The sequence below is a fragment of the Bacillus sp. JAS24-2 genome (genome assembly GCF_008274905.1).
GTDB classification, from domain to species: domain Bacteria; phylum Bacillota; class Bacilli; order Bacillales; family Bacillaceae_G; genus Bacillus_A; species Bacillus_A cereus.
On record NZ_CP031068.1, the window covers coordinates 2,449,338 to 2,507,008 of the forward strand.

Below are 57,671 nucleotides of genomic sequence, written 5' to 3' on the forward strand. Positions count from 1 at the left end.
CTTTATTAGATAGTTGATCGCTATACGGATTAAAATATAGAAATAATAGTGAAAGTAAAAAGATACTTATAGATGAAATCAATCCTACATAAACATGAATATTGTTTTTCATAATTAAGATTCTCCCCTCAATAACAATCTACTTATAATTCTATTTTCAAAAAAAAATTTTATGTAATTGTTCTATAAATAAAAAAGCAGTTAGCAAAAGCTAACTGCAGTGAGAAATTTACATCCATGAAATTAAGGAGTATAACTATCTCATGGGTTAAGTATAGTATGAACAAAAAAATTAAGCTTATACTAAAAAATTAAAAAGAGCAGTTATCTATATTAACTGCTCTAACAAACACTGCAACAAGGGATGTCTTTTGGGAAAAACACCTTGAATTTAGTATTAACGGAATATTGGTTTTTATTCGAGATAACTAAAACTTGATTTATTTGTAAAATCGATCTAAATAGCAGCTAGCTTTTGCTAGCTGCTTGGCTGATTCTTTAGGAAATAGGAGAAAAGATTATCTTCTCATTTATAGTATTGACGGAAGGTTTAGTTTTATTCAGGGCATAAATGAAAATTTGAGCTATTTATTTTTTAAGTTGCAAAATAATAGGAAAAGAAACAGGGTGATTTAGCTGGTAAGGATTATTTGTTTGTATCCGTGTATGTAATAGAAGAAATATAAAAAAGTGCTAACAAGTTTGCAAACGAACTTGCTAACACCTATACAGAATAGACATAAATTATCGCTGATATGTCATCTTCAAAAATAGCTTTAATCAATTAAATCATACTTATACGAAACACCTATAAAAATAGTCTTAATATCAAGAATATAATCATCCAGATATTCCTTTACTTTTAAGACGGAAACGAGGCATGATATTGATTTCTACCTCAGAGTTTGCGTCAAATAATAAAAAAATACGGTTTGTAAAACTAAAAATACAACAAGCTACAACCGGTATGAAATGGATTAAAATATTTAGAAATTTAAAAGATGATTTTCAAATAGGGGGAGAGGTGGATTTAGACCATATTCTCCAATATCCGAAAGATTATATTGTAGGGGAAAATAAAAGGGTGTTATTTCCATACAATGAGAGAATTTATAAAGTTCAAGGTACTAAAATAGAACCGGGTATAAAAGTAAAGGAAAGAGAGTATTTATTTAAAGAATTTCAGCGTAAATTCTCTTATTTCACAATACTTCCAGAATGTAAAAAGGTAGCAACAAATAACAAAAATGAATTATTTCCTTTATTTGCACCAAAAGGATTAGAGACATTAACATTAGAGGTTTGGTCTGAAAATATAGTGCTGGAAATAGAACAAGCATTACTTGATAGTGAAATTATTTTGACTAAAGTTGGTGAAAATACTTATGTATTGAATACAGATTTTCCAGTGTTATTAAAGGTTGTGAGATACAATATTGAAAAGGTGTTACAAAATCCATATAAAATGCAATATTGCCAAAAATATAAAACAAATCTTGTAGATGATGTTACGAAAGCTGTCTATGCTACCGCGGACGAGCGCAGTGATGCGACATTAGCATTAATCGCATTGAAAAATTGTGATGGACGAGAAAAAATTGATCCAAAACAAATCATTAGAGAGGGATTTGCACGAGCAAACCGTATTTCAACATTTATTAATTTATTTATAGGCCAAAGTGTATCGCGTAAAACAATTGTAAATAGTGTTTTTAGTTTATTAGAGCAAAAAGGATTTTTGAAGCGTAGTTGGAATAAGATAAATTTACCTTGTATATATGTTAATTTATCAATTGAACGAATATCGAAATTTGATTTCTTACCTATTCTTTCAAAAATAAAAGGAAAAGAAATTTTATATAAATTATATGGGAATACAGAATGGCAAACGATTGATTACGTATTATTAAATATAAATAAACATAATGCATTTTTACCACAACCATCAAAGAGAAATGATATGGGAGCTCTTTTTAAACAATATGTTTCCGAAACATTAATGGAAATTGTAAAATATGCAACAGAACAAAATGAACAAGTTTACTTCATTGTAGATGCAAATTTGAGAAGGTATTGGATAAAAAAGTTACAAAATAAAGAAATTAATACAGATATTTTACCTGATATTGTTCCAGAGGTGTTAAAGGTTCCAAATTTAAATATTATTAGAATAAATACAGGTTTTGATGTACCAAGTTACGGTGTAATAGAATGTGATGATGCTCTAGATAGCATTGGCTTATATGCAGATCAAAAAGGGATGTATTATAGCACTGGTGAATATTCACTTAATTGTAGTGGGATTTTTCAGCGATATATACTTGAAATTCTACCATTAGGTGTAAAACCTGTAGAAAGGGATTATATCGCTAAAATGATACATTACATGTGCTGTAATTCTAGTATGCTTTCGAAAAAGAATGTACACATGACATATTCCATGCATATGGAAAAGGTAATAAAGAGTTATATTACTGACATAGATGCAAGAGAGTTTAAAGAATTTGATGATGAATTGGATGTAGATGTAGTAAAAGTAGAAAAGAAAGATTCAATTATTCTACTTTAAATACTAGTAAACAAATCCTGCTCGTTATATCGATCAGGATTTGTCATTTTTTCATGTAAATAAGGATATCCTTTGTCAAGTATCTTTTCGTTTACATATTTACTTTATGTGCAGACAGGATTAATATGTTTTTTAGAAATACAAAAACTATTTCATATGGAAAAATGATTTTTATTAATTGAAAAAATTTGAAAGGAATGGGGAATTGTGAAGAAATTAGATGTGCTCTTAATGCTACTGAGCGGCCTCTTTCCAATTGCAGGACTTACAAAGCAAATCCCTCTAGAACAATCTATATATATTGGAGGGCTTTTATTTTTTACTAGTTTCGGTAGTTATTTTGCTAAAAAGATGTATTCACGTATATGCAGTTGGATAGCGTATGCGCCATTTATAACACTACTGTTAGTTATTTGGCATCAAGATATTTCAACAAGCTCAATCATAGCAAATGCGAAAATTGCTGCATGTGTCGCGTTAATTCCATGTTTATTCCGTTTTCGTACATATGGACTTACTTTGGGCTTATTCTCATTATGGGCCGCTTTACTATGGGATATAAAAGAAGTACAGTCGTTAGTCATACTTGAACGCATAACGAGTTTAATGACAAGCCATTATGTATATATATTACTATTAATTGGAGGACTTGTAATAGGAGGATTACTTGCGATGTTCATTCACCGCAAAGAGAAAGATAATAATAAAGAAAATATAAATCTACTTGGACCAAAAAAGAAACGCAAAAGATTATCATTTAAGATTCGTCTTCCAAGATTACCGAAATTAAAGATGAAACTATTTAAGTTTGGTGGGAAAGAATCTAAAAGTAAAATGCCAGAAAAAATCCATGAATATAAGTACGAAGAACCAGTTGCAACGTATGAAATGACAGAGAAAATAGATCCATACAAAGAAAATGCAGTTCAAGGTCAAACAAGGATGGAACGCCGAAGAAATAGGTATAATGCATAATGAAGTTTAATAACCCCGTAATGACTTATCTTAATATTGATAAATCATTACGGTTTTTTTATGTAATGAAATGAAGGTTGCTATTGCGGAGGGGAATAGCATATTTTATAGATAGGAACTAAAATAAGGGGAGGATAAAATGCTTATCATTACATATATATCTGCTTGCATATTATTCTTAGTTAGCTTTTTACATGTATATTGGGCTTTCGGAGGTAATTGGGGGACAAATAGTGTTATTCCAACTAAATCAGGGGAAAAGGCGTTTACACCTCGCGCCCGAATGACATTGTTCATTGCATTATTATTAAGTATGGCAGCAATAATTTTGTTGCAACAAGCAAATATTGTTCATTTTGCAGTTCCTAATGTTATTATTCAAGTCGGTTCCTGGATTTGTATGATTGTCTTTTCTATTAGAGTGATTGGTGAGTTTAACTATTTTGGTATCTTTAAACGACAAAAAGATACGCACTTTGCAAGAATGGATACCGGTTTATATATTCCACTTTGTGCATTTTTATCTTTATCTTTCCTATTAGCGATAATTTTGTGAGTGAATAATAGTAGTTTCTTTTCTCAACATATATGTAAACGTGAGAAATCTAAGAGTAAATAAAAAGGATGTAAGCGCCTTCTTGTCGAAATGTAAATTATTATGAAAGGCGGTGACACTATGAAGTATGTAAAAGTTAGTATGAATGGTGGAAGTGAACATAAATTCTCAATGACTTTAGATCGGTTTAAAGAACTTATTACTACAGAGAATGGGATATTAGAAAATAAATTAGTATGTATTGAAAATGTAATGATTAATCCTACTAATATATCTTCTGTAGTTGAAAAAATTGGTGTACCGGCTAAGTTTATGGAAGCTTAAAATGTTAGATAAAAAACATCCATTAGGGATGTTTTTTAATTTATAAATATGATAATCGTACAGTAAATATTTGAGTAGATTTTATAGCAATGACTATGCATATATTAAGTACCTGAACATGGTTCTTAATACATGCACGAAATAATAAGTACAAGCATATATTATATAGTAGGACAAGATCTTCGTGTCCTACTTAATACTCAGAAAAAACCTCTAATCACATAAGAGCATCCAATTGCAGGGTGCTCTTATTTTTTATGAAAATCTACTACGAGTCTTATTTTATAGTAGGATGCAATAATAAAGGGCTATTTTGAAATAGTGTTCTTTAGCCTTTAATGTTAAATTTATCTTTAACGTTAATAAATATTAAAAATAATATGATAGCAGAAATTAAGTTAGATAAGTAGAAATTTTGATGAAACAGTAGTTCGAAGATGACATAGAAAGTAACGAATAAGGCAATAGCAGGTAGTATGCAAATAAATATAAATCTCCAATTTTTTAAGTAATGTTTATAATTAGTAAGTACTTTCTCCATAAATATAGCTCCTATATTTTTGTTTTTATATAATTATACATTTAGATACAAAGATTTTCAAAGTAAAATATTTAGCAATTCAAAAATATAAGGAGAGCTTTTGTTGAAAATCCAGATTGCTGTAGCAATCTGGATTTGACTTTAAAGAACTATACTAAAATGATACACTATAATCTACGTTATTTTTGAAATGAATAGAGGGATTTGTGTGATAGATAAAATTAAAAATGCTGTAGAGGATATGTACGAAGATGAGGCTAAAGATTTACTTCAAAGTATTCTAATACAGTTAAACTTATTAGAAGAAAACTAAAGTGAAGATACAATTAAAAATTTGATGGATATTCCGAAACAATTAACGAGTAATCCTACTTATAAAAGGAATGTAAAAGAAAGTGCGCACGTACATATTGCTTTTGATGATTCAACGGCTGGTTGCTTAAAATATATGTTAAGTCAAGAAGAATTATTTGAAGAGAGTGTTGTTGCTTTTTCGGAATTCTTTTCAATTGGACCGATATATAGGTTGCATACGAATGAGGGGCAACTAGCAAGACAGAAGTGGTTAATAAATAACTTAACTGCTTATGATAGTTATTTTGAAGAAGAATATTTATCAAGATTTATAGCAACTATAGAAGAACTACATACTATTCCTGTTGAAACGCCTATTACAATTTGGAAGGCTGATAATGCACATGAACATGTAGGCCTAAGTTTTGTAATGGCACAATTAAAGGATAAGAAAAATATTCGAGTTATTAATACGTCTGAAGCAAGTAGAGAAATATTAAAACAAGAGTATGATATTCGTGGAACGGGAGAATTACCACCTGAAAGTTTAGCTCTATTCCAAAAAAGTTTTATAAAGCTACCTTATTTAACTGAAGAGAAGCGCATGAAGTTTGAAAATGAGTGGGATAGATTATCGGAAAGCATAGAATGTTTAAGAGTTTGGAAAGAAAATGAAGTGCATTCTGTACAGGAAGATTATTTTGATCAATTTATAATTGAATGCGCGAAAAGTGTGGGTGCTGATCGAGAGTTCCTTAAAGCTCCTAGAGTAATTGGTGAAGCACTTGGTCTTGTTGAACAGTTAGTTGGAGATACTTTCTTAGAATATCGCTTGAAACAATTAATTAAACAAGAAGTATTTGAATTTGAAGGTTCGTTAGATGAAATGCGTTTTTATAGTGTGAAGTTAAGGAAATAATAAACACATTCTATTTTTGAAAGGCTCGTATTTTTAATAATACGAGCTTTTTAAGTTGAATTTGGGCTATACATAAGCTTCCCAGAGAGGGCATATCACATATGAATGGTAAAGGTAATGAATGAAAAGAAGGTGATTTGTTAATATGTATAACCAACAAAATTATCCATATGATCAAGCGATGTATTATAATCCACATGACTACGGGTATGAACCTACAAATGAAGTGAGAGATATTGAACAAGAAGATTACAGACCAGATGATGCAGAAGATGCTCCAACGTCACCACCTCCGTCACAAGCGCCGTCGTTACCGTCTACATTTGCTTCTCCAGCACAACCAGGTAATATGAAATCATGGATGTGTAACTGTCTAGGAAGATGGGGCTATTTACGCTTACATCGTCCTGGTCCTTTCGGAAGAGATTTATGGTTCTTCCCGACTGAAGTGAGAAGAAATGGAGTGTCAGGTTACACGTGGCAAGGTGGTCGTCGTCGTAAAGTAAGTTATCGCTATCAACAAATTAGTAATTTTATGTGCTTCGCATAAAGAGAAGTGGGAGAGTGAAACGATTTTACTCTCTCACTTTTTTATTTTTCAATATACGAAGTAAGATTTTGATTAAAAATTTACAATTTTCACGTTTTTATTAGAGTATAATGCATATGTTGGGTTGATTTTCAAAAACAAATGAGAGTGAGGGAATACAATGTCAATGAAAAACAAAGTTGGGTTAAGCATAGAGGATGGCATTAATTTAGCTTCAGCTCAGTTTAAAGAAGATGCGTATGAAATTTATAAAGAATCGCGAAAAAAACAACCTATATTATTTGTAAACCAAGTTGAAATCGGTAAAGAATGGCTCATTACTAGATATGAAGATGCTCTGCCACTTTTAAAAGATAATCGTTTAAAAAAAGATTGGACAAATGTGTTTTCTCAAGATATAAAGAACATGTATCTTTCCGTTGATAATAGTGACCACTTAACAACACATATGCTAAATTCAGATCCACCTAACCACAGTCGTTTACGATCTTTAGTTCAAAAAGCTTTTACACCGAAGATGATTGCACAATTAGACAAAAGAATTGAGAAAATAGCAGATGATTTGATAAGTGATATAGAGCGAAAAGGTACATTAAATCTTGTGGATGATTATTCATTTCCATTACCGATTATTGTAATAAGTGAGATGCTCGGTATTCCAAAAGAAGATCAAGCGAAATTTAGAATTTGGTCTCATGCTGTTATTGCATCACCAGAAACACCTGAAGAAATAAAAGAGACCGAAAAACAACTATCTGAGTTTATTACATATCTTCAATATTTAGTTGATATTAAACGAAAAGAGCCAAAAGAAGACTTAGTGAGTGCTTTAATACTTGCAGAGAGTGAAGGGCATAAACTTAGCGCTCGGGAACTATATTCAATGATAATGCTATTAATTGTAGCAGGACACGAGACGACAGTGAATTTAATTACAAATACGGTATTAGCACTTCTTGAAAATCCAAATCAATTACAGTTATTAAAAGATAATCCAAAACTAATTGATTCGGCTATTGAGGAAGGATTGCGTTATTATTCTCCAGTTGAGGTTACAACTGCAAGATGGGCAGCGGAACCTTTTCAAATTCACGACCGAACAATCGAAAAAGGAGATATGGTTGTCATTGCCTTAGCTTCTGCAAATCGTGATGAAACTGTATTTGAAAACCCAGAAGTATTCGATATTACTCGGGAAAATAATCGTCATATTGCCTTTGGTCATGGTAGCCATTTCTGTTTAGGCGCTCCACTTGCGAGGTTAGAAGCAAAGATTGCTATTACTACTTTGTTTAATCGAATGCCTGAACTACAAATAAAAGGGAATCGTGAAGAAATTAAATGGCAAGGTAACTATTTAATGCGTTCTTTAGAGGAATTGCCTTTAACTTTCTAGAATAGTTAAAAGGAGACATGCATACATCGAAAATGATTTACATAGAGTATGTATGTGTTATTTAAATTCGAAACGGAAGGGTGAAAACATCCCAATGATCAACTAATTCTATTTGTAAGAGATCTTCGTTAAAAAACGAAATATTCTTCTGAATAGGGTTAGTCTGTACATTTATAGAAAAGGGATGTATTTCGCTCTGCGAATATATAGTCTTTTTATATGATTTGTGCTGCCTCCTGTTCAGAACATGAAATAGGAGGCTTTTTTATGTCGACAAATGTAGTAACGAAACAAAACAATGGGGTATCACAAGTATTAAAAAATCGGTTTGTTCAAGGGATTTTAGCATCAGCATTATTTTTACAAATAGGAATATGGGTTCGAAACTTTGCGGTATTACTATATGTAATGGAAATGACAAAAGGTGATGCTTTTGCTATTTCGATGATTTCAGTTGCTGAATTCGCTCCAATTTTTATTTTTTCATTTATTGGCGGTACTTTTGCTGATAGGTGGAAGCCAAAGAAGACAATGATATGGTGTGAAACGTTAAGTTCCATTTCAGTATTCGCTGTATTAATTACGCTTATGTTTGGAACGTGGAAAATTGTGTTTTTTGTGACACTCATCTCTGCAATCCTTTCACAGTTTTCACAACCATCTGGAATGAAGTTGTTTAAACAACATTTATCAACGGAACAAATTCAATTAGCAATGTCTATATATCAAACGATATTTGCAATATTTATGGTATTAGGACCAATACTAGGGACATTTATCTTTCATAGTTTTGGAATTTATATTTCAATCATCATAACAGGTATTTCGTTTTTACTTGCGGCAGTTGTATTGTTATTCCTTCCGAAAGATCTTGAAAACGACGTAGAAAAGAAGGATATCACTCTGTTGCAGGAGATGAAGGATGGTATTAAGTATGTCAAAAAGAAAAAAGCATTAACTTTGCTAGGGCTTTGTTTTATGGCTGCAGGACTAGGTATAGGATTAATTCAGCCATTAGGTATATTTATTGTGACTGAGCAGTTAGGATTATCAAAAGAGAGTTTACAGTGGCTACTAACAGTAAATGGTGCGGGAATGATTGTTGGCGGAGTATTAGCAATGGTATTTGCGAAAAACGTTGCTCCGCAAAAGATGTTAATTATCGGTATGCTTGGTCAAGCAATTGGTATTGGCATTATAGGATATTCTACAAATTTATGGGTGACACTTACAGCGCAGCTTTTTAGTGGTTTAGCTCTTCCTTGTATCCAAATTGGTATTAATACGCTTATTATTCAAAATAGCGATACCGATTTTATAGGTCGTGTAAATGGTATTTTAAGTCCGCTTTTTACCGGTTCAATGGTAGTAACGATGAGTATAGCTGGCTCATTAAAAGAGATGTTTTCATTAAGTATGATGTATGAAGGGACGGCTTTACTTTTTATAATTGGATTATTGTTTATTTTACCTATATACAATTTAAAGCCAGTAATAGCGGTAGAAAGTGAAATAAGTGGTAAAGGAAGTGCTATACAAAATGAATCCTAATCCCAATGTTAAATACCCTATTGAAGGCAATCAAAACGTTCAATTTATAAAAAATATAATAACAAAACCTAATATACTTGTTGGTGACTATTCTTATTATGATGCGAAAGATGGAGAAACATTTGAAGATCGAGTATTACATCATTATGAATTTCTTGGAGATCGCCTTACTATTGGAAAGTTTTGTTGTATTGCATCTGGAGTTAACTTTATTATGAACGGAGCCAATCATCGGATGGATGGATTTTCGGCATATCCATTTAATATATTTGGAAATGGGTGGGAGAAGTATACACCTAGTTTGTCTGATTTACCTTATAAAGGTGATACAGTTATAGGAAATGACGTTTGGATTGGTATGGATACAACAATTATGCCCGGAATAAAAATAGGGGATGGTGCAATCATTGCAGCTAAATCTGTTGTGACTAGAGACGTCGCACCATATACAATTGTTGGTGGAAACCCTGCAAATAAAATAAAAGAGAGATTTTCAAATGAAATAATTCAAGAATTATTGCAAATTCAATGGTGGCATTTTGATATTGAAAAAATAACTGGAAATATTGATGCTATTGTACGCGGAGATATTGAACCATTAAGAAAGCTAAAAAGGGAATGAAAAATGGATGACAAATAGTATCATACCTCCGAATTTTGTTAATGATAATAGAACAAGGAGGTGTGATACTATGGCACAAGACGTTTTATGTGAAGTAAACAACTGTAAATTTTGGGCGAACGGTAATAAATGTAGTGCAGAGGCAATTTACGTAGTAAGTCATAAAGGTAAACATGCATCTACAACGGAAGAAACAGATTGCAAAACATTTGATCCAGAAGTGTAAATTCTTTAAGGGTAGCCAAATCGTGGTTGCCCTTTTATTAATGATAGTATTGATAATAAATATCATTTTCATTCATTAATTTTAGCTTTTTTTGTTATTTTTTCATATTTTCTTCATAAGTGATATAATCCAACTCAATTCATGTTCAATTCGTGATTTACTAAATTCAATGACTTCAGTAATAAAGGCTGAGGTAACCTCTAGAGACTGAATAGCGGTAAGTTGACTATGTAGTACGTTTTGACGTACAGTCAAAATCTCTTTTCTAGCTTCATATTCAAGTTTTTCAAATAGCGCGATACGAACAAGAAATTCTGCATTATTTGTCGCAAGTTTTTCGGGAAACTCTCGTAACATTTCAGAAAAAATTTCTTCTCCTGTTTCTGTTATATCGTACATATTTCGGTTTGGTTTTCCAACTTGTTTATGTATTTTTTTCGTTATAGCACCCATATTTTCAAAGCGCCGAAGGGCAGGGTAAAGCATGTTGTGATTTAATTCAAAATTCTCACCTAAACGATTTTGAACATTTTTTTTGATTTCATATCCATGTTTTGGTCCGGTCGTTAATTCTGCTAGTAGTAAAATATCAACGTACATAAAAATCCCCCTTATATATTTCTCAAGTTCTTTAATGAAAAATCGCCTTTAGTATATGTTAAAATAACATATGATAGTTTATACAACTTTGAACTGCCGACCTATCACTTTTATTGTAAAAGAAAAGGGAGGAAAGAACTATGGCTTCACCTGAAAATGTTATTTTAGTTCATGAAATTTCAAAGCTAAAAACAAAAGAAGAATTATGGAATCCATATGAATGGTATCGTTTGATGAGGGATAATCACCCAGTTCATTATGATGAAGAGCAGGATGTATGGAATGTTTTTTTATATGATGATGTAAATCGTGTTTTATCAGATTATCGCTTATTTTCAAGTAGAAGGGAGCGCAGACAATTCTCAATCCCTCCTTTAGAAACTAGAATAAATATAAACTCTACAGATCCACCAGAACATCGCAATGTACGTTCCATTGTTTCTAAGGCATTTACTCCAAGAAGTTTAGAACAGTGGAAACCTCGAATACAGGCTATCGCAGATGAACTTGTACAACATATCGAAAAATGTAGTGAAGTTAATATCGTTGAACAGTTTGCTGCACCTTTACCTGTTACCGTTATTTCTGATTTATTAGGAGTCCCAACAACAGATCGTAAAAAAATTAAAGAATGGTCTGATATTTTATTTATGCCGTATAGTAAAGAAAAGTTTAATGATCTGGATGCTGAGAAAGGGATAGCATTAAATGAATTCAAAGCATACCTTCTACCGATTGTTCAGGAAAAGAGATATCATTTAACCGATGATATCATTTCTGATTTAATTCGAGCTGAATATGAAGGCGAAAGATTAACCGATGAAGAAATTGTAACCTTTTCATTAGGTTTACTAGCAGCTGGGAATGAAACCACTACAAATTTAATTATTAATAGCTTTTATTGCTTTTTAGTAGATTCACCTGGAATTTATGAAGAGTTAAGAAAAGAACCTAACTTAATTTCAAAAGCGATTGAGGAAGTATTACGCTATCGCTTTCCTGTTACATTAGCCCGGAGGATTACAGAGGATACAAATATATTTGGTTCTTTAATGAAAAAGGATCAGATGATTGTTGCGTGGGTTAGTGCAGCGAATTTAGACGAGAAAAAATTTTCACAAGCCTCTCAATTTAATGTACATCGAACAGGAAATGAAAAGCATTTAACCTTTGGGAAAGGTCCTCACTTTTGCTTAGGAGCACCACTTGCACGTTTAGAGGCTGAGATTGCATTAACTACCTTTATAAATGCTTTTGAAAAAATAGAGCTATCTCCATCTTTCTGTTTAGAAAAATGTATATTGGAAAATGAACAAACATTAAAATACTTACCTATTCGATTGAAAGCTAAATAAAAATCTTAACAAGGTGCATACATTTGCATCTTGTTTTTTGTTTCTCAATTGTGAGTTTTCGGTAATCACCTTAATATGGAATTGTATAAAACGTAGAGGAGGATTCTTATGTTGACTTGTAATGGAAGTAAATCATTTCAAAAGTTTATTAAAGGTGTTACAGATCTTATGGAAAACGGTTTATTTGAAGAAGAAATAGTGTGTGGCATTGAAAAGTTACTAGAAGAACTTTTAGAAAAGAAAACATGGCTTCCGTTAGATAAACAGAAGGCCAATTTGACTCAATATGCACGACATTTATTGTATGAAGATCCGCTCAAACGTTTTGAAGTACTAGCTCTCGTATGGAAAGATGGACAATCTACACCTTTACATGATCATGACGGCACATGGGGAGTAGAAGGCGTTTTTTCAGGAAGGATTATGGTGCAGAACTTTATACAAACGAAACAACTTGGAAATTCACTTGTTTATTTAACACATACAGGAAATCTTTATTTGGGAGAAGGAGAAACAGATAAAGTAATTCCACCAGCGGATTGTCATATTCTTGAAATTAGCAAAAATGAAAGCGTTATTACGATTCATGTCTATGGAAAACGGTTAGAAAAGTTTAAAGTATATATCCCAACTGAAGAAAAAAATGTGTACATGTGTGAGACAAAATACATTAGTTATAATTCATAGTTTAAAATCCAAAGCTTTTTTAAAAAGAAAAGCTTTGGATTTTATTTTTAATTATTTCTTGACCTGAAACGCTTTTCATAAATTATAAATAAGAAGTACCTCACGAGGATTGTATGAAAACGATACCTAATAATTAATTAGAACTCGTGTATTTATAGAAAGTGGTGAAGAAATAATGAAATTAATCGCAATTGATTTAGATGGAACTCTTCTTTCGGGGAATAAAATGATAAGTAAAGAAAATGCAGAAGCAATTCGAACATGTCAAGAAGCTGGCCATGTTGTAGCAATTTGTACAGGACGTTCAATTGTTGACATTGAGCGATTATTGTTAGAAGTTGATTTAGAGTGTCCAATCATTGCGGAAAATGGTGCTCTTATATATAAAGATAAAAAAATGATGAAGAGATATCCAATTCAAAATATGCAGGCACTTGAAATTGTAGAATATCTTGAAGAGAATGGTTTATATTATCAGCTCTATACTGATAAAGGTGTGTATGTACCGGATTATGGAGTAGAGAGTGTACGTAATGAAATTGAGCATGTGAAGAATTCAAAAGAAAATTTCGACTTGAAAGAGTTAGAAACAATCGCAGCATTATATCTTGAGCATACAGCGTTTCATAGTGCGGAAAGTTGTAAACCAATTGTAGAAACAGATATACATGTGCATAAACTATTACCATTTTCTTATGAAATTGAGAAATTAAAAAAACTCAAAGAAACATTTCTTCATAATACAGATTTAGCAATTACATCTTCATATTGGCACAATTTAGAGATTAATCATCGAGATGCTCAAAAAGGGAATGGATTATATACTTTAGCAGAACATCTTAATATTCCGGTTGAAAACACTGTAGCGATAGGTGATGGGCTAAACGATGTTTCTATGATGGAAAAAGCGAACATATCAATTGCAATGGGGAATGCAGTAGAAGAAATAAAAGCAATGTGTAAATACGAAACGTTATCAAATGAAGAACATGGTGTGGCACATGCTTTATATAAATATGTAATGTAATTAAAAAAGAAAAAAGAATCCAAATGGATTCTTTTTTCTTTTTTATTAGGGGTAAGGTATTCTATGAGATTCATAGAAGCCTTATTACATTTTATTATATAGAATATATTGGAATAAATGTTTATATTTTTCATAAAAATTGTGAATATTTTATGAACTTTATACTTATTGCATGTTTATACCGCTATTAGTAACGTGTATGACTCTCAAGTGAAAATTCAGTGAATGTAAGGAGGAATTCAAGTTACTAGACAATAAGTGAGGAATCAACGAAATATATACTAATTAAAGGTATATTCAGTATATATATTCTTTTCTTATTTTAATTGAAAAATAAAATTTGTTCGAATAATTATTCTACAGCTATATACCTACACTAGCTTTCTTCGTATAATGGAGAAGTATGAATTTTAGATTTGTATTAATTTTACATATTGAGGTGAAAAAGGAATGAATTCGCGGCTAATGGAACTTATTGATGTGAGTACAATAGAAACCATGGCAGAACAATTTTATAAATTAACTAATATATCACATCAACTTCTTGATGCTGAAAAAGAATGTGTTTTTTCATTCGGAATGAATGAGATAAAAAAGAGTAAACTTCCAAAGATTGAAATCCCCATTTTCTTATACAATCAACATTTAGGATCTTTTGTTGTATGGTCCAAAAAAAGTGAAATTTTCAGTTGTCAAAAATACTTTGAAATGCTCTCAAGTTTAATTTTAGATGGCGCAATAAAAGTATTTCAAAGTAAAAGTACAACGTTGCTTTCTCGGAAAGAGGAGGAACTACATACGATTTTACAAAACATGCCTGTTATGGTCGATGCGCTTGATTGTAATGGAGATTTTGTTTTGTGGAATCGAGAATGTGAAATTGTAACAGGTTATACCGCTGAAGAAATAATTGGAAATCCAAATGCACTGCAATTATTGTATCCTGATTATAATTATCGCCATCAAATACAAAAGAAATTTTTAACTTGTGGAAAAAATTTCAGAGATTGGGAAATGCACTTAACATGTAAAAATGGTGAAATCAAAACAATAATGTGGTCGAATATATCAGAACAGTTTCCTGTAACAGGATATAGTTATTGGGCTGTTGGTGTAGATATTACACATTTAAAAGCGATAGAAGAGCAGTTAAAACAACAAACATCTGAACTGGAATTAATTTTTAAAGCTTTACCAGATTTATGTTTCTTAACAGAAGATGATGGCACAATTATAGATTACAAGGCAGGATCTCCTACAAAGTTTTACGTACCCGCAGAAGCTTTTATGGGAAAAAAGTTTTACGAAGTATTACCATCTTCAGTAGCACAGCAGTTTCAGGAAGCCATTAATCAAGTGAAGGAAAAAGGAACGAATGTAATTGTAGAATATCCACTCACACTTAATGGAAGTATTGATTTCTTTGAGGCTAGGTGCTTACCATTATTACATGATAAAATTATGATTATTGTACGCGATATTACAGAGAGAAAAAAGACAGAAGAATTGCTAAATAAATCAGATACGCTTGCAGCAATTGGTCAATTAGCAGCTGGCGTGGCTCATGAAGTAAGAAATCCTTTAACTGTAATTAAAGGTTTTATACAGTTATTTCAAATTAATAAAGAAGATCAAGAAAAATATTTTGATCTTATGCTCTCTGAAATTGAAAGGATAGAAGCGATCCTGCAAGAATTTCTGGCAATTGCTAAAACAGATGAGATAAATACAGAAAAGAAAAATATTTATCAAATTTTTAAAAATGTCGTATCGTTAATGAATACAAAAGCAATTATGACAAATATTCAAGTTGAACTATTTACGGATGACAAAGATATAATTATTGAATGCTCAGAAAATCAATTGAAACAAGTATTTATTAATATTTTGCAAAATTCAATCGAAGCTATGCCAAATGGTGGGGAAATTTCAATTCACATAAAAGAAATAAATGATGATGGTGTCATCATTCATGTAATAGATGAAGGAATAGGAATACCTGAAGAAAGAATTAAGAGATTAGGTGAACCTTTTTATAGTACGAAAGAAAAAGGGACTGGTATTGGATTAATGTTAAGTTATAAAATTATTGAAAGTCATCAAGGGACAATTAGTATCATGAGCGAGGTTGGTGTCGGGACAACAGTAACTATTTACTTACCGAAAGTACTAAGTAAACAATCTCTTTCTAATTGTGACGACAAATGTATAGCAATACGCACTAGTAGTAATTCTTAAATCAATTAATACCCAATAACAAAGCGATTAGTGAAAACTAAGCTTTTTGTTATTGGGTATTTTTTATATTTAATTTAGTAAACTTTACCTTTTCTTTACCTTTGTTTTAATTTCTATTAAGTTTTAAACATTATATTAATATTTGTACAAAGCAATGTATAGAAATTGTACATTACTTTTAATATAGAAATGTGATTATTATTTGAAATATTGTAAGGAGGAGATTATGACAAGGTGAAAAAGCAAGAGAAGAAAAGTGGTAGAGTAGTACCTCTCCGGTTAAATATTTTATTCCTTTGTGTATTTTTATTATTCTCTGGCATTATTATTCAGTTAGGGAAAGTGCAAATTTTTGATGGAGAAACATATAAAAATGAATTAGAGAAGAGAGAAAATGCAACCGTGGGCCTTTCTGTACCACGTGGGAAAATATTTGATCGTGAAGGAAATCCAGTAGTTGATAATAAGTCTTTACGTACGATTACATATACAAAGGTGAAAGGTGTAAAACAAGAAGAAATATTAAAATCAGCAAGACAACTTGCAGATATTATTGAAATGCCACAAGAAGATATAGATAAGTTAACTGAGACTGATAAGAAAGACTTTTGGATGCAATTGAATCCAGAACTGGCTCAAGACTTAGTATCAAAAAAAGAAATAGATAAGTTCCGAGATAAGGATATTACCGGAAAAGAGCTAGACAAAAAAATAGAAGATTTAAAAAGGAAACGCGTTACAGATAAAAATCTTCAAGAACTAACGGCTAAAGATATAGAAGTGTTAGCTATTAAAAGTAAAATGACCTCAGGTTTTCAAATGGCACCTCAAATTATTAAAAAGGACGTTAGTGAACAGGAATATGCGGTGATTAGTGAAAATTTAGCGAACCTTCCAGGAGTAGACGCATCAGTTGATTGGGAGAGAATCTATGTAAATGATGGATTATTCCGTTCTGTCCTTGGTAACGTTTCAAATGCTGATGAAGGATTGCCACGTGAACGATTAGATTATTATTTAGTGCGTGATTATAGCCGAAATGATAGGGTCGGCAAAAGTTATATCGAACAGCAATACGAAGATGTACTTCATGGTACAAAAAAAGAAGTAAGAAGCATTGCTGATAAACAAGGAAATACTATTAGAACGGAAACGGTTTCGGAAGGAAAAAGCGGTAAAAATTTAACTTTAACAATAGATATGGAATTGCAAAAAAAAGTAGAGGAGAGCATAGAAAAAATATTAAAACAATATAAAGGATCAGAATCAATGTTAGACCGTGCTTTCGTAGTAATGATGAATCCTAAAAATGGCCAAGTATTATCAATGGCTGGGAAAAGGCTTGTAGAAAAAGACGGGAAAATGGAAGTAGAAGATTATGCTTTAGGCACGCTGACAAGTTCATATGAGCTTGGATCAACGGTTAAAGGTGCGACAGTGTTAACAGGGTTTGAAACAAATGCAATAACTCCTGGAACACATTTTTATGATGCACCTATGAAGTTTAAAGGAACTAAGGAAAAGAAGTCTTGGAAAAATTTTGGTGATATAGACGATCTAAGAGCGTTACAAGTTTCTTCAAACGTTTATATGTTTAATATAGCATTAAAAATTGCTGGCGTGGATTATGTAAAAAATAGTTCACTAGATATTAAACAAGAATATTTTGATAAAATGAGGTATTATTTCAGGCAATTTGGACTAGGTGTACAAACTGGTATTGATTTACCAAATGAAACTGCAGGGCAAATTGGAAAAAAAGATAATCAGCCTGGTTTCTTATTAGATTATTCTATTGGGCAATATGATACGTATACACCACTTCAGCTTGCACAATATATTTCGACTATCGCAAATGGAGGATATCGAATGAAACCACAAATTGTTCAAGAGATTAGAGAACAAACCGTTCAAAAAGATGAGGTTGGTAAAGTAGTACAATCAATAGAACCCGTTGTTTTAAATAGAATCGATATGAAACAAGAATATATTAATCAAGTAAAAGAAGGATTTAGAAAAGTATTTCAAGAAGGAGATGGAACAGGAGTAAGAGCGTTCCAAAAAGCACCATATAAACCAGCTGGTAAAACAGGGACCGCACAAACTGTATATGGTGGAGAAAATGCAATTGGGCGAAATGCGAAAGGCGATCGTAGAGAATGTTATAACTTAACATTAGCTGGATATGCGCCATATGATGATCCAGAAGTAGTATTTTCTGTTGTAGTACCGTGGGTTGAAAATGATAAATCGGGCATTAACTCCGATATTGGAAAAGAAGTTTTAGATGCTTATTTTGATTTGAAAAATAAGCGGTTAACTGGTGAAGCGCCAAAAACAGATGCCTCTAAAGAGAATTAAAATGTACGAAACGTCTCTAGCATTCCTGTAAACTAGAGGCGTTTTTATCTGGGGATAGATTAGAAATGAGGTATATATGAAGCTGTTTATTCTAAAATATTGGGGGAACATATGTAGCTACATATTAATTATAATAGGGGTTATTTTTATTAATAAGTCCTTTTTATTTTGTATGGTAGAAGGAATTTCGATGCAACCTACTTTGAATGAAAAAGATTATATACTTGTTAATAAGGTAAATGTCTGTTTATCGTCTTTTCATCATGGAGATGTTGTCATTATAAAAAAAGAAGACGAGCCTACTTACTATGTGAAACGAATTATTGGATTATCGGGGGATAATATACAACTAAAAAAGGATGAGGTATTTATTAACGGTAAAAAGCGTGATGAGTCGTATATACATTTAGATATGTCACAAGTATCCAATCGTTTTTCAAATTTTAGAGAAATAAAAGTTCCTACGCATAAATTATTTGTGTTAGGTGATAATCGTAATCATAGTAAAGATAGTAGGAATACACTTGGACTTATTGATGAGTCAAATATAATAGGTAAAGTAGAAATGGTATTTTATCCATTTGATCATATAAAATGGATAAAATAATTCTATTAACTATTCACGTTTTATAAAATCAATCATATATTAATAGCATAGGACAAGCAGAAAAGCTTGTTCTAACCTCACAGAACACTCCTTATCACGGTTAGGCATCTACATAGGTAGATGCTTTTTTTATGTTGATGACTGAAAATTATTTATCAATATAATGTAGCAAGCATATTAGGACTATTAGGGGAAGATTACTTGTACAAATAACAGTATGCTTAATTAAAACAATGAAATGTAAGGAGTGAGGAATAAGTGCTAAATATTTTAGTGGTTAATTTTCCAGCAGAGGGACATGTAAACCCTACATTAAATTTAGTAAAAGCTTTTACTAAACGAGGGGATAACGTACATTATATTACAACGGCAAACTTTAAGGATAGAATTGAAGATTTAGGAGCTACTGTACATATTCATCCGGATCTATTAAAAGAGATTTCTATTGATGCTGAAACCTCATCTGGGTTAAATGCTTTCTTTCATGTGCATGTTCAAACTTCTTTATATATATTAGAAATTACGAAACAATTATGTGAAAGTATAAATTTTGATTTCGTAATTTATGATATATTTGGCGCAGGAGAGTTAGTAAAGGAGTATTTACAAGTTCCAGGTGTAGTGTCCTCACCTATATTTTTAATTCCGCCAGAATTTTTGAAGACATTACCTTTTCATCCAAATGCAGATATGCCATTCCAACCAGAGGAAATCTCTGAAAAATTACTAAATCAGATGGAACATAAATTTGGAGTAAAACCAAAGAATAATCTTCAATTTATGAATAATAAGGGTGATGTTTGTCTCGTATACACAAGTCGCTATTTCCAACCTAATAAGGAATCGTTCGGAGAAAATAACATTTTTATTGGACCAAGTATTTCAAAGCGTAAAACAAATATAAAGTTTCCACTGGAATCACTTAAAGAAAAGAAAGTTATTTATATTTCAATGGGAACACTGCTTGAAGGACTCGAACCATTCTTTAATACTTGTATTGATACTTTTTCAGATTTTGATGGGATAGTTGTAATGGCAATTGGTGATAGAAATGATATTTCTAAAATTAAGAAAGCACCAGATAATTTTATAATTGCTCCATACGTACCTCAATCAGAAATATTAAATGAAGCAGATGTTTTTATTACACATGGCGGTATGAATAGCGTACACGATGCCATTCATTATAATGTCCCATTTGTAATAATACCGCATGATAAAGACCAGCCAATGATAGCGCAAAGATTAACTGAGCTTGAAGCGGCACATAGACTATTGAAAGAACATGTTAATGTGCACACTTTAAAAGAGGCCGTAACAGATGTTCTTTCAAATGAAAAGTATAAACATGGTATAAGAAAACTTAATGATAGCTTTTTAGAATGTGGTGGTTCAAAAGAAGCAATTGCAGTTATTGAATCTCTTTTAAATAAAGTAAAACTTTAATCGGTAGGGATTTTACTACCCATAAATAGCGGGATAAATAGTCGTAACTGTATACAAGCATAGAGGTTCTCACCTTTATGCTTGTATATTCTTATCCAGCAAATTGCACAGCAGTATTTGCGTGTAAAAAAGCAGTATCAAAAACGGGAACAGTAAGATCATTTTGGGAGATAAGTAAAGGTATTTCAGTACAGCCTAATAATATACCTTCAGCGCCGTTTTGAATTAATGATTTTGTAATTTGTAATAACTTTTCTTTAGATGTTTCTGAAATGATCCCTCTACTTAATTCATCTAATATGACATGGTGGATAAAGGTTCTTTCCTCTTCATTTGGGATAATTGTCTCAATGTTATATTTCGCTAATCGTGATTTATAGAAATCTTGCTCCATCGTTTGTTTTGTTCCTAATAGTCCGATACGTTTTATACTCTGTTCTACCATTTCTTTAGCACTTACATCACCAATGTGAAGAAGCGGGATAGATATTGCTTGTTCTACTTCCTCGGCAAATAGATGTACGGTATTTGAACACATTAATAAACATTCAGCCCCAGATTTTTCAACTTTCTTTGCAACTGTAACTAGTTCATTTTTCACTTCTTCATATTGATGATTTTGTAATAAAGTAGTTACTTCACCAAAGTCCATACTATATAAAACTAACTTTGCATTTTGATCGTATTGAGAGAGTGTAAGTGTATTAATATGTTTATAGTATAATGATGTAGATTCCCAACTTAATCCTCCAATCAAACCAATAACTTTCATAATGCATTCCTCCCGAAACGATTTTGAATTTATTATTTCATAATTCCGATAAGAATACAATGATTTAAATGATCTATTTAACAAAAAAATAAAAATAGTAAGAAAAGTGTTGAAATTTACATTCTTTAGTGCCATAATACGAATTACAAATTAATACTTATCCAGAGAGGTGGAGGGAACGGCCCTAAGAAACCTCAGCAACCCCTATGCAATTTTATAGGAAGGTGCTAATTCCGCAGAGGACACGATGTGTTTTTTGAAAGATAAGAGGATTCTTGAACGTGAAAGAAAATGACCTCTTATGTAAGAGGTCATTTTTTTGTTGTATAGAAAGGGAGTGTCGATGCATAATTCATTTTTAAATTAAATATAGAGTAATAAAAGTTGACTAATATGAGAGGGGAATTGTCATGAACAAATTATCAACAAAGTTAGTAGTAGCAATCGGTATTGGAGCAGCATTATACGGGATATTAGGACTTTGGGGATTTTCTATTGCACCGAATACATTTATTAAACCAGCATTAGCTATATTAACTGTTTTTGGAGCATTATTTGGTCCAGTGGCAGGACTGTTAATCGGACTTATCGGTCATACCGTAACAGATACGATTGCTGGCTGGGGTATTTGGTGGGGCTGGGTTATTAGTTCAGGTATTATTGGTTTTTCAATGGGGCTTATTCAAAAAAGAGTTGGTTTTAGTGTGAAAAACGGGTCATTTAACAAGGGGGATATTTCTTATTTAGCAATTACTGGGCTAGTTGGTATTGTCATTGCTATTATATTTGCTGGGGCATTCGATATTATTGTGATGGGAGAACCATTTGACAAAATTGTTATACAAGTATTAGGAGCAACAATTTCCGATGTCATCGTTTTCTTAGTACTTGGATTGCCACTTACAATTGGTTTGGCGAAATCCAATAAGAAACATACACATTTAAAAATTGAAAAGTAGGGATGTTAACATGCAACCAATTATTTCGTTTGAACAATTCACCTTTCAATATAGGTATGCTGTGCAGCCTACTTTAAGTGATATTACCTTTCATATATACCCTGGGGAAAAAGTGCTAATTGCTGGACGAAGTGGCTCAGGAAAGTCGACATTAGCTCATTGTATAAATGGGCTAATCCCATTTTCTTACGAAGGGAATAGTACAGGTAACGTTTTAATTGCCGGTAAAGACCCGAGGGAAGGAAGTATTTTTGAACAAAGTAAACAGGTAGGAACAATTTTGCAAGATCAAGATGCTCAATTTATTGGTCTGACAGTAGAAGAAGATGTAGCTTTTTATTTAGAAAATGAATGTGTAAAGCAAGATGACATGAAAAAGATTGTTTCGGACTCATTAAGAAAGGTGAAGATGCATACGTTTCATAAACAAAGTCCACATGAATTATCAGGAGGTCAAAAGCAAACAGTTTCTCTAGCGGGTTTATTAACAACAAATGCGGATATATTATTGTTCGATGAACCGTTAGCTAATTTAGATCCACTAAGCGCCTTACATACGATAAAACTTATGAAAGATATACATGAACAATATAATAAAACGATTGTTATTATCGAACATAGAATAGAAGAAATTTTAAACCTGGATTTAGACAAAGTTATATTAATTGATGAAGGTAAAGTCATTGCGATAGGAACACCAAAAGAAATCTTAGCGTCAAATATATTACCACGTATCGGCTTAAGAGAGCCTATTTACATCGAAGCATTAAAGAGATTACATTTTGATAGTAATAATGACGTAATATATCCAATGGAAAACCTTCAAAAAGAAAAGGTAAGCAATGTTATAAAAGAGTGGATGGAGAAACAAGTCATATTAAAAGGGAATACTAAAAACAAGGAATTACTTAAAGCGGAGAATTTATCATTTTCATACTCTAATAAACAAAAAGTATTAGAAAATGTAAACCTTTCAATATATGAAGGAGAAATTGTGGCACTGTTAGGACATAATGGAGCAGGGAAATCAACATTAGCTCATAGTCTTATAGGCATAAACAAAATGAAAAATGGGAAAATCTTGTTAAAAGGTGAAGATATTAGTTCTTGGTCTATTCGTAAACGTGGGGAAATCATATCTTACGTGATGCAAAATCCAAATCATATGATTACACAGCCTACTGTTTTTGAAGAAGTTTCATTTACATTAACATTACATAATTTTTCTAAGGAAGAAATTAAGAATAGAGTAGAAGGAACTTTAAAAATTTGTGGTTTATATCCATTTCGTAATTGGCCAATTCAAGCACTAAGCTATGGGCAAAAAAAGAGATTAACAATCGCATCTGTATTAACAACAAATCCTAAACTTATCATATTAGATGAACCGACAGCGGGACAAGATTATTATCACTATAAACAATTTATGGCTTTTATTAAAAACCTAGCTAAAAAGGGAATTTCATTTGTTTTTATCACTCACGATATGAATCTCGCGCTAGAATATACAGACCGTGCAGTAGTTCTACATGAAGGGAAAATTATTGCGGATAATACAGTGTTTGATGTATTAGGCGATCAAGAAACGTTACAAAGAGCCAACTTAAGAGAGAGTTCTTTAAACAAGCTTGTTAAATTTAGTGGGATTGCATGTCCAGAAAAATTTATGGAGCTTTATTTAGACAGTAATAGGAGGGAGGAAGGTGCATAGTACATATTTTCATCGTATGGATGGGGTAGTGAAATTGTTTTTATTTATTTTTTGTATGACGCTTACTTTTTTGTTTTTTGATTTTCGGGTGTTGCTAATATTATTTATTATTGGGTGTATCGGGCTCAGCATTGCTAAAATTCCATTTCGTAAAATTTTAATTGTTTTTAGTGTCATATTTACATTTAGTTTATTAAACTCTGTTATGATTTTATTGATTACACCAACTCATGGATCTGAATTAACTGAATCATATACCGCGTTTTTACATGTTGGATATGCAACGATTACATATGAAACATTATTTTATGCAGCTACACTTTCATTAAAGTATTTTACGTTATTACCATTTACACTTCTTTTTATTTACACGACAGATCCAAGTGAATTTGTAAGTAACTTAAGTAAACTTGGTATTCATTATAAGATTACTTATGCAATAAATATTGCACTACGTTATATTCCTGACATCCAGTCTGAGTATAAAATTATTAAACACGCGCAAGAAGCGAGAGGAGTGGCTTTTGAAAAAGGAGAAGCAAGTTTATGGGTTCGTATGAAGAACCGTGTTTTAATTTTCTGGCCACTAATCATTCATTCTCTAGAAAGAATAGATACGGTTTCAAATGCAATGGATTTAAGAGGATTTGGAAAGAAGGATAAACGTACATGGTTTTATACAAGTAAGGCGAAACGTGAAGATTTCATCGCTTTATTTGCCGGTATTTTCATATTTATTGTTGCGGTATATTTAAAATTAAACGTATTTCAAAACTTTTGGTATCCATTTTAAGGCACTCTTTAAACGAGTGCTTTTACTTATTTTTATGTAGACATGCTCAAAAAAGGGATATACACATAATGTATAATACGAACCAGTTAAAATGATCAACTACCTATTAGTTTTCAAACCAAAAGGAGGAGAAAATATGAGTTACGGTGGTTCTTGTGGTTTTGGTGGAGGTTTCGCTTTATTAGTTGTGTTATTCATTCTATTAATAATTGTAGGATGCAGCTGCTGGGGCGGAGGATACTAATTTTTAATTAGTCTTCACAAATGTAAACTAAAAAAACATTGAAGATACTTATGTATCGAAACAAATAAAAAAGGAGCGACTATGCTCCTTTTTTATTTGTTTTAATGCGTATTCTTACTATATTTCGGGAACGTAATCGTTAAAGTCGTTCCTTTACTAACGATACTTCTGATTTTTAAACTTCCATGCATCGTCTCAATAATCTTAACAGCAACCATTGTACCTAAACCGGTTCCTTTTGTTTTTGTACTAAAATACGGTTCACCGAATCGATGTATTTGCTCCTGTGACATTCCAACTCCGCTATCTTCAATTCGTATTTCAACTTTACTATTATTGATAGATGAGGAAATATTTAAGGTACCACCATTAGGCATTGCTTCAATACTGTTTTTGATTAAGTTTAAAAAACATTGTTGAAAGTGCTGTTTATTACCAACAATGGTTGCCTCAGAAAAATCCTGTGTAATATGTATCGTATTCATATTACACAATGGCAATATCATATTAATAACTCGATTTAACTCTTGTTTTACTGAAATTTGATCTAGTTTTTCTGGAGCAGGTTTGGCAAACGTTAAGTAATCATCGATAATTTCTTGGGCACGATTTAACTCTTCAAGTATATGTTTAATATATTCGTCTCTTGATTCAGGAGTTAAATTTTGTGTTTTTAAAAGCTGTGTAAATCCTTTTACAACCGTTAAGGGATTCCTTACTTCGTGCGATATACTTGCAGCGAGTTGGCTAACAATCTCCATTTTTTCCATTTTAATTAATTTTGAGCGCATTAATACAGCATCTTTAATAACTTCATTTATATAAACAATAAATAACATTAAAGTAGTCGGTAATACCATGAAATAAATAATATACAAATTATTCACTTCAAAATCTGATAAGGTTAATACAATTAAAGTTGTAAATATTGCTAGGAAAAAGGTTAAAAACATGGAAAAAGCTACTTTAAGTTTTCTATTATATGTATTAAATTTTGAAGATGCGAGTGCTGTAACGATGAACATTATTCCGTAAACAACAACTGTCAGCATGTTAAAGCCATAAAATAAAAATCTCGTAATTAATAAAATTGTAAACAATATGATACCGACAGGGAATCCACCATAAAGCGTACCTATTATGACCGGAATTTGTCTTAAATCATGAATACAACTTTCATCCATATAGATAGGGTATCGCATACATAAAATAAGCGGGATACTAGAACAAAGGGTAATCAGTAGTATTTTATATTTCTTTAAATAGTGCCGGCTATCATATATGAAATAAAAAACAAATATACTACATAAAATGTATAGAAGATTATTTAATACGTTTTGATTAATATAAACAAAGTCCATAATATTTGCCTCGTTATTCTGAATTTACTTAACATATGTATTATACATAATAACATATGTTAAGGTGAATAAACCTTGTTAATACAAGATTAGTTTGGCTTTTTGTTATAAAATGCAAACATTCTACAAACGTTAGCTATCCAAAGATATTTTTACCAAAATTTTTTACTCCTTCTTCCTGCATGTTCGGTAAAACATGAGAATAAATCCTAAGAGTTAATGAAATGTCTGTATGACCTAATCCCTCACTGATAATTTTAGGATTAACTCCTTGTTTCAATAGTATAGTTGCGTGTGGATGTCTTAAATTACGAGTTTTAATTTTTTCACTGCTGCATTTTTTATTTCCTTATAAAACTTTTCCCTGAAAGCATTTCTGCATAACCCCCCACCTGATTTATTACAATTAATTAAATCTAAATCTTGATAAGCAGAACTGATTGGTAATAAGAAACGTTTGCATGAGATTCTAAATAAATATAAAAATACTAAAGGAAAGTAAGGTATGAAAAAACAGGTGTTTCAAGAAAAGTGGACGAGCTAGGTCGTGTAGTAATTCCAGTAAGAGTTTATTTGGGAAGTGGCTTTTAAAACTGATGTTGTTGAGTACATGTGGTAGTAAAAGGTAGATGGACATATGAAAAAAGTAGAAATTGATGTTAGTAGCAACAAACTTTTAATAGTTTAGGACGAAAATGTAACAGTAGTCAATCCACCAATGAGCGGATTTGTTGAGCAAGTCGCGGTTTAGATAAACGGTAAGGTTGATCGTGTAGATACTAAGTTTACTGAAAAGATAAAATGATTATTTTTAGAAAGATACCCAGACGGATTTAGTCGAGAAGCTAGTCAAAATCGCGTAGATGTGAAGTGAAAATCGTAAAAAAAGAGTCATGAGTGGAAAGGCTCATAGCTCTTTGTATAAGGGTAATGGTTTTATAGGTAAATATTATTATTAAATTCTAAAAAATTCAATGTTAGTAAATTAATTGGTATGTGATTTGAGTTTTATAGAAAGAGATCAGCTAACAACAGCTAGCTGATCTGCAGGTTCTGTAAGACAAAACAGAAAAGAATATTAACAGAATATAAAGGTTTATCCTGGTTGTTTGAACGTAGTTAAAGAAAGAATATCACATACTATCAATTTTAATAAAAACTATCTGTGGCTTTCACTTCTTTATTTTATTCACAAATAGTTCCAGTAGCTATTCCGGTTGGAGCGACACCTACTGGGACATTAGTGATAACAGTATTCGTAGCAATATCAATAACGGAAACAGTATTACTAGCTTGATTTGTAACATATGCTCGAGTGCCATCAGGTATGATGGTTACTTGATCAGGGGATAAACCAACAGAAATTGTATCAATCACAGTATTTGTCGCCACATTTATTACCGATACATTATTGCTAACTTTATTTACAACGTAAATAAGGTTTCCACCCGGTGTAATATCTATGCCAACAGGTTCGGTACCTACGTTAATTGTATTAATAACTGCATTGGTAGCGGTGTTAATAACAGAAACCGTATTGCTGTTTTGATTCGTGACATACGCACGAGTACTATCTAGTGTAAACACGATTATTCTAGGACGAATACCAACAGGGATGGTAGCAATAACTGTGTTGGTAGCAGTATTAATGACAGAAATTGTGTTGCTTAATTCGTTTGCAACATATGCAAAGGCACCATTTGGGGAAACAGTAATCCCTTGTGGAGCGATGCCAACAGGAATAGTATTAATAACTGTGTTTGTTGCCGCATTAATGACAGAAACCGTATTATTACCATGATTTCCAACATAAACAGTTGTGTTATTTGGAGAAACAGCTACACCTATTGGATTAGTTCCAACAGGAATGGTAGCGATAACAGTATTCGTAGCAGTATCAATAACGGAAACGGTATTAGAAAAAATATTAGTAACATAGGCACGAGCTCCATTTGGTGAAACGGTTACTTCAAGTGGTGCATTACCTACAGTAATTGTATCAACTACTATATTTGTTCCGGTGTTAATTACAGATACTGTATCATTTGTAGGGTCATCTATGAGTCCTGCATTTGTAGCATATACTAGGAAATTACATGCAGGTCCGGTTGGCCCAGTAGGTCCGGTCGGTCCAGTAGGTCCTGGTGGACAATCACAATCTCCAGTAGGTCCCGGTGGTCCTTCCGGCCCTTGGATTCCTTGCACCCCTTGAGGTCCAGTGGCTCCTGGTGGTCCTTCCGGCCCTTGAATTCCTGGCACACCCTGAAGTCCAGTGGCTCCTGATGGTCCTTCCGGCCCTTGAATTCCTTGTACACCCTGAGGGCCAGTGGGCCCTTCCGGTCCTTCCGGTCCTTGAATCCCTTGGATACCCTGAGGCCCAGTAGGTCCCGGTGGTCCAGGAATTCCCATTCCGGTCCCTGAACCAGTCGGCCCCGGTGGTCCTGGTGGTCCTTGAATTCCTTGTACGCCTTGAGGTCCTTGAGGTCCTTCTGGTCCTTCCGGCCCCTGAATTCCTTCTACACCTTGAGGTCCTTGAGGCCCTTGAGGCCCTTCTGGTCCCTGAATCCCTGGTACACCTTGAGGTCCTTCCGGTCCTTCTGGTCCTTCCGGCCCCTGAATTCCTTGCACACCTTGAGAACCCTGAGCGCCTCTAGGTCCAGGAAATCCTCTAGGTCCAGTGGCTCCAGTCGGCCCCGGTGTTCCGATGTTACTTAATAGCGAACTATTTAAGATTCCTTGTAGAATTAAGTTGAATGTTTGCTGTAATAAGGGGTCTGATATATTTGAACAACTTATAAGTGAAGACAAGCTTTGGAATAGAAATTGGAATAATGCTGAGATTTGAGTGAGGGATGCGGTAGGTAAGGAATTAATTAATTGATTTATAGTTCTTATAACTAAATTTCTATTTGGTGTATTTGGTTGTACTGTTATTAATAAATCATTTAATGCCTGTAATGCTGATTGGAGTATTTGTATAGTTGTTGGATTTGGTGTTGTGAAAAAAGAAAGGATGGCTTGATTTAATTGATTTATTATTTGTAATAATTCTTGTTGTTGAGAATTCGAGAAAAAAACAGGTGTACAGCAATTACTTTGATCACAAGCGGATATAGAAATAAAGCAGGGTTGCTGAAATTTATCACACGGATTTTTGGAATTTGATTTTCGATTATATCTCATAAATACCTCCTTTTAAAAATTGAATATTAAGTAATTTTTGGTAAATTATTAGCAACTGAGTTTGTAGGTATATGTTTAATGTGAAATGTTTTTTCCTTCAAAGTATATGCCAATAAAATAGAGGTGTTCATATGGGATATATAATCAATACTTGGTTGTTAGGAGGATGTTGTAATCATAGGAAAGAAAATGAAGGTTACAAAGTTTATAGGCAAGCGATTGTATTTTAAAAAAGCGTTATTGTAATAAAATTTGAAGTTTATTAAAAAGAAGGAATGAAGGAAGATTTAAAAGATTTTGAAAGATCCATAAAAAAATTCAGTAAAACTCTGGATTCTTCTACACGTATTTTTATTTGTTAATCCATTTAGAAATAATAGGAATTTGTTGTGCCTATTAAAATATGTACTGTTGGTAATTATAACATGAAAATGGATTGTAATAGAATAATGCATTAAAAAGAACAAGTAATAAATTAAACAAAAACTTTATTTTATTATAGATAAATAGGTGACTCAGCAATTGTGCTAGCCGAGTCACCTAGTACTATGGAACCAAATAATGTTCTTTTTCTATATGTAGTTATGTGGAGTTCTTAGAGGCTAGCCCAATAGACAGTTAAGGGATAAATAAAATCATTTTAGAGAGTTTTACATTTTATTATGTTAATGCTAAAACAGCAAGAGTTAAGCCCAACGTATTTAATGGACTAGAATACGGTCCTACATTAACAGTAAGTGCACTTGGTAAACCTGGAGGTGTAGTGAAAATTGCGGGTGCTGATACAGAAGTAAATCCTGCAGTATACCCTAGAGAAGTACCTGAGCCAATGAGTGCATTATTATTCAGATACATAGTGATACCTGCCGAACTACCTCCTGGTTGAATGATAACTTGCACTTCATAGATTGCCAAATAGGTTCTTCCACCTTCAAGTAAAACAGTTGTTGGTGGTGTGAATGAGATTGCCGTACCATTAGAATTTACCACGGTATCTAGTGGAATCGCAGAATTTACAGAGACTATTGATGGGGTAGTTTGAACAACATTTAAACTGTTAGCCGTGGGGGATGGACAAGTGCAAGGTTTGTGAATGTTAGGGTTATTATCATTTTGGTAATTCACAAATAATCAAGCTCCTTTGCGTAAGATAATTTTTTATCCTATATAAAACGTAGCTTTTTTGTATCTAAGTTATTTTTAAAGAGAAGTTGAATATTGTTGGTCAGTTAACTTTTAAAAGTATTTGATACTCTGGAATTTAAAAGTGCATCTGATAAATATATATGAATGTTTTTTAAGGACATTACTGTAAGTTAGGAAACATAATAAAATAGTTATTTTGTTAAATAAAAAAACATGCACAAAAATTGTGCATGTTTAAAAAAGTTATGTCTTGTCTATGTAAATATATGCTTAACTAATATATACCGTGTGTATGTTTGAACAAAATGGTTATTTATTAACAAATATAAAGAGCGCTTTTTAAGATGCTCCATGACCAAGATGTGTATCGAGAAGGATACTAAAAGATTAATAATGAGATGATCATGATTATTGTATGTACATTTCTAATGAATGTGAAATCTTTAAATGCAATCAAAAAGAGCTCGCATATAAGCATGCTCTTGGACAAGAAAGGTAGATTTCTATGAGTGGATATCTCCATACAATACTATATGCTTGTCCAGTTAAAAGGTGAAAAGTTTTAATGAAATCTTTATTTTATTAATTTGTAGGTTGATACAGTTCCCCAAACGAAAAGAACCAAGTAAAAAAGTCTTTGTAGTAGACCTGCAGGTAAAGGGAAAAGAAAAACAAGTGAGATAATGATTGTTATTACTATTAAGTTTAGTAAGCAGAAATATGTCCATTTTCTAGTTTTTTTAAGATTCTTTGCAAAAATAAATAGTCCTGGAAATACAGTAAGCATACCTATCCAAACTAGAATAGAATGTCCAATTAGGTTTACATCTGCAGGAATTAATCCTGAGACTATAGTGGAAACTCCTATTATAATTATAAAAAATGTTGCTATTTTATTAATTTTTGTTTTTTCTAGATGTTGTGAAATATATAGTACTCCAATACAAAATGTTATTCCATTAAGAATAAAGAGTAAATTCATCCAAAAGTGATTAGGGGAGCATATTTCATAAGTAGCTATTTCGTAGGTGAATTCTCCACAGGTTGTTACACCTAGATCACTCATTGCATGATGCAAATAGTTATAAGATGCTGTAGAAGTGAAAATAAAGAAAGGTTCAATTAAAAAGTATAGGCAAGTTGCAATCCAACTAAATAAGCCAATCCTATTTGATATATACATTAGATGCCTCCTTTGAAAAAGGTATATTTCCGTTGTAGGTGGTTGCATTATCAAAAGTGAAAAATTTCAAGTTGAGAGTCGATAACCATTTTTAATAATATAGGGTTTTCTAGACAAATGTGTTTAGCGGAAAGACGTGTGAAAAATGGATGGGGTATAACTTAACAAATCGTTATTTGAGAAAAAGGGATTAGTTTAGTTTTGATTCTGCTAATCCTCAACCAATTATAAAAAGCAGGCCGAATATGAGAGGGTAAAAAATACACGAAATTATTATACTAGTTATAACGACTTTTTTTGATGTACCTTTTGGAGCGAAAATAATTAAAACCAGTGATACAAATATTAAATAAATTAAATTACTATCACTATAAAAGGTAAAAAATACGATAATAGTTAACAAATTTGAAATGAAACCGAATTATTTTCTCATTACTTTAGCCTTTCTTGGAAAAATAAATAATCCAGATTATACCATGAATGAATAAGGTTTAAGTAAAATTTTAACAAAAACGTTATTTGAATAAAAAGAAGTTAGATAAGGATGAAGAATAGTCATCTCTTATGCTGGGGAGCTTAACGGATATCTAAATGAATTAAGGATGAGTATATGTTGAAAAGAAAAGTGGTTAGTTTGTTTTTGGGAATTACTATGGTAGTTTTATTTTTAAATCCGTTAGATACCAAAGCGTTTAATATTGATAATCAAGAGTTTTATGATTCTTATAATACTTTATTAGCACCATATGCAAGTCAAGTTATCAGAAGGAAGCTTGGACCAGATCATCAGTATAGTTTGACGGACACAAAAATTATAAAAATTGAACGTTTCCCAGAAGAAAACTTTAATTTTATTGTTACAGTTCAATATAAAACTTATATAGGAGCTCATAACCCTCCGAATGGCATAGAAACTATTACTTTTAATATAAATCCAAGTGGAGTAAAGGTTATAAATTTTGTTCATAAAGATGCTTAAAGAAGAAGTAATATTGTTCGTACATTGATGGAAAGGATATTTGAACTGAAAAATGTTATAAAAATTTCATTTTGTAGAAATAAAGAAACTAAAAAAAGAGCACCATGCATCAGTGCCCTTTCAGATAGGAGGTAACACTTTGAGTTGGATACTTAAAAAGTATATGGTATAGAAGAGAAATACGACCTAAAATTTATTATCAACTCAATACAAAAGAGCAGTTAACGAAGGTTAACCGCTCAGTCCTCAGAGAAAGGAAAAAGAACATTACAGATGTCAATGTGAATTCAAGCTGTATCAGCCCATTTATAGTATCGGACATAATTAAAAATTTTATTCGGATAAACCAAATAAAAGAGCAGCTAGCAAGAGCTAACTGCTCAACCCTCGACCAAGAGAGCTAGAGTGGGAAGAATTTAAAGCTGACTTTTTACAGTCCTATATAGTATCGGTGAAATATAGAATTTTATTCGTGTGAAACATAAAAAGAGCAGCTAGTAAAAACTAGCTACTCAGCCTTCGGGTATGAAGGGAAATCAGAAACTGTATATACATTATTAACGGAATATTGGGTTTTATTCAGGAGTTAGAGGGAAATGAATAAATTTAGACTGTTCCAACTTGGTTTTGGTCTGCAACATCAGAATCAAATGTGTTTGTTGCACTAACACCGTTAAATGTATTGAGAACAAAAGCAACGTTAGATGAACCTGAACCATTATAAGCTTTTGTATTTTCTTTTGGAGAAACGTTATAAAAATCACCTAAGTTGAAAGAACCGTTACTATTTTGCACAACCATATTTCCGACAATAGATGGCATAGCTTTCACCTTCTTTCCTAGGAAGCATTTAAATTAGTATATGGTGTATGCGTCTAGTGGTTCATCTGAAACTGAGAATTTTGAAATGAAGTTTGATTGAAAATCTAATAAAATAATCCTTTTGAAATTATATAGGTACAATTCACATTTGAGCCGCTTTTTGAATGTAAGAAAGTATTAAATTAATAAAAACGCCTAAAATGGAAAAAACTGTTTTATAAGAAGGAGTGAGAGGATTGGATAATTTAAAGAAAAAGAAACTAAAAAAAGCAATTGCTCGTCGGACAAAGGTTATACAAAAATATGAGAAAGACAGAATAGATAAAGCTTGGAGGAATCTTTTTATACAGACAAGTATAATGAAATAAATATAGTCCGGCTAGAAAACTAGAGGACACCAATTCATTAAAGCAGCAATTCAAGTTGTTTTAATGAATTGGTGTCCTTTTTATTTTGGAAGGGGGAGATAGGAAAATATGAGGGCACTACAAGACTAATTACGTGAGTGGAAAAAGCAATTGAATCAAACAAGAAAGAAAAAAAGATATAGAGTTCAAGTAGTTGTGAGATAAATTGAAAATAGAAATTGATAAGTAAAAAGATAAATAATTAAACATGCGGATGTATTGAATGCAAATGAAATAAAAATTAAATAGGTATATTTTTAATTTTTAAGTTAAGTATAGAGAAGAAATGAATTATCTAGATATTAAGAAAGGATGGATTTTTACAATGAGTTCAAATGAATCAAATTTCAGTTTTACCAGTAACAAAGATATTGTAAAGTACCTTAATGTAAGAAAAGACCCTGTTGATTTAAGAGACAAAATGTTTCGGAGTTACTTGTTTAGTAATGAGGCGGATTTGCCAACGCAAGTCGATCTTCGTCCTAAAATGTCAGGTATAGTAAATCAATGGAATATAGGTTCTTGTACGGCAAATGCAATTGTTTCAGGGTTACGAGAATATCTATTATTACAATCAGGTCGTCCATTTACTTGCTTATCTCGTTTGTTTTTATATTATCATGAACGAGAAATAGAAGGACATATTCAGGAAGATAGTGGAGCGAATGTTCGTGATGGTATGGGGGTTCTTAAAAATATTGGGGTATGCCCTGAAGAGGATTTTCCTTATACCGAGAATTTTAGAGATAAGCCATCACCAAAGGCTGAATCAGATGCTGCACTTTATAAAATTGGAACCTACCATCGTATTCAAGATTTATCGGGATTAAAGGCTGCACTTGCTCATGGATTAGTTGCTGTACTTGGATTTGCTGTACCAAAATCTTTTATGTCAGAAGAAGTGAAAAAGACTGGTATAGTTCCAGTATCAGGAACAGATGATGTAATTGTTGAAGATGGTCAACCAGCGGGACATGCTGTTTGTGCTGTTGGATATGACGATGATAAGCAAACGGTTATTATTCGCAACAGCTGGGGAGATAAAGGATATTGTTATTTCCCATATGAATTATTTAAAAATGGAATTGTGCAAGATATGTGGACAGGTCGTTAATTAGAAAAGTGATGGAAGTATGGAAACTACAAAACACGTTATACGTGTTACGGGTAGCATAAAAGAGCGTGAAAAAGATGTAGAAATAAAAGGTGTAATGCATTATCATCTATTAATTAATGATATATCAGTTTTACATACAAGTGGTGCAGAGGTATCGTATAAAGGTTATGTACAAGCTATGAAGCAGCATGTGATTTCTTTTGGTAACTATGCATTCTGTCGTTTCTGAAAATGATGCACGCGTAGAAGCCCGTGATTTCTGAAACTGTGGTGACAAGAGTGCAACAGTTTGGGTGGCTGATGTAGAAGTGAAAACAATGGATGATATGCGAGCAGGTACACAGGCTTTTATCGATGAATTATGTAAATTAGGTGCTAAGAAAGTCGGTTTATATGTTGATCATCATATGTATGCACCTTTTGGTTGTGAAATATTTAAACAAAAAAGTGTTAGCAAGTTTGCAAACGAACTTGCTAACACTCATACAAAATAGACATAAATTATCGCTGATATGTCTTCCTTAATAATAGCCATAATCAATTAGAACACACTAATATGAAATGCTCATAAAATCATTCTTGATATACATGATAATAGTATAAACTCTATATTTCTTTTAATAATTTAGGGTTATATCTTTTCTGCATTAGACGCTTTTAACCACGCTTCGTAGAATTCTGTAACTGATGCATACCGTTCTGCTCGATTGTCATTTACAGCACGATACGCTACCGCATATAATTCCTTACTTGCTTCCCATTTTATAAAAGAACGATCTTTTTCATCGCCTAAAAGTGAGAAAGCCATTGCTCCCATATTAAATACATTTGTTCTTTCATCAATTATTGCGTTTAGTTCAAATTCCTCTGGTGACATAAAACGGGAGGAACCCCATAGCCGGCCCATTTTATTTATGTAAGGTTTCTTACTGTATAAATCTATATCACAAATTTTTGTTTCGTTTGTATTAAAATTATATAAAATACTACCGTCATAAAAATCTATCGCTACATAATTTTTCTTTTCTACATAAGTATGGAAAGAAAAAATGGAATGTAAGGAATGAACTCGTTCTATAGTAGATAAATGTCTAAATTTATAAAATGGAGAGTTTGGATTTTCATATTTCTCAGGAGGTGGGAAGCGCCAATGCGAATGAAGACATTCACCATCAAACCAATCGAAAATTAATACATATCCAGATTGAACTGGAAAATGATCAATTAATTTTATGAGCGATTCATGCTTTAAATCTTCATAAATAGTAACTGAATTTTTTAGCCTTTTAATAGCATCACCCGTTGTTCCTTCATATGCAATTGTTTGTGCTCCTGCGTATTTGATAAATTTCTTATGCCCATCTTTTTCTACACCAAAACTTATATTACCTGAATCTTGCTGGTCAAAAACTGCAAATACGGTCCCTAATTTAATAAGCCAATCAAAATTATGATATTCTTTTAATTGGAATGCTACACTATTTAACTGAATTTCGACGGAATTATCTTTCATAGATTACCTCACATTTAATATAATTAAGTTGTACATTCCACTATTCGACATATTTTATGGAAATCCTATGCTAACAATATAAAATTTTATAAATATAATGATAAATACTTATAAAGAGGTGAATACAATGGATCAACAAATTGTTATTAAACCGTATCAAAAAGACTGGGTTGAAGAGTATATAAAAGAAAAAGAGAAATTCTGTTCCTTGTTAGGACAAGAAATAATTGCTGTTGAACATATAGGAAGCACAGCAGTAGAAGGATTAGGAGCTAAACCTCTTATTGATATGATGATTGGCGTAACAGAATTGCAAATAACTGAAAAGTGGATTGAAGTTCTATCGGAATTTGGATATGAGTATGTTCCAAAAGATGCAACCAATTGGCGTTTTTTTAGAAAGGGAAAATGGAGAGCAGGTACTCATCATTTGCATGTTTATATTTATAATAGTGACGAGTGGAGAAACAATATTTTATTTCGTGACTTTCTAATAAGCCATGAATGGGCACGTAAAGAATATAGAGAATTAAAAGAGATGCTTGCTATTACATATGCTTTTGATCGTGTTTCATATACAAAGGCAAAAGCACCGTTTATTCAAAACATAATAAAGTTAGCTGAAAAAAATCAATAATAATTGTCAGTGATATTGAAATTCTCATTTTATTTTAATCTTTCTCTCATGTTCTTTTCTTTTTTATTTGATAGACTGCTTGTTACAAAGCTTTTGTGAGTAAGGAGATTAAATAAAATGGAGAAGATATTAAGAAATAAATATTTTCGTGTGTGTGTTAAAATTATGGGCATTACTATTATTATTTGTAGTGTATTGATGCTATTTATTAATGTTATATACGGCAATGTTTTGAATGTAAAATGGTTAAATAAAAAATTAGGCTCTTTTGGTGAATATGGGGCTATTATCGCTGCTTCATTATGGTTTTTACGCCATATATGGGTGTTTTTAAAGAAGAAAAATATACAAGGATTTAAAAAAGTTAAAGAAGTGTATCTATTTGCAAAAAAGTTTCATGTATTAATTGGATACGCTATAATAGCTGTTGCAATTACTCATGGTGTTTACTTTTTTATAAAAGGGAGTCCTCATATTTTACTCATATACAGTGGCATATTTTCTCTATTAGCCTTAATCGCACTAGGGGTTGTTGGGTTTTATTTACAGAAAATAAATAAGAAAGAAAAATTTATGATGTATAGAAAAGTGCATCAAATCATTGTAATTATATTTGGAATAGGATTATTTATTCATTTAATTGTCTAGGAGGAACTACCGTTGCAACATATTTTAATTATTGAGGATGAGGAAAGTTTAGCAGATTTTCTAGAATTAGAACTAAAATATGAAGGGTATAAAGTAGATATACAACTAGATGGAAGAAAAGGGTTAAGCGCAGCACTTGAAAAGAATTACGATCTCATTTTGCTTGATTTAATGCTGCCTGGATTAAATGGACTAGAGGTATGTCGTCGACTAAGAGCGACTAAAAATACACCTATTATTATGCTGACTGCTCGTGATAGTATTATGGACCGTGTGACAGGTTTAGATAGTGGAGCGGATGATTATCTTCCGAAACCATTTGCAATTGAAGAACTGTTAGCACGTATGAGAGTGATATTTAGAAGAGAAGAACATATTGAAAACAAGCAGGTTTCATTTCTTACATTCAAAGATTTGCAGCTTCAGATTGAATCTCGAACTATAACTAAAGGAAATGAAGAAATTGAACTTACAAATAAAGAATTCGAGTTATTGCTTATGTTTATGAAAAATATTAATCGCGTACTTACTCGTGATGTTTTACTGGACCAAGTATGGGGATATGATGCAATTGTTGAGACAAATATCGTTGATGTATATGTTCGTTATTTGCGAAACAAGTTACATAATGTAGATAAGGAGGAGTATATCCAAACAGTCCGTGGTGCGGGATATATAATGAAATGATAAAAAATATTATGTTTCGAATTCGAAATCTACCTATAAAGTGGAAACTAACACTTTGGTCCACTACACTAGTATTTATTTTGTTCATCTTATATAGTGCTTTGCAGTTTATTGTAATCAATAAGTGGACTATAGATTATGAACAGAAACAAATAAATAGGCAAGTGACGGAAATAGCGGCATATTTCCAAGATAAAAATGATACCCTTTCGAGTAAAACATTTGAAAACAGTAAAGATTTTCTAAACAATATGATTGATAAGCATCAAATGATTCGTATTATTGACATGGATGGGGGGCCGATTATTACTGTTTCACGAGATTTTAATGAAACGTGGATAAAGCCGAAACAGGTTATAAAAGATGAGTCATTTATAAAAAGGCATTTAGAAGATCGAATATTAGTTAAGCGCATACCAATTAAAACGAAAGAGTTTACTGGCACTATTGAACTTACGAAAAACCTAGAGACATTTGATTATTTATTAAAAGTTATTTTAGTGGTAATGCTTATTGCTGGAATATTTGGATTGATATTTAGTTTTTTAGGTGGGATTCTTATAACGAAGAAACTATTATCAAGTGTTCAAAATATAACAGATACGATGAAACGTATTAAAAAGAATGGACTAAATGAACGGGTTCCAGTACGAGAAAATAATGATGAGCTTGCAAAATTATCATTTCTCTTTAACGAGATGATGGATGAAGTAGAAACTTCTTTTGCACAACAGAAACAGTTTGTCGAAGACGCATCTCATGAACTAAGAACACCGTTAACAATTATTCATGGTCACTTAGCGATGTTAAACCGATGGGGGAAAAATGATCCAGCAGTATTAGATAAATCTCTTCAATCTAGTTTAAAGGAAGTAGATCGTTTAAATAAATTAGTTTCAGAATTGCTTGAACTATCAAGAGCTGAATCTGAACAAATGTATCCAACAGCAGCTGAGCCAGTCCATGTAAATAGCGTATTAAAACATGTTACACAAAACTTTATAGTAATTCAAAGTGATTTTCAATTTGATATGAAATTCGGGGATGATGAGGCTTATGTTTCAATGCCATCATCTTACTTAGAACAAATTATTATTATCATAATGGATAATGCAGTTAAGTATACAAAAGAGGTTAATAAATATATTTGCATAGAATCCAGTTTACAATCAGGGAAAGTTACAATTCGTGTAATAGATCATGGAACGGGAATACCTGAAACCGATTTACCATTTGTTCTTAATCGGTTTTACCGAGTTGACAAAGCGAGAAGTCGAAAACAAGGTGGAAACGGACTAGGTTTGTCTATTGCAAAACGACTTGTAGAAAAATATAAAGGAGCTATTAAAATAGAGAGTAAAGAAAATGAAGAAACAATCGTTACGATTACATTACCATGTATAATAAAATAAGCCTTCAAAGAAGGGGTGCGTTTTGCATTCCTTCTTTTTTTACGATCAAATCATTTTGTTTATTTCGAAATTTCTAGTACATTAAAATTATTAAGGGGGAATAATAATGAAAGCTATCGTACATCAATATAAAACTGGGTTTGACGGTGTAGAATATAAAATATCACCTGAGAGAGCACTTAATGATGGGGAAGTTAAAGTGAAATTAAAATCAGCAGGCTTAAATCATCGGGATTTATTTATTATGAATAATAGAAAAGAAATGCAATTACCTTTAATCTTAGGATCAGATGGTGCAGGTATTGTTACGGAAATTGGAAACGGTGTTTCTGATAACATATTACATACAGAAGTTATTATTAATCCTAGTATTGGATGGGAACATGCTACTGAAGTACCGGAGTTACCGGAAGTGCTAGGTGGGCCGAAAGATGGAACGTTTGCTGAATATGTAATTGTACCAGTTGAAAATGTTGTAGAAAAGCCGTCATATCTTACTTGGGAAGAATCAGGTGTTTTATCTTTATCCGCATTAACTGCATATAGAGCGCTTTTTACTAAAGGTAGATTGAAGCGCGGCGAACACGTTTTAATTCCGGGAATAGGCGGTGGTGTTGCTACATTTGCCATGTTATTCGCGAAAGCAATTGGCGCAAAAGTGAGTGTTACTTCAAGGGTAGAGAATAAAATGGAACTTGCTGCAAAATATGGTGCAGATATTTCTTTTCATAGTGCCGGAAATTGGGAAGAGAGCTTACAAGGTGAAAAAGTAGATTTAATAATAGATAGTATAGGTCCAGCAACTTTTTTGAAATATTTTGATATATTAAAACCAAACGGAAGAATCGTGAATTTTGGTGCAAGCTCAGGAGATAAAATTGAATTACCATTACGCGCGCTATTTTACAATCAAATTGATATTATGGGAACATCCATGGGTAGCCGTGAGGAATTTAATGAGATGATAAAGTTTATAGAAAAACATCAAATTAAACCAATTATTGATAAAGTTTACTCGTTAGAAGAAGCAATTCGAGCACTAAGCCGTATGGAACATGGAGAACAATTTGGAAATATTGTACTTCAAATGAATTAAAAAATATGATTTTGCAATTAGTATATTTAAATGAACATGTTATGTATTCCAAACATGAAAAAAATACGAATCGCCTTATTATAAAGGTTTATGAACTTTATACATAAATAGCGTATAAAATTTGTTTTATAATTGTCACATGAGTAATAGTAAAATGAGAATTAGATGAGAAAAGTTTAAGCCCATTTTCATAATGGTATTGTATACTGTGTAAATCAAGAACACTTGTAAGTAGGGAGAGAGTATTATGAATTACACAGTATTTCAGTGGTTTAATAATTTTGCTGATTCATCCAAACTATTAGATACGATAATGGTTGCTATTACAAATAGCGCTGCATACGTAGCCATTTTATTTATGCTTATCTTATGGTTTAATAATGGAAAGAAAGAGAATGCAATTAGAAAACAATATACAGTTTTATATACGACGCTTTCGGTTATTATTGCATTAGTAGTAAATGTTCTTATACATGCGGTATATTACCATCCGCGTCCGTTTGTATCACATGATGTACATCAATTAGTACCACATGCAGCAGATTCATCATTTGTTAGTGATCATTCTGTACTTGTATTTTCAATCGCCTTCGTATTTATTCTTAGAGGAGAAAAACTGAAATATATCGCACTATTATGGGCAGTGTTAGTCGGTATATCACGTATGTATGTAGGTGTTCATTATCCTTTAGATATACTTGGTGCAGCTTTCATAACACTTGTTACGAGCGGTTTAGTAATGCAAAGTACACGTATGTTTGAACCAATAGCGAAATTCGTATTCAAAATGTATGCATTAGTAGCGAGACGAATTCCTTTCTTAGCAAAATATAACCATATCGCATAATTTTCTTATAAAAAGTTCCCCTTTAGAAATCCAGAGGGGAACTTTTTATAGTAAATAAGAAAAGAGTTTAGAGTGCTATGCAATCAAGTTTTGGTGAAGTTAATATTCAGAAATTTCACGCACCGTATTTTAATGAAATAAAACAAAAACAAAAAATAACAATAGTTAGTTTCGTATTGTTTTAAAGGAATTAAAAAGAAAACTTCGAAACATATAGTAACGTAAACAAAAACTACAAATTATAAAACGCATCTTCGTACGAATCCATTCCAAAAGAGAGGAGATAAGTATGCAAAAACTTCAAACGAATAAAGGCGCTCGATATATGATGATTGCTTTTATTGTTTTGTTTCTTATTATGATTTTGCGTATAGTCTATATTCAGGCAGTAGGAGTCGTGCATAATGTAAATGTAAAGGACCTCGCGGATGAACAACATAATAAAAAAGGTGTTTTAGAAGCGAATCGTGGCACTATCTATGACCAAACGGGAAAGGTGTTAGTACAAGATTCTACAACATATCGAGTTGTTGTGAATTTAAAAGGAAAAGATAAAGTGAAAAATAAAGATGAAACCGCACAACAATTAGCCGATGCGCTTAAAATTGATAAAGAAGAAGTATTAAAAAACTTTCATGAAGGGCGTACGCAAGTTGAAATTGGGAAAATTGGTCGGAACTTATCTAGGGAAAAGAAGGAAAAAATTAATGATTTAAAAATACCAGGTGTATCTTTTATGTTGGAAAAAGCAAGAGTGTATCCGAATGAAGACTTTGCATCCTATATACTGGGTTTTGCTAGACCAGATGATAAAGGGAATACGGAAGGGAAGTTTGGGCTTGAAAAGAGTTTGGATAAATATTTGCGCTCGACAAACGGGAATATAGAATATGTGGGTACACGAAGGGGGATTCCGCTTACAAATGATATAGGTAAAGTAGAACCTGCTAAAAATGGGAATAATGTGTATTTAACGCTTGATAAACAAATTAATAGCTTTTTAGAAGAAGCGATGAACAAAGCACAAGAGCATTATGATCCTTCTATGTTAATTGGCATTATTGCTGATCCAAAAACAGGAAAGGTTTTAGCGATGGCTAGTAAACCTAGTTACAATCCTAATGTAGGTGATATCGAATACTTTTTAAATGATCCGATTGCAAATGCATATGAACCAGGTTCAACTATGAAAGTTTTTACGTTAGCAGCTGCCATTAATGAAGGTGTATATAACGGAAAAGAATATTTTCAATCTGGAAAATATTCCGTTGGTTCCTCTGATATAAAAGATCATAATGGTGGATTTGGATGGGGATCAATTACATTTGATGAAGGTTTTGAAAGATCATCAAACGTAGCTTTTTCTATTTTAGAAGATCAGTTACTGAAACCAAATAAATTTAAGCAATATATGAATAAATTTGGATTCAATCAAAAAACAGGAATAGATTTACCTGGAGAAAGTAAAAATACTTTATTATTAAATACGCAAATTCAACAGGTTACAACTTCTTTCGGTCAAGGTTCTACAGTAACTCCGATTCAATTAATCCAAGCGGCTACTGCTATAGCAAATGACGGGAAAATGATGCAACCATATATCGTTGATAAAGTTGTAAATCCAACAAATAAAGAAGTTATTATGGAAAATCAACCGAAAGAAATTGGGAATCCGATAAAAAAAGAAACAGCGGACAAGGTTAGAAGCTTAATGGAGCGTGTTATAACATCTTCAAAAGGAACTGGTACAATGTATAAAGTGGATGGTTATCCAATTGGAGGTAAGACAGGAACAGCACAAATCCCGAATCCTGAAAACGGCCGATATATGGAAGGGAAAGAGAATTACATTTTCTCCTTTTTAGGAATGGCTCCAATTGATGATCCGGAGTTAATCGTATACTTAGCTATTAAGCAGCCAAAGTTAAAAGGAGATGAGTATGGAGCTCAGCCTCTTGCTGAAATATTTAAACCTGTTATAAAAAACAGCCTTGAATATTTAAAGGTGAAACCGTATACCGAAAAACAAATAGCTGATGCAGCGAAACAATCTCAATTAAAAGTACAAAATTATGTAAATCAATCGATGGGTACAGCAGAGAAAAGTGTAGAAAAAGAGAAGCTACAGCCAATAATTTTAGGAGAAGGAAAAATAATAAAACAATATCCACAGTCTGGCGAGGTCATGAGTGAAGGTGATCGTATATTTTTATTAGGGAATAACGCACAAATGCCAAATGTAAAAGGTTGGTCCATGCGTGATGTTATGTATTTCTCTAAGCTTTTGAAATTAGATTTGAAAACTTCTGGTACAGGTTATGTAACGAGCCAAAGTATTGAAAAAGGACAAGATTTACATGAAGGAGATACACTAGAACTAGAATTAGAACCGCCGTTACAACCGTTAACAGAGGCGAATACGAATTAATTCAGGTATTTGGAAGGAGCTAGATGCAAATGGCTCTTTCTTTAGAGCTGTAAGTAATTTCACGCACCGTAATTTTCAGAAAAAACAATAAACAAATGAATTAATAGAGACACGTTATTAAATATCTGATTATTTTTTATTTACAGTTAAAAATAATTGTGATAATATGGAAAAAATCAAATGCAGTGAAGAGAAGAGTAAATAAAATGAATTTTTTACAGAGAGCTCCATTTAGCTGAAAAGGAGTAAAAATTCTTTATTGAACCAAGCCTCTGAGCAGCGCATCGGAACCTATTATTAGGGGATGGTGTGACGGGAGCTCCCGTTATAGAGCTATGGTATAAGCATGAGTTAGAATGCAGTACCTGATAAGGTTAATATGGTGACATATTAACAAACTAGGGTGGCACCGCGATGATAAATCTCGTCCCTAAGATTAAAAGTCTTGGGGGTGGGATTTTTTTATTGTTTTAAAACAATTTTGAAAGCGGGGGCCAAAAATGAAAAACTTTCTTAAAGATTGGAAATATCCTTTATTACTACTGTCCGGTGTTGGTATTGCGAATTTAGGGGCATGGATTTACTTAATAGCACTGAATGTACTTGTCTATAATATGGGTGGCTCAGCCTTAGCTGTTGCTGCTTTATATGTAATAAAACCATTAGCCACTTTATTTACAAACGCTTGGTCTGGGAGTATGATTGATCGTTTAAATAAACGGAAGTTAATGATTCACCTCGATATATATCGTGCGTTATTTATCGCTATTTTACCTTTACTTCCGTCACTTTGGATTGTTTATGTATTTGTATTCTTTATAAGTATGGCCAGTGCAATTTATGAGCCAACTGCTATGACGTATATGACGAAATTAATTCCAGTAGAACAAAGACAACGTTTCAACTCATTACGTAGTTTAATAGGATCTGGTGCATTTTTAATTGGTCCAGCGATAGCAGGGGTTTTATTAATTGCGAGTACACCAGAGATTGCTATATATATAAATGCTATAGCATTTCTCTTATCAGGATTCATTACATTACTTTTACCTAATCTTGATAAGAAAGAAGCTTCGGATACAACAAGTAATACATTATCTCTTACAGTATTAAAAAAAGATTGGAACACTGTTATAAATTTTAGTAGAAAACATGTGTATGTCGTATGCGTGTACTTCTTATTTCAAAGTATGTTCGTATTAGCAACCGCTACTGATTCACTTGAACTATCGTTTGCGAAAGAGGTATTACTACTAACAGATAGTGAATATGGTTTTCTAGTTAGTATAGCTGGTGCAGGATTTATTTTAGGTGCCATAACAAATACAATTTTGTCAAAGAAATTAGCACCTTCACTTCTAATTGGAATAGGATCATTATTTATTGCAATTGGTTATTTAATTTATGCTTTTTCAAATGTATTTTTAATAGCTGCTATTGGATTCTTTATTTTATCTTTTTCAATGGCATATGCAAATACAGGATTTTATACATTTTACCAAAATAATATCCCTGTTCATATGATGGGACGGATCGGGAGTATATATGGACTTGTTATTGCGATAGTAACAATCTTTATTACAATATTATCTGGTGTTGCGACTCAGTTCATTTCTATACAACTTGTAGTTATTGTAGGTTCATTGATCATGTTATTTATTACTATCGTCTTGTGTGTGTTTACTTTATTCCCATCACAATCTAAGTTGTATTCTACTGAATCAATAAAGTGAAACTTTAATCAGGGGGGGTGTTCATCCTCCGCTGATTATTAGCCCTCACCAATCGGGCTTTTACGGGCAGCAGGGCCCCCACTTCATTTCTTTGCTTCTACTGAATTTTGAGATAGGGGTCTTACTGCTCATAAATAGCGGGATAAATTCGAAATGAACTTTGTGTTCTCATTAACAATTTATCGTATTTAATAAAAGGGTTCTTTCCCCTTTATATGGAAAAATCAATAAGGGGAAAGAACAATACCGAAAGATAAGGGTGGTTGTCGTGATAAAAACAAAAGATGAAATTGATAAAATTGTAAAAGAAATACAAAAGAAAATAGATTTCTCTGGAGTAGTTTTAGTAAAAAAAGAAAAAGACTTAGTCTATGAAAAAGCTTTGGGTTACGCAAACCAAAGTGAATGTATAAACAATACGATACAAACAAGATTTGGCATTGCCTCAGGATGTAAAATTTTCACTGCAATTGGCATCTGTCAACTTGTTGAAAAAGGTTTTATTTCTTTTCATACAAAATTAAAAGATTGTCTAGAGATAAAATTTTCAAACTTCGATGAAGATATTACAATACATCAACTACTAACGCATAGCGCTGGTATACCAGATTATTTTGATGAAAGTATTATGGATAACTTCGAAGATCTTTGGAAACAAACACCTATGTATCTATTAAAGAGCTTAAAAGACTTTTTACCATTATTCCAAAAAAGTAATATGATGTTTGCACCTGGAACTAAGTTTCACTACAACAATGCAGGTTTTATCATACTTGGATTAATAATAGAAGAACAGACGGGACTTAAATTTACGGAGTATATAGAAAAGAACATTTTTAATCCGATTGGCATGAATGATTCTGGCTATTTTTCGTTAGATAGATTACCAAGACATACAGCTCTAGGATATATAAAGGACGAAACCAACCAAAATTGGAGAACAAACGCCTACTCTATACCGATAAAAGGAGGAGCTGATGGAGGTGCATATGTTACTGCACCAGACATGCTGAAATTTTGGGCGGCCCTATTTAATAATGAAATTTTAGGAAAGGAATATACAAAATTACTTTTAACTCCTCACATTCAAGTAAATGATAAACAGTCCTACGGCTATGGAATATGGATTGAAACACGAGAAAACAAGGTATTCAAATATCATGTAATGGGATATGATCCAGGCGTCAGTTTTCGCTCGGCTATATATCCAGAATTAGGAATAACTTTAGTTATTACGTCGAATAAAGGGGCAGGACCTGAAAAATTAATGACAGAAATAGAAAGAGCTTTTTAATTATATGGATTTAAAAGAAGAGATACGAAAATAATTTAAACGGGTTCATGATTGTTTCTGTTTTGAAAAATATTTTAGTTAACGAGGAACCCTTTATTTATTAAATAAGGGTTTTTTGTAATTCTGTACAATTATATATAATTATATGGATTTTTAAATTAGAAAACATTACTATATAGTTGTAAATTTTTATTATTAATTCATATGAAAGGATGTGTTAACAATTTGTATATGATTAACGGTAGTGTGTTTATTATTTTAGGAGTTATTTGTTATTTAATTGTACGTGGAATATTAATTGGTACCAAAAATACAAAACATGTAATTTGGTGGAAAGAAATAATAAGTTTTTTATTTGTGATCTACATTTGTATGGTTGTTTCAGTAACTTTATTCCCTTTACCAATCGGTTTTCCTTTTAATATTGAAAATCTGAATCGCTCGGTCAATATAATACCTTTTGCATCAATTATTAAAGACATCAATCAAATTGGTAGTGCTTATGATGGAGATACCCTATTTATGATTGGTCTAATTGTAAGAAATGTAGGCGGGAATATTTTATTATTAATGCCTTTAGGATTTTTAGCACCAATCCTATGGGATAAATATAAGAAATTCAAAAATACAATTTTATTAGGATTTTCTATATCAGCTAGTATTGAATTGCTACAATTAATTGAGTCTTTATTTAGTGGAGTGGGACGTATTACTGATATTGATGATGTGATCTGTAATGTTATAGGTTCTATTGTTGGATATTGTATTTATATTATCTTTTTAAAAGCTATTAATAAATTTAACATTCGAGTGTTGGGTAAAGCTAATTCTAAAGGTGTGGAATTAGTTGATAAATAGGAGTTTAAACGAGTTATTAAAGGCGTACGAGTAAAAAGTACGTCTTTTTATTTTTATAAATAATGCTTAAGGCTGATGAGAAATCACATTTTCCATCTTACACTTGAAAGTAGCTATGGTATTTCAAGTATGGAATGAAAAGAGGAGAATATAATCTTTAAAGATAAACAAGTTTATAGGAGGATTCTAAATGGATATTTTACTTGTTATTCTTATTATTGTTTTGATGCAAAGTAAAGAACGAAAAGTGAAAATAAACCGTATTTGGCTCATTCCGGCTTTGTTGTGTTTTGTAACAGTTCAATCCATTATTCATATGGGACAAATAACTTTGCTGCAAGGACTACTGTTTGTTGTAATGCTTGGAATTGGCTTATGTCTTGGGATTATACGGGGAAGAGCTTTAACATTTCGATTAGATAGTGAAACAGGTCATGTACTACGAAAAGGAAATTGGGTAAGTACAATAATCCTTCTTGTTATTTTAGGAGCAAAAATTATGATTAAACAAAGTATGTTTTCGGGTAGTACGCACCAGACATTAATGGTTGTAACAAATGCCTTTTTATGTATTACATTAGGCACTGTGATTAGTAGACGTTATTATATTTGGAAAAAATATAATGAATTAACACAAAAAGCGTAAATACATTCATCCCTTGTTTAACATTGCTAAGAACGGTAATACTAATTAACATTGAACTTTTACAACAAGGGATGATAATATGATATACATTTACACAGATTTTGGTGGAACACATACTACCTCACTAGCTGCAGCGTATCATTTAAATAAATTACCAACGGATCGCAAGTTAACGAAAGAAGAAATTTTGAATGTAGATTACTTTAATAAATTGAAAACAGAAGATATGGGAAAAATTATTTTTCATGGCATAGATGAACATGGTCATCCTGTATATACGATTGGATGCGGCGCATCAAAAGTTGTTGTACCAGCGATGAAGCATTTAGGAGAAATCTTGCAAAAACATTATCAAAGTCATGAAAAGATTATTTTTTCTAATACATCACCAACCGTACCTTTACCAATGACTTTTGGTGGTCTGTTTTCTAGAAGGTTCCATATCGATTTTATTGGCGTACCGTTACTCGTATGGGGAGCAAAAATTTGCTGTGATAATATACAAAGGCTTGTTAGTTATACAAAAGAAGCTGGCCGATTAACGAATGATTATGTTGTAATTTTAGATAATGAAACTTTTAAATAGTATATGATAACAAGAAAATCGAGCAAATTCCTTGATTTTCTTTTTTATTTGTGAAATAGACAAGAAATAGTCACATTTAATATACATCTACTATAGCCAAAACAATAAAGTCCTGTTACTATTACAGGGATATTCTCTTTTCATAACATAAATATATAGAAAAATTAGAAAAGAGGAATTGAATTAAGGGAGGAACAACATGAAGCGTGTTGCTTGGATTACTGATAGTACAACTGCGAATTTTAAAACAGAAGGAGATAACTTTGTTATCCCAATCGAAGTTATTATTGATGGAATTTCGTACAAAGATTGTGAAGAAGGTGTACGTGAAAGGGTTTATAATGCGTTAAACGAAGGTAAAACAGTCACTACTTCACAACCTAATATTGGGGAAATGGTAGAGTTATTTACAAAATGCAAAGAAGAATATGAAGAAGGATTTGCAGTTGCTATTAGCGGAAAAGTAAGTGGAACCTATCAAAATATGAAGTTAGCTGCAGAAATGGCAGGTTTTCCATTAACGGTATTAGACAGTGAAACAACAAGTTATCCAATGGATGAACTAATTAGAAAAGCAAAATCGTTATACAATGATGGTATGACTTTACAAGATATACACAAAACATTAGTAGATGAAAAAAGAAGACCTTTTCATGTATTCCCAAAGAGTTTAAAAGGTCTATATGCAAGTGGCCGTGTAAAGGGCATGCAATTTTTACTTGGAAGTTTATTAAGTGTTAACTTAATATTAGAAGTAAAAGGTGGAGAGCTTTTACTTGAAAAGAAAGTTCGTAAAATCCAAAAATGTCGAGAATATATTAAAAATGAACTTGAAAAAGAATTACCAAAAGTACTTCACATGTTCCATGCTAACGATAAAGCTGGAGCTGAAGAATGGATTGCAGATATTAGACAAGCATTCCCTGAAATGGATTTTAAATTATATCCATTACCAATTTCATTTGCGGTTCATGCAGGTGAAGGAACAATAGCAATTAGTTATTAAGAAGAAAACCCGTGAATAATTCGCGGTTTTTTTTATTTATAAATGGTGCACACCACGCCACCATCAAGTTAAATTTTTATAGCACTCTAGAACGAAATTTGTGTTAACTCGAAACAAAAATCTTATTTTATCGTTTTTTGGGAGCAACCGCAATTTCTTGACTTGATTTGAGATTAAAAATATAAACCTTTTCCTACTGGCTGAACAGTTTCTAGTACAATATCAACCATTTCTTCATTAAGTAGGGTCCTTATAATCCAAGCTGATAGTTCTTGAGCAGCAAAACAACCCGCGGCAGTCGAGATATTTCCTTCGTTTACGAAACTTTGCTCAATAACGTCTACATCAAATTCTTTTAGCTGTTCTACTGCGGAGGGATATGTAGTAGCTTTTTTACCAGTTAGTAATTTTTTAGCTCCTAATAGTAGTGAACCAGAACACATAGATCCTATTAATTGTCTTTGAGGATCTACATGAATGCTATTAATATATTGTTGATTTTTATATAAATCCTTTACACCTTTACCACTTGCAAATATTACAGCGTCGGCAAAAGGGATATCAGATATGCTTCCTGTCATGGGAATACGCAAGCCAGACATAGATATATGAGTTTCTGCCGTTCCTAAAAGCTGGACATCCCAATCAGAAATACCACCGACTAAACGTACACGATTTAATAAATCCCATGGTAGAAAAACATCTATATCGGTAAAGTTATCGAAACAGACTATTGCAATTTTCATTTTCTAACCCTCCACTTATGTATATCATTTTATTAATAATATAAACATCTCTTTTTTATGTTCTATATGCAGTTATAAATCCCTGTATATTACACGTATATGAAGGAGGTGTAGTGATTTTTTAACTCCTCTAAACATAAAAAGATATAAAATCTTTTTCTTGGTTTCTATCGATTTTTTGTACAAAACCAAGATCTGTAACAATAACTCGTAAGGTATTGGGGATGAAAACCTTTAAAATTCTCAAGGAAATGGGTGTAATTTATTACACATACAAATAGAAATAAAAACGTCATCCTTTCTTATGAATTCTCAGATAGAAACACGTTTTTCGTTTTTTTTTTGGGCATTTTTTCATTAGCTTGCTAATCTATATATAATATGATTTTTATAATTTCCCTAAAATAATTTTGACGTATTTATTTTTTCAATATAAAATAATATTCATCCAAATTTAACCAACAGTATATAAAAGATGTATTTTTTTATATGCATAGGTATAAATCTCTTTAGTTTTAAGGGAAAAGGTTAATATGAAAGTAAAGAAACTAGTTACGCTTGCAGTACCATTTATGCTATTATACGTGTCAGTTCAATTAACCAGAATTCTTCAAGGCCATTTCAGCAACTGAACGAAATCGGACTGGATATTAATTTCGAGAAAAAGTTTCCATATAAACAAAGTATTGTAATAAACCCCGAAAAATGTTAGAGGGTATACAAGAAGGTGACATCATTTATGTTACGGACTTAACTCGAATTACTCGTAGTACAAAAGATTTATTTGAATTAATCGATAACATACGGAGTAAAAAGGCAAATTTAATATCCTTAAAAGATACATGGCTAGATTTATAAGAAGATAATCCCTACATCCAATTCTTAATTACTGTTATGGCGGGTGTAAACCGATTAGAACGTGATCTTATCCGTATGCGATAGCGTGAAGGCATTGAACTAGCTAAGAAATAAGGAAAGTTTAAAAGTCGGTCAAAGAAGTACCATAAAAATCATGCAGGAATGAATTATACAGTAAAGCTTTATAGAGAGGGAGATATGACTGTAAATAAAAACTTATGAAATTACAAATGTGTCTAGGCCTCATTATATAGAAAGCTATCGGAAAGGAACAGTTGATGAGTTATACCAAATATCGGAAATATATAATAGAAAATAAGTTTCATATAGAGGTGAAATTATATGCCTAAAATTGACAATATGCTAGCAATTCTATGGATGCTACGTTCAGGTGAAAAAATTACTGCAAAACAGATTTCAGAAAAGTTAGAGATAAATATAAGGACTGTGTATCGTTATATTGATACAATTTCAACTAGTGGCGTACCTATAATTTCAGAACCAGGCCATAACGGTGGATACACTTTATTGAACAATTTTGTAGAGGCTCCTCTTTTTTTTGATTTTGAGGAGCAAACTTCACTATTTCACGCTGCTGTTTTTGCAGAAGAAGCCGGATATTATGGAGGTGAAGCGTTAAATAGGGCCATTTCAAAACTAAGTAAATACTCAAATCAAGAGCAGGAAACAAAAATAAACCAACATTTAACTAGTCTTGAAGTAATAAGTCGATTAAATTCACTCTCTGTAGAAACTTTTTTGAAGGAGTTGGAGCAGGCCGTAGCTGACGGGTACTCAGTAAAAATTCTTTACCATAAAAGTGGCGAAAAGCAATTAAATTATAGATTGGTCGATCCATACAGAATTATCTATTGGAATAATAAATGGTATATGATTGGATTTTGTCATCTTAGGAATGATATACGTAGTTTTAGAGTAGATCGAATTGAAAGTTTAATGTTAACCGAAAATAAGTTTAACCAGCCAGAAAATTTTTCAGCACGTGACTTTTTTATAAAAAGTCTTCTTCCACCTATAGAAGATAAGAAAATTATTATTTCTTTGGTTATTAATGGGGATAAAAGTGTATTGGCTGATATTTGCCAACATTGGTTTTTAGGACATTATTTACAAGAACGGACTTCAAATCAAGCAGTGTTTCTTCTTGAAAAAGACATGATACACACATATGTACCTTATTTACTTTTACCGTACAATAAATCTATTAAAGTTATTGAGCCAATAAGTCTTAAGAATAGAATTATTGAAGTTCTGTCTGAATTAATAAAATTTCATCAAGTATGATAACTTCCCTGACGTTAACTGTCAGGGAAGTTATATTATAATAGCTATATAAATTGTGATTGGAGTGTTATTAGATGCAAACAAAAAAAGCTTTTTTATATGTATTTAATACAATGTCGGACTGGGAATATGGATATTTAATTGCTGAACTAAACTCAGGAAGATATTTCAAAAAAGATTTAGCACCTTTAAAAGTAATTACAGTAGGAGCTAATAAAGAAATGATTACTACTATGGGAGGACTGAGCATAAAACCAGATATTTCCCTTGATGAATGTACTCTTGAGAGTAAAGATCTTTTAATTTTACCCGGAGGGACTACTTGGAGTGAAGAAATTCATCAACCTATCTTGGAAAGAATTGGCCAAGCTTTAAAGATTGGCACTATTGTTGCTGCAATTTGTGGTGCAACTGATGCCCTCGCGAATATGGGATACTTGGATACTAGAAAGCATACAAGTAATAACTTAGAATATACTAAAATGGTATGTCCTAACTATAAAGGAGAAAAGTTCTATGAGTTGGAATCTGCGGTATCTGATGTGAATTTAGTTACTGCATCAGGAATAGCTCCTCTGGAATTTGCAATGGAGGTACTTAAAAAAATAGATGTATTTACACCAGATGCATTACATTCATGGTATAACCTAAATAAGACTTATAAACCTGAATACTTCTTCCAGTTAATGAATTCAATAAAGAAATGAAATAACTAAAAAGCTCAATTTCTCTATTTTGATTTGCAGAGAAGTTGGGCTTTTTAATTTTGAATTCCCTTATCGTTGTAAATTGGCATTTTCCTGATGCTATCCCTATGTAACCTTCTATAGTAATCCTACTCCAATAGTTCAATAAATCGATGCTATAATGTCCGTTTATAGGTACATTTCATTAAGTAGAAAGTAATAAATTTATTGAGGTTTAATAATTTTAATACTGATAATTTGACATACATAAAACCAAAAGTTGCATGTTATATTATTAGGCACAACAATATAAATAATGTTGATAAAAAAGGTGAAAGGATTTTTAAAGATAAAAATAGAAATCTATATAAAAAAATATCTAAATGGTAGGGATATTATGAAAATCGGTAAGTTTGGAGAAGTAAATAACATAAGTATTGATACAATTAGACATTATATGGATCTCAGTCTCATTATTCCTGAAAAAAAAGGAGGACACTATTTTTTTGATGAGTATTGTCAAACAGATTTAGAACTTATATTACATTACAAAGATTTAGGATTTAGCTTGAATGAAATTAAAGAACTATTTTTTTATAAAAATTTAGCAAAATCTATGAATTACGAAAAAAATACCTTTTACCAATCTTTATTTAAACTAAAATATGACAAAATGGAACAGGAAATAGAACTTTTGGAGAAGAAACGGGATAAATTAAAGGGAGTATTACATGATTTATTATTAATAAATGAAACTTCTAATTCAATTATAGGGATAGATTTAAGTGTACTACATTTACTCGCATGTTCTAAGTGTAGCAAAAAATTAATTCTTCACGATGGAATTATTACTAACAATCAAATTACAGAGGGGAAGTTAATTTGTAATTGTGGTGAAGAATACATGATTACTTCAGGAATTGTAATTGCTGGTAAATTATTTAAAGCAAATGAGCGGACGTCACTTGATGATACTATTGCGGATTATATTCATGAAACTGATAATGCTTATTTGGAAAATATGCATAGAGAAGGGGAATGGGCGAAAAAGAAACTATTACATTTAGATTTAAATAACAAATTAATACTAGATATAGGATCGGGACTCGGATTCTTTTTGAGAAATATTTGTGAAGAACTACCAGAAGATTGCCTATACATTGCAGTGGATCGAGATTTAGATAAACTTTTATTTTTAAAAGATGTATTAGCGAGAAAAAATCCTAAAAGAAACATTCTCTTTATTTGTGCTGATTTTTTGAACATCCCTATTCAAAATCAGTCTGTTGATATTGTAATTGATCACTTTGGTACGAGCAATTATAGTTTTGAGCATGAGAATTTTTTACTTCACGAATTAAATCCACTTTTTAAATCTGATTGTTATTTATTAAGTTTATTTATTTTATTTAAAAATTTCAGCTCAAATAGTCAAATTACAAATAACTTTCGAGCAAATTTTTCACTTTCAAAAGTAACGAAAGAAATCCAAAATCTACAGTTTCAATCGATTGATGAAAGTACTTCAAATTATTTGATACGAGGGGGAAAGTACGAGGATTTCTTTGTTCAAGGAGAAGAAATTTATACATATTCATTTTTCGGAAAAAGATGGGGTTAACCCCGTCATAAAAAGTCCGTTTTTATAACGGGACTATTTATGACGATTCCTATCTATACTTTTTACGATGAAAAGAAAAAGAGAATGTTAATCTAAATGTTTAGCACTCACTGGACAGTCTCTTGTCGGTGTATGTCTAGTAAGAGAAAAGATAGCCAAACCTAAAGATAATAAAACTAAAGATCCACCAACCCAGGCCATATTGGCGACATTATGTACTTGTTTTAAAGCTATACCTCCAACTGCAGAGCCGAGTGAAATTCCTATTTGTAGGGCTGAATTATTAAAACTTTGCTGTATATCTGACGTATCCGGGGCAGTTTGGATTAAATAACTTTGTTGAGGTGGTGCAAGCCCCCAACTCAATGCAGCCCAAACTATCATAACAGGAATAAATAGGATAATAGAAACTGCAGTAAACGGTAATATAAATAAGATTAGAGCAAATAGAGTAATAACTATCAAAATACTTTTTTGAGCGCCTATTTTATCTGATAATACACCGCCAAACGCACCGCCACTTACTGCAGCTATACCAAACACTAAATAAAATATGCTAATCCAATAAGGGCTTAGGTGAAACTTATTTTCTAAAAAAGGAGTAAAATAAGCATATAGAGTATAGTGTCCTGCTAACATAAACATGGTAGCTAGATGGGCAGATCCTAGTTTAAGACTACAAACGGCCTTTAATTGGATAGATAAAGGAGTTCGGTTTTCCTCTCCAGGTATTTTATCTAAAAATACTGAAATTAAGATAATAGACCCCAATGATAAAATAGCTATACATAAAAAAATAATTCTCCAGCCAAATGTGTTTGAAATTAATATGCCTAGTGGTACTCCTAGTACAAGTGAAGAGCTAATACCCATATAAATTAATCCTAATGCTTTTGCTCGATAAGCGGGATTAACAATTTTAGCTGCAATTGTTAGGGAAAGTACTACAACTAAAGCAGTACTCATAGCAGTTAAAATTCTTGCTATCATCATAAAAGTAAAGTTCGGACTAAAATAAGTAAGTAGATTACCAATTAGAAAAATGTAAAGTGAAATAATATATAATTTTTTTCTTTCCACTTTACTTGTGAAAATCAATAATACAGGACCTGCTATTGCATAAGTAAAAGCGAAAATTGTAATTAATTGACCAGCAGAACTTAATGAAACATTAAAATCTTTAGCGATGTCTGGCAATATTCCTCCAACGATAAGCTCTACAAGACCTACCGCTATCGTTGCTAAAGCTAATATAAATACTTTGAAATTCATTTTTTATATTCCCTTCTCTGCATTATTTACCGTAGAACAAAAAAACTCCTGACTACAAACGCTAAAAGACGCATTTTGTAGTCAGGAGTTGTTGGTTCCTGGTAGAGACCCCCAAGCCATATTCTTGGAGTTATACATGATTCTCATATGTAATTAATCAACGTAATAGAAGATACCATATTATTTTTTAGATTTCAATAAAAAATTTGCATTTGTACATGTGATCTTATTAATCATTTTATTTTTTATCGTTGTAGGAGGCACTAATATC

51 protein-coding genes, 6 pseudogenes, 2 riboswitches and 1 other annotated feature (1 of these 60 only partly in view) are annotated in these 57,671 nt (G+C 31.9%); of the genes and pseudogenes, 44 read left to right on the forward strand and 13 right to left on the reverse strand.

All coding sequences use genetic code 11. The annotated features are described in order from the left end of the window. Window positions 1–112, reverse strand: the 5' portion of a protein-coding gene (locus tag DN407_RS12680) for a hypothetical protein (protein ID WP_069604806.1). It extends 224 nt beyond the left edge of the window; the window shows 112 of its 336 coding nt (coding positions 1–112); it begins with the start codon at window positions 110–112; its stop codon lies beyond the left edge, outside the window. A 774-nt stretch (window positions 113–886) separates the two neighbouring features. Between DN407_RS12680 and DN407_RS12685 the strand changes: the two genes are divergently transcribed. The 4 genes from DN407_RS12685 to DN407_RS12700 all read left to right on the forward strand — a co-directional run bounded on the left by DN407_RS12685 (window position 887) and on the right by DN407_RS12700 (window position 4,424). Further along, window positions 887–2,569, forward strand: coding sequence for an RNaseH domain-containing protein (locus DN407_RS12685; RefSeq protein ID WP_149216337.1), 1,683 nt, complete (start codon window positions 887–889; stop codon window positions 2,567–2,569). 207 nt (window positions 2,570–2,776) lie between these two features. Then, window positions 2,777–3,544 (forward strand): DUF3959 family protein, encoded by a 768-nt coding sequence (locus tag DN407_RS12690; RefSeq protein ID WP_000732183.1) that lies wholly within the window; start codon window positions 2,777–2,779, stop codon window positions 3,542–3,544. A gap of 139 nt (window positions 3,545–3,683) precedes the next feature. Continuing rightward, on the forward strand, window positions 3,684–4,100 hold the full coding sequence (locus DN407_RS12695) for a DUF3995 domain-containing protein (RefSeq protein WP_000905575.1): 417 nt from the start codon (window positions 3,684–3,686) through the stop codon (window positions 4,098–4,100). 120 nt (window positions 4,101–4,220) lie between these two features. After that, window positions 4,221–4,424, forward strand: a complete 204-nt coding sequence (locus DN407_RS12700; RefSeq protein WP_000878372.1) for a hypothetical protein — start codon at window positions 4,221–4,223, stop codon at window positions 4,422–4,424. Window positions 4,425–4,752: 328 nt separating this feature from the next. Here DN407_RS12700 and DN407_RS12705 read toward each other — a convergent pair whose 3' ends face one another. Next, on the reverse strand, window positions 4,753–4,965 hold the full coding sequence (locus DN407_RS12705) for a hypothetical protein (RefSeq protein WP_000416828.1): 213 nt from the start codon (window positions 4,963–4,965) through the stop codon (window positions 4,753–4,755). Between the two features lie 190 nt (window positions 4,966–5,155). On the opposite strand from DN407_RS12705, the pseudogene DN407_RS12710 reads away from it, so the two are divergent. The 6 genes and pseudogenes from DN407_RS12710 (at window position 5,156) to DN407_RS12740 (ending at window position 10,523) form a co-directional block, all read left to right on the forward strand. Further along, window positions 5,156–6,178 (forward strand): annotated as a pseudogene (locus DN407_RS12710) (DUF1835 domain-containing protein). A gap of 145 nt (window positions 6,179–6,323) precedes the next feature. Beyond that, window positions 6,324–6,728 carry a hypothetical protein gene (locus DN407_RS12715; RefSeq protein WP_000282680.1) on the forward strand — a complete coding sequence of 135 codons (405 nt, stop codon included), beginning with the start codon at window positions 6,324–6,326 and terminating at the stop codon, window positions 6,726–6,728. A 160-nt stretch (window positions 6,729–6,888) separates the two neighbouring features. After that, window positions 6,889–8,124, forward strand: coding sequence for a cytochrome P450 family protein (locus tag DN407_RS12720; RefSeq protein WP_000062125.1), 1,236 nt, complete (start codon window positions 6,889–6,891; stop codon window positions 8,122–8,124). A 267-nt stretch (window positions 8,125–8,391) separates the two neighbouring features. Then, entirely contained in the window at window positions 8,392–9,675 is a 1,284-nt protein-coding gene (locus tag DN407_RS12730) for an MFS transporter (protein WP_000106400.1), read from the forward strand. After that, the gene (locus tag DN407_RS12735; RefSeq protein WP_001069249.1) at window positions 9,665–10,297 is read left to right on the forward strand and encodes a Vat family streptogramin A O-acetyltransferase; all 633 of its coding nucleotides are present in this window, start codon (window positions 9,665–9,667) and stop codon (window positions 10,295–10,297) included. Before DN407_RS12730 ends, DN407_RS12735 begins: the two co-directional genes overlap by 11 nt. A 70-nt stretch (window positions 10,298–10,367) precedes the next feature. Beyond that, window positions 10,368–10,523, forward strand: coding sequence for a DUF1540 domain-containing protein (locus DN407_RS12740; protein ID WP_000046095.1), 156 nt, complete (start codon window positions 10,368–10,370; stop codon window positions 10,521–10,523). Between the two features lie 102 nt (window positions 10,524–10,625). Here the strand turns inward: DN407_RS12740 and DN407_RS12745 are convergent, their stop codons facing one another. Then, a complete protein-coding gene (locus DN407_RS12745; protein ID WP_149216338.1) occupies window positions 10,626–11,123 on the reverse strand; it encodes a PadR family transcriptional regulator in 498 nt (165 codons plus the stop codon). Between the two features lie 140 nt (window positions 11,124–11,263). Between DN407_RS12745 and DN407_RS12750 the strand changes: the two genes are divergently transcribed. The 7 genes from DN407_RS12750 to DN407_RS12780 all read left to right on the forward strand — a co-directional run bounded on the left by DN407_RS12750 (window position 11,264) and on the right by DN407_RS12780 (window position 20,844). Continuing rightward, on the forward strand, window positions 11,264–12,478 hold the full coding sequence (locus tag DN407_RS12750) for a cytochrome P450 (RefSeq protein ID WP_000168014.1): 1,215 nt from the start codon (window positions 11,264–11,266) through the stop codon (window positions 12,476–12,478). Between the two features lie 108 nt (window positions 12,479–12,586). Further along, window positions 12,587–13,165, forward strand: coding sequence for a cysteine dioxygenase family protein (locus tag DN407_RS12755; protein ID WP_000954437.1), 579 nt, complete (start codon window positions 12,587–12,589; stop codon window positions 13,163–13,165). 175 nt (window positions 13,166–13,340) lie between these two features. Next, window positions 13,341–14,192 carry a Cof-type HAD-IIB family hydrolase gene (locus tag DN407_RS12760; protein ID WP_000766385.1) on the forward strand — a complete coding sequence of 284 codons (852 nt, stop codon included), beginning with the start codon at window positions 13,341–13,343 and terminating at the stop codon, window positions 14,190–14,192. A 450-nt stretch (window positions 14,193–14,642) separates the two neighbouring features. Next, window positions 14,643–16,430, forward strand: a complete 1,788-nt coding sequence (locus tag DN407_RS12765) for a PAS domain-containing sensor histidine kinase (protein WP_149216339.1) — start codon at window positions 14,643–14,645, stop codon at window positions 16,428–16,430. 234 nt (window positions 16,431–16,664) lie between these two features. Then, window positions 16,665–18,791, forward strand: coding sequence for a peptidoglycan D,D-transpeptidase FtsI family protein (locus DN407_RS12770; protein ID WP_098781261.1), 2,127 nt, complete (start codon window positions 16,665–16,667; stop codon window positions 18,789–18,791). Between the two features lie 76 nt (window positions 18,792–18,867). Continuing rightward, window positions 18,868–19,398: a signal peptidase I gene (lepB, locus tag DN407_RS12775; protein WP_149216340.1), complete on the forward strand. Its 531-nt coding sequence runs from the start codon at window positions 18,868–18,870 to the stop codon at window positions 19,396–19,398. Between the two features lie 258 nt (window positions 19,399–19,656). Further along, the gene (locus tag DN407_RS12780; protein ID WP_097842392.1) at window positions 19,657–20,844 is read left to right on the forward strand and encodes a macrolide family glycosyltransferase; all 1,188 of its coding nucleotides are present in this window, start codon (window positions 19,657–19,659) and stop codon (window positions 20,842–20,844) included. Between the two features lie 91 nt (window positions 20,845–20,935). On the opposite strand, the gene DN407_RS12785 is transcribed toward DN407_RS12780, so the two are convergent. Beyond that, entirely contained in the window at window positions 20,936–21,616 is a 681-nt protein-coding gene (locus tag DN407_RS12785; protein ID WP_000864399.1) for an aspartate/glutamate racemase family protein, read from the reverse strand. A 154-nt stretch (window positions 21,617–21,770) separates the two neighbouring features. Beyond that, window positions 21,771–21,886, forward strand: a riboswitch (SAM riboswitch). Window positions 21,887–22,026: 140 nt separating this feature from the next. Between DN407_RS12785 and DN407_RS12790 the strand changes: the two genes are divergently transcribed. The 4 genes from DN407_RS12790 to DN407_RS12805 all read left to right on the forward strand — a co-directional run bounded on the left by DN407_RS12790 (window position 22,027) and on the right by DN407_RS12805 (window position 25,323). Beyond that, window positions 22,027–22,575: an ECF-type riboflavin transporter substrate-binding protein gene (locus DN407_RS12790; protein WP_001038210.1), complete on the forward strand. Its 549-nt coding sequence runs from the start codon at window positions 22,027–22,029 to the stop codon at window positions 22,573–22,575. A 10-nt stretch (window positions 22,576–22,585) separates the two neighbouring features. After that, complete coding sequence (locus DN407_RS12795) at window positions 22,586–24,286, forward strand: ABC transporter ATP-binding protein (protein WP_149216341.1); 1,701 nt, start codon at window positions 22,586–22,588, stop codon at window positions 24,284–24,286. Continuing rightward, the gene (locus tag DN407_RS12800) at window positions 24,279–25,079 is read left to right on the forward strand and encodes an energy-coupling factor transporter transmembrane component T family protein (protein WP_000556377.1); all 801 of its coding nucleotides are present in this window, start codon (window positions 24,279–24,281) and stop codon (window positions 25,077–25,079) included. Before DN407_RS12795 ends, DN407_RS12800 begins: the two co-directional genes overlap by 8 nt. A gap of 136 nt (window positions 25,080–25,215) precedes the next feature. Beyond that, window positions 25,216–25,323: a YjcZ family sporulation protein gene (locus tag DN407_RS12805; protein WP_000120182.1), complete on the forward strand. Its 108-nt coding sequence runs from the start codon at window positions 25,216–25,218 to the stop codon at window positions 25,321–25,323. 101 nt (window positions 25,324–25,424) lie between these two features. Here the strand turns inward: DN407_RS12805 and DN407_RS12810 are convergent, their stop codons facing one another. After that, window positions 25,425–26,684 (reverse strand): LytS/YhcK type 5TM receptor domain-containing protein, encoded by a 1,260-nt coding sequence (locus DN407_RS12810; protein WP_048567660.1) that lies wholly within the window; start codon window positions 26,682–26,684, stop codon window positions 25,425–25,427. Between the two features lie 136 nt (window positions 26,685–26,820). Further along, window positions 26,821–26,997: pseudogene (locus DN407_RS32930) on the reverse strand (tyrosine-type recombinase/integrase); the annotation flags it as partial. Between the two features lie 324 nt (window positions 26,998–27,321). On the opposite strand from DN407_RS32930, the pseudogene DN407_RS12820 reads away from it, so the two are divergent. Further along, a pseudogene (locus DN407_RS12820) lies at window positions 27,322–27,435 on the forward strand (DUF3954 domain-containing protein). A gap of 434 nt (window positions 27,436–27,869) precedes the next feature. Here DN407_RS12820 and DN407_RS12825 read toward each other — a convergent pair. From DN407_RS12825 to DN407_RS12835, 3 genes are all read right to left on the reverse strand, one after another. Continuing rightward, window positions 27,870–29,867 (reverse strand): YVTN family beta-propeller repeat protein, encoded by a 1,998-nt coding sequence (locus tag DN407_RS12825; RefSeq protein ID WP_149216342.1) that lies wholly within the window; start codon window positions 29,865–29,867, stop codon window positions 27,870–27,872. Between the two features lie 660 nt (window positions 29,868–30,527). Continuing rightward, window positions 30,528–30,992 (reverse strand): hypothetical protein, encoded by a 465-nt coding sequence (locus DN407_RS12830; protein ID WP_149216343.1) that lies wholly within the window; start codon window positions 30,990–30,992, stop codon window positions 30,528–30,530. Between the two features lie 595 nt (window positions 30,993–31,587). Then, entirely contained in the window at window positions 31,588–32,196 is a 609-nt protein-coding gene (locus tag DN407_RS12835; protein ID WP_097796952.1) for a DUF998 domain-containing protein, read from the reverse strand. 610 nt (window positions 32,197–32,806) lie between these two features. Here DN407_RS12835 and DN407_RS12845 point away from each other — a divergent pair. Next, window positions 32,807–33,175, forward strand: coding sequence for a DUF3888 domain-containing protein (locus DN407_RS12845; protein ID WP_000919725.1), 369 nt, complete (start codon window positions 32,807–32,809; stop codon window positions 33,173–33,175). Window positions 33,176–33,781: 606 nt separating this feature from the next. Here DN407_RS12845 and DN407_RS12850 read toward each other — a convergent pair. Beyond that, entirely contained in the window at window positions 33,782–33,997 is a 216-nt protein-coding gene (locus tag DN407_RS12850; protein WP_001139345.1) for a spore germination protein, read from the reverse strand. A 236-nt stretch (window positions 33,998–34,233) separates the two neighbouring features. Between DN407_RS12850 and DN407_RS12855 the strand changes: the two genes are divergently transcribed. The 3 genes and pseudogenes from DN407_RS12855 to DN407_RS32120 form a co-directional block, all read left to right on the forward strand. Next, window positions 34,234–34,365 carry a DUF3983 domain-containing protein gene (locus DN407_RS12855; RefSeq protein WP_000369348.1) on the forward strand — a complete coding sequence of 44 codons (132 nt, stop codon included), beginning with the start codon at window positions 34,234–34,236 and terminating at the stop codon, window positions 34,363–34,365. A 364-nt stretch (window positions 34,366–34,729) separates the two neighbouring features. Further along, window positions 34,730–35,518, forward strand: a complete 789-nt coding sequence (locus DN407_RS12860; RefSeq protein ID WP_033685795.1) for a C1 family peptidase — start codon at window positions 34,730–34,732, stop codon at window positions 35,516–35,518. Window positions 35,519–35,678: 160 nt separating this feature from the next. Then, a pseudogene (locus DN407_RS32120) lies at window positions 35,679–35,946 on the forward strand (glycoside hydrolase family 25 domain-containing protein); the annotation flags it as partial. A 206-nt stretch (window positions 35,947–36,152) separates the two neighbouring features. Here DN407_RS32120 and DN407_RS12875 read toward each other — a convergent pair. Continuing rightward, window positions 36,153–37,034, reverse strand: coding sequence for a protein kinase family protein (locus DN407_RS12875; RefSeq protein ID WP_097796955.1), 882 nt, complete (start codon window positions 37,032–37,034; stop codon window positions 36,153–36,155). Window positions 37,035–37,161: 127 nt separating this feature from the next. Between DN407_RS12875 and DN407_RS12880 the strand changes: the two genes are divergently transcribed. From DN407_RS12880 to DN407_RS12945, 14 genes and pseudogenes are all read left to right on the forward strand, one after another. Then, complete coding sequence (locus DN407_RS12880) at window positions 37,162–37,671, forward strand: GrpB family protein (RefSeq protein WP_149216344.1); 510 nt, start codon at window positions 37,162–37,164, stop codon at window positions 37,669–37,671. A gap of 117 nt (window positions 37,672–37,788) precedes the next feature. Further along, window positions 37,789–38,319, forward strand: a complete 531-nt coding sequence (locus tag DN407_RS12885; protein WP_000411453.1) for a hypothetical protein — start codon at window positions 37,789–37,791, stop codon at window positions 38,317–38,319. Window positions 38,320–38,331: 12 nt separating this feature from the next. Continuing rightward, window positions 38,332–39,006 carry a response regulator transcription factor gene (locus DN407_RS12890; RefSeq protein WP_149216345.1) on the forward strand — a complete coding sequence of 225 codons (675 nt, stop codon included), beginning with the start codon at window positions 38,332–38,334 and terminating at the stop codon, window positions 39,004–39,006. Beyond that, entirely contained in the window at window positions 39,003–40,418 is a 1,416-nt protein-coding gene (locus tag DN407_RS12895; protein ID WP_097796957.1) for a HAMP domain-containing sensor histidine kinase, read from the forward strand. Before DN407_RS12890 ends, DN407_RS12895 begins: the two co-directional genes overlap by 4 nt. 106 nt (window positions 40,419–40,524) lie before the next feature. After that, window positions 40,525–41,514 carry a zinc-binding dehydrogenase gene (locus tag DN407_RS12900; RefSeq protein WP_149216346.1) on the forward strand — a complete coding sequence of 330 codons (990 nt, stop codon included), beginning with the start codon at window positions 40,525–40,527 and terminating at the stop codon, window positions 41,512–41,514. 247 nt (window positions 41,515–41,761) lie between these two features. Continuing rightward, window positions 41,762–42,361 (forward strand): undecaprenyl-diphosphatase, encoded by a 600-nt coding sequence (locus DN407_RS12905; RefSeq protein WP_001110118.1) that lies wholly within the window; start codon window positions 41,762–41,764, stop codon window positions 42,359–42,361. 289 nt (window positions 42,362–42,650) lie between these two features. Continuing rightward, window positions 42,651–44,789, forward strand: coding sequence for a penicillin-binding protein (locus DN407_RS12910; RefSeq protein ID WP_149216347.1), 2,139 nt, complete (start codon window positions 42,651–42,653; stop codon window positions 44,787–44,789). A gap of 176 nt (window positions 44,790–44,965) precedes the next feature. After that, window positions 44,966–45,224: a binding site (T-box leader), on the forward strand. Between the two features lie 65 nt (window positions 45,225–45,289). Then, on the forward strand, window positions 45,290–46,522 hold the full coding sequence (locus DN407_RS12915; protein ID WP_149216348.1) for an MFS transporter: 1,233 nt from the start codon (window positions 45,290–45,292) through the stop codon (window positions 46,520–46,522). Between the two features lie 268 nt (window positions 46,523–46,790). After that, a complete protein-coding gene (locus DN407_RS12920) occupies window positions 46,791–47,816 on the forward strand; it encodes a serine hydrolase domain-containing protein (RefSeq protein ID WP_140337357.1) in 1,026 nt (341 codons plus the stop codon). A 13-nt stretch (window positions 47,817–47,829) separates the two neighbouring features. Further along, window positions 47,830–47,898, forward strand: a pseudogene (locus DN407_RS32760) (GNAT family N-acetyltransferase); the annotation flags it as partial. A gap of 143 nt (window positions 47,899–48,041) precedes the next feature. Then, window positions 48,042–48,674, forward strand: coding sequence for a VanZ family protein (locus DN407_RS12930; protein WP_149216349.1), 633 nt, complete (start codon window positions 48,042–48,044; stop codon window positions 48,672–48,674). A 190-nt stretch (window positions 48,675–48,864) separates the two neighbouring features. Then, entirely contained in the window at window positions 48,865–49,320 is a 456-nt protein-coding gene (locus tag DN407_RS12935; RefSeq protein ID WP_000353706.1) for a CcdC protein domain-containing protein, read from the forward strand. Between the two features lie 79 nt (window positions 49,321–49,399). Further along, on the forward strand, window positions 49,400–49,906 hold the full coding sequence (locus DN407_RS12940; protein ID WP_000639421.1) for a DUF3189 family protein: 507 nt from the start codon (window positions 49,400–49,402) through the stop codon (window positions 49,904–49,906). Between the two features lie 199 nt (window positions 49,907–50,105). After that, window positions 50,106–50,912: a DegV family protein gene (locus DN407_RS12945; RefSeq protein WP_000831921.1), complete on the forward strand. Its 807-nt coding sequence runs from the start codon at window positions 50,106–50,108 to the stop codon at window positions 50,910–50,912. 173 nt (window positions 50,913–51,085) lie between these two features. On the opposite strand, the gene DN407_RS12950 is transcribed toward DN407_RS12945, so the two are convergent. Next, window positions 51,086–51,658, reverse strand: a complete 573-nt coding sequence (locus tag DN407_RS12950; protein ID WP_087875417.1) for a DJ-1/PfpI family protein — start codon at window positions 51,656–51,658, stop codon at window positions 51,086–51,088. 568 nt (window positions 51,659–52,226) lie between these two features. Between DN407_RS12950 and DN407_RS32125 the strand changes: the two are divergent. From DN407_RS32125 to DN407_RS12975, 4 genes and pseudogenes are all read left to right on the forward strand, one after another. After that, window positions 52,227–52,795: pseudogene (locus DN407_RS32125) on the forward strand (recombinase family protein). A gap of 63 nt (window positions 52,796–52,858) precedes the next feature. After that, window positions 52,859–53,821 carry a helix-turn-helix transcriptional regulator gene (locus DN407_RS12960; protein ID WP_149216350.1) on the forward strand — a complete coding sequence of 321 codons (963 nt, stop codon included), beginning with the start codon at window positions 52,859–52,861 and terminating at the stop codon, window positions 53,819–53,821. Between the two features lie 74 nt (window positions 53,822–53,895). After that, a complete protein-coding gene (locus tag DN407_RS12965) occupies window positions 53,896–54,528 on the forward strand; it encodes a type 1 glutamine amidotransferase family protein (RefSeq protein WP_048567649.1) in 633 nt (210 codons plus the stop codon). Between the two features lie 376 nt (window positions 54,529–54,904). Continuing rightward, entirely contained in the window at window positions 54,905–56,128 is a 1,224-nt protein-coding gene (locus DN407_RS12975; protein WP_149216755.1) for a methyltransferase domain-containing protein, read from the forward strand. An 87-nt stretch (window positions 56,129–56,215) separates the two neighbouring features. Here the strand turns inward: DN407_RS12975 and DN407_RS12980 are convergent, their stop codons facing one another. Further along, window positions 56,216–57,400, reverse strand: coding sequence for an MFS transporter (locus DN407_RS12980; RefSeq protein WP_001009821.1), 1,185 nt, complete (start codon window positions 57,398–57,400; stop codon window positions 56,216–56,218). A gap of 58 nt (window positions 57,401–57,458) precedes the next feature. Further along, window positions 57,459–57,558, reverse strand: a riboswitch (purine riboswitch). Window positions 57,559–57,671: the final 113 nt, after the last annotated feature.

Bases quoted from the DNA above. Each gene is read 5' to 3' on its own strand.
- DN407_RS12880 (WP_149216344.1), top strand. From the start codon at position 37,162: ATGGATCAACAAATTGTTATTAAACCGTATCAAAAAGACTGGGTTGAA.
- DN407_RS12825 (WP_149216342.1), bottom strand. From the start codon at position 29,867: ATGAGATATAATCGAAAATCAAATTCCAAAAATCCGTGTGATAAATTT.
- DN407_RS12785 (WP_000864399.1), bottom strand. From the start codon at position 21,616: ATGAAAGTTATTGGTTTGATTGGAGGATTAAGTTGGGAATCTACATCA.
- DN407_RS12745 (WP_149216338.1), bottom strand. From the start codon at position 11,123: ATGTACGTTGATATTTTACTACTAGCAGAATTAACGACCGGACCAAAA.
- DN407_RS12860 (WP_033685795.1), top strand. From the start codon at position 34,730: ATGAGTTCAAATGAATCAAATTTCAGTTTTACCAGTAACAAAGATATT.
- DN407_RS12950 (WP_087875417.1), bottom strand. From the start codon at position 51,658: ATGAAAATTGCAATAGTCTGTTTCGATAACTTTACCGATATAGATGTT.
- DN407_RS12975 (WP_149216755.1), top strand. From the start codon at position 54,905: ATGAAAATCGGTAAGTTTGGAGAAGTAAATAACATAAGTATTGATACA.
- DN407_RS12835 (WP_097796952.1), bottom strand. From the start codon at position 32,196: ATGTATATATCAAATAGGATTGGCTTATTTAGTTGGATTGCAACTTGC.
- DN407_RS12705 (WP_000416828.1), bottom strand. From the start codon at position 4,965: ATGGAGAAAGTACTTACTAATTATAAACATTACTTAAAAAATTGGAGA.
- DN407_RS12910 (WP_149216347.1), top strand. From the start codon at position 42,651: ATGCAAAAACTTCAAACGAATAAAGGCGCTCGATATATGATGATTGCT.
- DN407_RS12805 (WP_000120182.1), top strand. From the start codon at position 25,216: ATGAGTTACGGTGGTTCTTGTGGTTTTGGTGGAGGTTTCGCTTTATTA.
- DN407_RS12810 (WP_048567660.1), bottom strand. From the start codon at position 26,684: ATGGACTTTGTTTATATTAATCAAAACGTATTAAATAATCTTCTATAC.
- DN407_RS12875 (WP_097796955.1), bottom strand. From the start codon at position 37,034: ATGAAAGATAATTCCGTCGAAATTCAGTTAAATAGTGTAGCATTCCAA.
- DN407_RS12695 (WP_000905575.1), top strand. From the start codon at position 3,684: ATGCTTATCATTACATATATATCTGCTTGCATATTATTCTTAGTTAGC.
- DN407_RS12790 (WP_001038210.1), top strand. From the start codon at position 22,027: ATGAACAAATTATCAACAAAGTTAGTAGTAGCAATCGGTATTGGAGCA.
- DN407_RS12850 (WP_001139345.1), bottom strand. From the start codon at position 33,997: ATGCCATCTATTGTCGGAAATATGGTTGTGCAAAATAGTAACGGTTCT.
- DN407_RS12740 (WP_000046095.1), top strand. From the start codon at position 10,368: ATGGCACAAGACGTTTTATGTGAAGTAAACAACTGTAAATTTTGGGCG.
- DN407_RS12905 (WP_001110118.1), top strand. From the start codon at position 41,762: ATGAATTACACAGTATTTCAGTGGTTTAATAATTTTGCTGATTCATCC.
- DN407_RS12885 (WP_000411453.1), top strand. From the start codon at position 37,789: ATGGAGAAGATATTAAGAAATAAATATTTTCGTGTGTGTGTTAAAATT.
- DN407_RS12915 (WP_149216348.1), top strand. From the start codon at position 45,290: ATGAAAAACTTTCTTAAAGATTGGAAATATCCTTTATTACTACTGTCC.
- DN407_RS12960 (WP_149216350.1), top strand. From the start codon at position 52,859: ATGCCTAAAATTGACAATATGCTAGCAATTCTATGGATGCTACGTTCA.
- DN407_RS12935 (WP_000353706.1), top strand. From the start codon at position 48,865: ATGGATATTTTACTTGTTATTCTTATTATTGTTTTGATGCAAAGTAAA.
- DN407_RS12760 (WP_000766385.1), top strand. From the start codon at position 13,341: ATGAAATTAATCGCAATTGATTTAGATGGAACTCTTCTTTCGGGGAAT.
- DN407_RS12980 (WP_001009821.1), bottom strand. From the start codon at position 57,400: ATGAATTTCAAAGTATTTATATTAGCTTTAGCAACGATAGCGGTAGGT.
- DN407_RS12940 (WP_000639421.1), top strand. From the start codon at position 49,400: ATGATATACATTTACACAGATTTTGGTGGAACACATACTACCTCACTA.
- DN407_RS12965 (WP_048567649.1), top strand. From the start codon at position 53,896: ATGCAAACAAAAAAAGCTTTTTTATATGTATTTAATACAATGTCGGAC.
- DN407_RS12765 (WP_149216339.1), top strand. From the start codon at position 14,643: ATGAATTCGCGGCTAATGGAACTTATTGATGTGAGTACAATAGAAACC.
- DN407_RS12755 (WP_000954437.1), top strand. From the start codon at position 12,587: ATGTTGACTTGTAATGGAAGTAAATCATTTCAAAAGTTTATTAAAGGT.
- DN407_RS12845 (WP_000919725.1), top strand. From the start codon at position 32,807: ATGTTGAAAAGAAAAGTGGTTAGTTTGTTTTTGGGAATTACTATGGTA.
- DN407_RS12730 (WP_000106400.1), top strand. From the start codon at position 8,392: ATGTCGACAAATGTAGTAACGAAACAAAACAATGGGGTATCACAAGTA.
- lepB (WP_149216340.1), top strand. From the start codon at position 18,868: ATGAAGCTGTTTATTCTAAAATATTGGGGGAACATATGTAGCTACATA.
- DN407_RS12895 (WP_097796957.1), top strand. From the start codon at position 39,003: ATGATAAAAAATATTATGTTTCGAATTCGAAATCTACCTATAAAGTGG.
- DN407_RS12720 (WP_000062125.1), top strand. From the start codon at position 6,889: ATGTCAATGAAAAACAAAGTTGGGTTAAGCATAGAGGATGGCATTAAT.
- DN407_RS12900 (WP_149216346.1), top strand. From the start codon at position 40,525: ATGAAAGCTATCGTACATCAATATAAAACTGGGTTTGACGGTGTAGAA.
- DN407_RS12750 (WP_000168014.1), top strand. From the start codon at position 11,264: ATGGCTTCACCTGAAAATGTTATTTTAGTTCATGAAATTTCAAAGCTA.
- DN407_RS12700 (WP_000878372.1), top strand. From the start codon at position 4,221: ATGAAGTATGTAAAAGTTAGTATGAATGGTGGAAGTGAACATAAATTC.
- DN407_RS12945 (WP_000831921.1), top strand. From the start codon at position 50,106: ATGAAGCGTGTTGCTTGGATTACTGATAGTACAACTGCGAATTTTAAA.
- DN407_RS12795 (WP_149216341.1), top strand. From the start codon at position 22,586: ATGCAACCAATTATTTCGTTTGAACAATTCACCTTTCAATATAGGTAT.
- DN407_RS12735 (WP_001069249.1), top strand. From the start codon at position 9,665: ATGAATCCTAATCCCAATGTTAAATACCCTATTGAAGGCAATCAAAAC.
- DN407_RS12715 (WP_000282680.1), top strand. From the start codon at position 6,324: ATGTATAACCAACAAAATTATCCATATGATCAAGCGATGTATTATAAT.